Origin of the sequence: Oryzifoliimicrobium ureilyticum (genome assembly GCF_037199735.1) — a bacterium.
GTDB classification, from domain to species: domain Bacteria; phylum Pseudomonadota; class Alphaproteobacteria; order Rhizobiales; family Rhizobiaceae; genus Rhizobium; species Rhizobium ureilyticus.
In genome coordinates, this window is record NZ_JBBBVQ010000001.1 from 396,867 (window position 1) to 452,568 (window position 55,702).

A 55,702-nucleotide genomic window follows, 5' to 3' on the forward strand; every position below is an offset into this window, starting at 1 on the left:
CGTTGAGGGCGGCGGAAAGGCCATGCGCTATGGCGTGGGCTTGGGACGAGACGGCTATGCGTGGTCCGGGCGAGGGACCATTCGCTGGAAACAGAAATGGCCGCGTTGGACGCCGCCGTCGGAAATGGTGTCTCGCGATCCGGACGTCCGATCTTTCTCGGCTGAAAATGGCGGGATGAATCCCGGTCTTGGAAACCCGCTCGGGGCACGTGCTCTTTATATTTTCAAGGACGGCCGCGATACGCTGTACCGAATCCACGGCACGCCTGACTGGCAATCCATCGGGAAGGCGACTTCATCGGGATGTGTACGGATGTTCAATCAGGACGTAATCGATCTTTTCGACCGGGTTCCGGCCGGTGCGCCGATCGTTGTGATGTAGCAGCGCAACAGCAAGCACTATATCGTGCTGGCGAATGGCTACACGAATGCTTGATGCCATGGCTTATTTGCCGGAAGACGATAGATATTTGTCCGGACGTTTATCGCGTTGAATCAGTCTACGAATCGGCCCCCGCTTCGTATCCAAAGGAACCAGACCTCGCGTCATGAACTTTAAAGAACCCTTTTCCCGTCGCAGCTTCCTGTCAGTCTCGGCGCTCACCGCAGCTTCGGCGCTAACGGGTTGTGCATCGACTTCTTCATCGGTCGGTGGCCCTTCCGTTGGCTTCCGTAGCCCATTCAGCACGATTTCCGGCCCAAGCGATGCTGAACTAGCCGTTATGTACGGTCCGGTTGAGGACGGCGGATTTCTGATCCCCGCTGTTCCCTATCAGCAGATTCCGCCGCGTTACTATCGTCAACGCGTCGTTGATCCGACTGGCCAACCAGCCGGCAGCATTGTCGTCGATACGCCGTCTCGCTTCCTTTACCTCATCGAACCCGGCGGTACCGCAATGCGGTACGGTATCGGCGTTGGCCGTGAAGGTTTCGCTTGGCAGGGAAGTGGCGTCATTCAGTGGCGTCAAAAGTGGCCTCGTTGGAAGCCACCGAATGAAATGGTTGCTCGCCAGCCGGAGCTTGCCAAATACTCGATCGAGAATGGCGGCATGGAGCCTGGATTGAAAAATCCGCTCGGCGCGCGCGCGCTCTATATCTTCTCGAACGGCCAGGACACGCTTTATCGTCTACACGGCAACCCCGAGTGGCGCTCGATCGGTAAGGCTGTATCGTCCGGCTGCGTGCGGATGCTCAATCAGGATATCATCGATCTCTATGATCGTGTGCCAAACAAGGCTCCGATCCTGGTTCTTCAATAAATAGAATGCGGCTCGCTGCGTGGATGGGAACTGCGCAGCGGGTCATATGGCGTCATGCGGCGGTCAAACGCATGGCGCCATCTTGTATTTGATCTTAGTCGTCTTCTGTCTGGTTTACGCGATGGTGGGACGACTCCCGCCCTTTCACGAAGCGGCGCGCTTTTTTCAGCATCGTCCATAACTTTTTGTTATTACGCACCTTACGCTCGAGCACGCAACGCAGGCGCATGGCCGTCGTATAAGCGCGACCGGCGGTGCTGACGGCCAGCAGGCTGTCAACCAGCGGAAATTCCGCGTCGGCCCAGCTGTCTTTATAGCGTTCGCGGCCAACGCCGAAATCGAGACGCTGGAATCCTCTTTTGCAGAATTCTTCGATCGAGCGAAACAACAGTGTTTCGCCCGGGCTGGCACGCGACAGTTCGTCCTCGGTGTAGGACTGCATCATCAACGAAAGACGATTTTGATGAATTGCGTAGGCTCGCACCGCCCGAATGACGCCTGCCGATTGCAAAGCGGCAAGTTCCAGAATTGGGTTAGCGCCAGACCCTTCGGCCAGCGTAAAGAAAAAGCGGCGAGTTGCCTGGTCGGCGAACACGTCCTTCATGCCTTTTTCGGAAAATTGCTGTGCCTTCTGTTTGAAAAGGATCGACAGCAGTTGGCGACGTGACTCCGGCGTATTGCCCCACAGGATCTCGTAGCCGCCAAACGAGGCGAAGATCCGTTCTTTCGCACGAAGCTTTTTACGCTTGGATGAGCCGCGGTGCCTCTTCAAGAGAGCATCGAAACCCCCTTCCAGGAAAACGTCTTGAGCAATCGTCGCGGAGGTCATGCTGGAAAGCGCTGAGGCCAGGGGATTGATGACGCCGTTCCAAGTCAGCGGCTGCCGACGCAGATCATACGCATCGATTTTCAACCGATAGGCCAACTGTTTCAACATTGCCTGCATGACATCGGTTGTTAGTACGTCAAGGCAATCAGGGTCAAAAAGAGGAAGATTGTGATTCGAGTGCGTGCCACCAACGAATTCGGCAATCCTCAGGCCATGCCTGATCCTGATCGCAAAGGGCAGCAGGCAAATAAACCGGCCTTCACGCTTCAATCCCGCGAAAGCTGGTTGACATAGACCCTCGGCCACCACCGCTTCGGTCCAGGCAGACACGAATTCTCGCGTCTGGTAAACGCTGCAACAGCCGCTTTTTTCCAGCTTTTCCCAATCTCCTTTGACGGCGATGGGATGGGAAATCAATTCGAGGGTTGTGGAGACGTGCTCTCCAGCCTGCGAATGCAGGTCGCGCGTGCTAACCGCAACGTCGAGAGATCGGGAACTGAGCTGCTGCTTCATGCAAAAACCGTTTCGCTTGTTCGAAACGAACCTTCGCACAAGGGAGTAAACAATCAGTGGCGCATATTGGCAGACCGCGCTCTAGCCGCTCGCCTGCGACGTTCTTGTCGCCAGCAGGAAAATAAAGCCGGGCCTTGGCGGCCCGGCATTGGTCTTACACGAATTGGCTGAGTCCTGGCACGGAGGCAACAACCTCGTCGACAACTTCCTCGCCGGCATATTGCTTGGCGACGGCAATCGTCTCGCGCGCCAGCGCCGTAATTTCTCCCATGCTGAGGCCCTGCGACATGAGCTGCTGTCCAAGCCCCATAATGCCGCCGCCGCCAATCGCTTTCATCAGTCCGCCCATCAGGCCGCCACCGCCCGAACCTTCGCCATTATGTTGGGCAACAAGCTCGGTTGCGCCAGGCATGGCCTCGATCATTTTGGCGACGGGGCCATCGGTCGCTTCACGCTGCAGAAATCCCAGCATCATGCCGAGCGAGCGCTCTGCAACATCCGGTGCGATTCCCACGCGTTCGGCAATCTGCTCCACCAACTCGTTCATGTCAGTCTCCCTTTTTTGACGTTAACGTCAAAGTTAATTGAATTTTCCTGCGATCTCAAGCCGGCATTCACGGCAGATGTTGTCGATGCACATCTGCCTACCTATAACTGTCCGCAGGAATGAAGATGACGCTTGTGTCATCAAGCCCGTCAAACATGTAGGCGAGCCCGGAGGAGTTGGACATGCTGGAAGAGGGAAAAATTTTCATCGGTGTAAGCCGCAACCCCGATGACAGCCTTCAAAAGCCGGAATATCTCGATTTAAGGTTCGGCAATCGCCACGGCCTTGTGACCGGCGCGACCGGGACGGGCAAGACTGTAACGCTCCAGGTTCTCGCGGAAGGATTTTCGCAGGCGGGCGTTCCCGTATTTTGCGCGGATATCAAGGGAGACCTTTCGGGCATTGCGGCCAAAGGCGAGCCCAAGGATGTCCTGGAAGCGCGCGCCAAGCAAATCGGCTTTACCGATTACGAGCACGATCAATTTCCGGTTATCTTCTGGGACATATTCGGAGAGAAAGGGCATCCGGTCCGTGCCACCATCGCCGAGATGGGGCCTCTCTTGCTGGCGCGCCTGATGGACGCTTCAGAGCCGCAGGAAGGTGTTATCAACATCGCCTTTAAAATTGCCGACCAGGGTGGACTGCCATTGCTGGACCTGAAGGATTTTTCGGCATTGCTCGGTTATATGGCAGAAAATGCCAGTACGCTGTCGGCACAATTCGGGCTGATTTCAAAGGCGTCCGTTGGCGCCGTTCAGCGCGCCTTGCTTGTTCTGGAACAGCAAGGGGCGGAGCATTTCTTTGGCGAGCCGGCGCTTAAGATTACCGATCTCATGCGGGTAAGCGACAAGGGATACGGCACGATCTCAGTGCTTGCCGCTGACAAATTGATGATGAACCCGCGGCTTTATGCAACATTCCTCCTGTGGCTCCTTTCGGAGCTTTTCGAGGAACTGCCTGAAGTTGGCGATGCCGAAAAGCCGAAACTGGTGTTTTTCTTCGACGAAGCGCATCTCCTCTTCGATGAAGCGCCCAAGGTCTTGATCGAGCGCGTCGAGCAGGTGGTACGCCTCATCCGTTCCAAAGGCGTTGGCGTCTATTTCGTAACACAAAATCCTCTTGATGTGCCGGACACCGTGCTCGCACAGCTTGGTAACCGCGTGCAGCATGCCTTGCGCGCTTATTCGCCGCGTGAGCAGAAGGCCGTCAAAACAGCGGCCGAAACTTTTCGTGCCAATCCCGCCTTTGATTGCGCCACGGCAATTACAGCGCTTGGAACGGGCGAAGCACTGATTTCAACGCTTGAAGGAAAAGGCGCCCCTTCCATCGTGCAGCGAACGCTTGTGCGTCCGCCATCGGCGCGTGTCGGGCCGCTGACGGATGATGAGCGGCGCCAGATCTTGGATAGAAGTCCGGTTCTGGGTGTCTATGATGAGACCGTCGATCGGCAATCCGCTTACGAAATCCTCGCGGCGCGCGCCTCCAAAGCTGCGGCCCCAGCGCCTCAAGCACCAAGTGGTCCAAGCAACGATAGTACCTCTAACGAAAGCGCGGGCAGTCGTTGGACGCTTCCCGGCTTTGGAGACAAACAGCCCGAAGATGATGAGCCTGCCGGGAAAAAACGCGCTGCTGGCTACCAGAGGGAAACTGTCGTCGAAGCTGCCATGAAGAGCATGGCACGCACGGTCGCCACGCAGGTCGGACAAGCATTGGTGCGTGGCATCCTTGGAAGTCTACGACGCTGATAGTCTGCGCGACAAGGCGGAGGGTAAGGGCGATCTTTAAAGTCCGATGCCTCACGTCGCTGGATAAGCCTGCCGGCGCTCTTACCGCGCGCCGGTATGGCAAAGGCTTGCAAGAAGTTATTCGCCGGTCTCGCTGCGTCCAAAAGCCCAATTCATGTAAAGGTCCAGCGCCTTGCGCGTCACAGGTCCTTCTTGGAAATGCTTGTCATCCAGTCGATTGACACCGACTACCTTGGAGTAATTTCCTGTGGTAAAAATTTCGTCCGCAGCAGTGAAGTCGGAGACGTTGAGCGTCTGTTCGCGCACGTCAAAGCCCGCCTGTCGAAGCAGATTGATTACCCGCGCTCGCGTTATTCCGGCCAGAAACGTACCGTTCGGCGCAGGCGTGTAGACGATACCGTCCTTGACCATGAAGATGTTGGAAGAGGCTGTTTCGGCAATATTGCCGTTCATGTCGCGCATGAGTGCGTTGTCAAAGCCACGGCTTTTGGCTTCGAGAATGGCGCGTCCGCTATTGGGGTAAAGCGCACTTGCCTTTGCATGCGTCATTGCCGTTTCTGGCGAAGGACGGCGGAATGAGGAAACCGTCAACGAATTGGTCTTCGAATTGCCAAGAGAGGCTTCAAACAGGCATAGTGCAAAGCGGGTCGATTCTGGATCGACCGCGACAACGCTGGTTGCAGTGCCGTGTTCGCCCCAGTACATAGGTTTGATGTAGATAGCGGTCTTGCCATCGAACTTGCTGATGCCTTCCCAGGCGAGGCGTTCGATCTCTTCGGGCTCGTGCGTAGGCTTCAGTCCCATGGCAAGGGCAGAGCGATTGATCCTTTTGCAATGCTCATCCAGATCTGGCGCAATCCCGTCGAACCACCTTGCGCCGTCGAACACGGAAGATGCCAGCCACATGGCATGCGATGTAGGCCCGATCAGCGGCGGGTTACCGCTCAGCCACTCGCCATCTACGTATGTCCAGGTCTTCGTGCGCGGGGTGGTTTCGACAGCCATTTCAGTCCTCCATGCGGGCCAGAGATATTCACAAATCGTCTGTGACGAGCCTGGTCAAGCGAAAGCGATGTAAAATGGGTGCCACTTACTGAAACGGCAAGAAAATTGCTCGGCGAGATCATCGCCCGTTATATTCGTACCTGTCCTGGCTGCATGGCAGCTTTGCCTGGAGCGGGTTGTCAAAGGCACGATGAGCGTTTAACCCGCCATCCCGCAAAACAAAAAGAAGAACAACAAAAGGAAACCCCATGCTCTCCTCTCCAAACGGCGGGCGGCCCATAAGGGCGATTAACCCCCTGCAAAATGAGCAACGCGCCCTGACATGCCGGATCCGGATCAAAGGCCAATGGCTCAGCGTCGTCGATGTCACCCTTGCCCCAAAAGCACAGACTGACATTCTGGAATCTGAACGACCACGAGTTCTGCGTGTCCTTGAAGGCCGTATCCGCCTATCCCGGTTCAAAGGCCGGAATCCGGAAACACGCGACCTTGCGGCGGGCGCCGTATTTTCGATCGCCGCCGGTGAAACCTACGCCTATACGAATCTTGAAACGGCGCCAGCCGCTCTTTCCGGGACGCTCGATGCGAGCGAGGCCGAGCGCGAAATGAAGGGCACGATGAAGAAAGCAAGCACGTCACTCGCGGCTTGATGCGGTGCCGGCGACGTGACTTATCAAGACTTTACAGGATGATGCCGCCGGTGCTCTAACAGGCAGCGGCGGCTGCCCATCATTTTGCCGCAGCCGCCTTCAATCGATCATTCGCGATGATCGAAATAGGAGGCATTTCGATGGCATGGTCAGCCACCCAATATCTGAAATTTGAAGATGAGCGAAGCCGCCCCGCACGCGATCTTCTGGCGCAGGTTCCCCTTGGCTCCATAAGAGCGGCAATCGATCTCGGCTGCGGACCTGGCAACTCCACCGAACTTATTGTTGAAAGATATGGGCCTGAAGGAGTATCAGGCCTGGACAGCGATGCCGACATGCTCTCGGCGGCCAGAAAACGTTTGCCAAACCTGTCCTTTGCCGAAGCCGATCTTTCCACCTGGCGTCCCGATCAGCCGGTCGATCTGCTTTTTGCCAATGCGGTCTTTCAATGGCTACCCAATCACGTGGACATTTTCGATCGAATGATCGACAGCCTTGCACCCGGAGGTGTTCTCGCTGTCCAAATGCCTGACAATCTGATGGAGCCAGTGCATCTGCTGATGGAAGAAACGGCGCATGCAGGTCCATGGAAAAAGGCGTTTGAGGCAAGATCCGCTCGCCGCACGCCACTGCCTGCGCCATCGGCATATTACGACCGACTGACACGAAAGGCTGCGCGCGTCGAACTCTGGCATACGATCTACAACCATCCCATGGCCGACGCTGCAGCCATTGTCGAATGGGTCAAAGGCACTGGCTTGATGCCTTATCTCAATCGCGTTGGCGATGAACATCGCGATGCTTTCCTTGCAAACTACCACGAGGCTATCGAGAAGGCTTATCCACGAATGATGGATGGACGTGTTCTGCTACGGTTTCCGCGCTTTTTCTTAATTGCCGTGAAACACTGAGCCATTTGCTGTTGTCGCTCCAAGCACGGCTTGAAGAGGGCGACTGCGGCTTTATATCCGCTGCGACTTACCCAGAAAGAGGACTGTCATGGACGTTGTTCCCTCTCCCCCGGTTACCCTTGTGATATTTGGAGCCACCGGTGACTTGACGCGCCGGCTTTTAATGCCGGCTTTGATCAACCTCACGGATCAGGGTCTCGTCGATCACGGGCTCCATATTCTTGGCATCGGCATCGAGCCTGGGGACGGAGCAATGCTCACCGGGCGTCTCGAAACCTTTTTGTCCACCCTTGGTGCGGAACATGCTCCTGCCAGCAACAAGGCTTGGCAGAATCTGAAGAGCCGGATCGATTATATCAGTGGCGATTTTACCAAGGACGATATCTATCAAGATATCCGCCGGCGGCTCGACACCTATTCGAGCGGCAATGCAGCCTTCTATCTCGCCGTCCCGCCTCAGTTCTTCGGCCCGATCGTCGAAAAACTGGCTGAACATAAGTTGACTGAAGAAAAGCCCGATGCTTTCCGAAGGATTGCGATCGAAAAGCCCTTCGGGACGGACCTTCAGTCTGCCAAGGCTTTGAACGCGCGCATTCTGGCCTGCGTGGAGGAAAATCAAGTCTACCGTCTTGACCATTTCCTAGGCAAAGAAACGGTGCAAAATATCCTCACGGCGCGTTTCGCGAACATGATGATCGAGGCGCTCTGGAACAATAACTATATCGACCATGTCCAGATCACAGCAGCTGAACTGGTGGATGTTGGCACGCGCGGAAAGTTCTATGATGCGACCGGCGCGCTGCGCGACATGGTGCCGAACCATCTTTTCCAACTGCTTGCAATGATCGCGATGGAACCGCCGAACGGTTTCGGCGCCGAAGCGATTCGAAGCGAGAAAAGCAAGGTCTTAAGCGCTCTTCGCATTTACACGCCGGAAGAGGCGCGCGAGCATGCGGTTCGCGGCGTCTACTCGGCAGGTTCGGTGAACGGCAAGGAGGTGCCGGCCTATCATGACACCCAGGATGTGGATCCGAACAGCAAGACCGAGACCTATGTGGCATTGAAGCTTGACGTCGATACGTGGCGTTGGGCTGGCGTGCCTTTTTATCTGCGGACTGGCAAGGCTCTTGCCGCAAGAGACACCGAAATTGTTGTCACCTTCCGGCAGGTTCCCTTCGCGCAGTTCCGCGAGACGGATGTCACGCGCCGCCTGCCGCGCAACAAGCTCATCATTCAGGTTCAGCCCAATGAGGGATTGAGCATGGAAATCTCGATCAAGACGCCGGGTCTTGCAGTCGATACCGTTCCGATTTCGCTCGATTTTCGCTATGCGGACAAGTTCGATATCAGCAAGACAACTGGTTACGAATCCTTGCTTTACGATCTTTTCCGCGGAGATCAGACACTCTTTCAGCGCGCCGATGGGATCGAGGCCGGATGGGCGGCGATCCAGCCCTTTCTCGATCTATGGGCAAAAGAAGATGAAAAACCGGAACCCTACCAGCCTGGCTCGAATGGTCCATCCTGTGCTGACGATCTTATTCAGCGGGATGGGCGCAAGTGGCACGAGATCGGGGATCCTGCATAACGCCGTCAAAAAGCCGGTACCGCGCTGCTGAGGGCACGAAGGTCTCTGCAAGTTGATGATTTTGATACATGTCGGTCGCGCTCGATTGAAAGCACTTGAGCGCGCTGCAAACCTTTTCTAGGCCAAGGGCTGACGTACGCGGCGCGTCAATCGTGGAGTTCGCTCGCTGCGTCCGTCAGGTTCTTGCGCACTCGATGAAGCGTATCTCGAAGCGCAATCACGTCCTCCAAGTCGCAGCCTACCGCGCGGCCGATTTCCGACCAGATCGGACCGACTTCCTTTTTCATCTCGGCGCCTTTTGGGGTGAGCGATACGAGGACCTGTCGTTCGTCGTCACGATGCCGGCGCCTGACAATAAGACCTGCGGCCTCAAGCCGCTTCAGCAGAGGCGATAAAGTCCCGGAGTCCAAGTCTAGTTGCTCACCGATCGCCTTGACCGGCATATCGTCTTTCTCCCAAAGCACGAGCATTGCAAGATATTGCGGATAGGTGAGGCCGAGCTTGTCGAGGATAGGCTTGTAGGCACGCGTGAACGCATGCGCCGTCGAGTAAACGGCAAAACAAAGCAGCTTTTCAACGCGCTGTTCGTCTTCCGGTTTGATGTCAACCTTAGGTTTTCTCGCCGCCATCGCCCATTATCCTTCCGTCGATGATTGTGAACCCTCCATGGGCAAAACGCAAATCGACGAATTAGCTTGTGCAAAATATATTAATTCGCAACCAATCCTGCAAGATGATTGACGGCATACCAATGCGTATCCGCAGAATCTAATGCGTCTGTCTGAGAAGGCCGGGCAGGGTTTAATCGCGTGGCGATCTTATCTTGAAATCGCGCCTTTAGGAAATAGCGAGCAAATCTTGTCGCAGACGGCTGAGGTCATTCAGTTTCCGATCAAGCACCGCATGGGTTTCGGTCCATATCGGAACCGCTGCCGCGAGCAGCTCTTGACCGGCGACCGTCAGCGACAGCAGGCGGCTTCGTCTGTCCTCGGGATTGGCTTCAACAATCACCAGCCCCCTTTTTTGTAGAACTTTCAATGCTGCCGTCAAAGTCGTTTGATCCATCGCGAGAAGCTCCGCAACAGGTTTCATCGGCACCGGACTTGGACGGTTGAGCGCCATCATCAGAGAGAACTGATTGTTGGTCAGCGCTACGGGACGCAAGGCGTCATCAAAAAGGCGCGCAAGACTTCGCGCGGCACGCTGTACATGCAAGCAGAGGCAATGATCGCGGACATAAATGGTTGTGGAGAAGGGGACGGGCGACTCGTTTGACATGACGAAATTATATTGATATCAATGTAATATGCAACAGGATGATGCTGTTAGGGAGAAGCTGCATTCTGTTGATCATCAACGGAGGAGCGCCATCATGGAAAATGACATTGTCTCTCGCGAAGAATGGCTTCAGGCTCGACGAGCCTTGCTGTCGCGCGAAAAGCAGGAGACCAGGTTGCGCGATGAAAATCGTGCGGCGAGGCGTTCATTGCCGTGGGTGAGGGTTGATAAACAGTATCTGTTCGAAACGGCCGATGGAAATGCTTCACTTGACGATCTTTTTGCCGGCAGAAGCCAGTTGATCGTCTATCATTTCATGTTCGGCCCAGACTGGGATGCCGGATGCACCGGATGTTCGTTCTTATGCGACCATGTGGACGGCACATTGCCGCATTTGAACAATCACGATGTGACCTTTGTCGCTGTGTCTCGCGCGCCTGTTGATAAACTCAATGCCTATAAGCGGCGAATGGGATGGCACTTCCCGTGGGTTTCCTCGCATGGCAGCGACTTCAACTTCGACTTTCAGGTATCGTTCAGCCATGACGATCTTGCGGGCTCAGAAGTCTTTTACAACTTCACCAACTTGCCTGCGAACGCAGCTTTCGACGAGTTGCCCGGCCTATCTGCCTTCTACCGTAATCCTGAGGGTGAGATCTTTCACACCTATTCCAGCTATGCGCGCGGGCCGGAAGAGCTGATTGGCACTTTGATGATCCTTGATCGCGCGCCGCTTGGCCGCAACGAAAGTGCGACAATGAATTTCGTGAAGAGGCACGATGAATACGAGGCACCGGCAACAGGATCGTGCTGCTCACATTGATGGAACTGCCGCAACTCTGGGCCAACAATATGGTCCTTCGGCGCGCCGAGGTGCAAGTATTTTAAAAATTCGGGGAGGAATGAGAATGCAAAATGTGGCGATGCACGGCAAGTTCATCTGGTGCGAATTGATGACTGACGACGTCGATTCAGCAGGGCGTTTTTACAGCTCGCTGACGGGTTGGCGCGTTCAGGAATTGCCGATTGACAATGGACCATCCTACCACGTCTTTGAGGCAGGAGATGGAGAAAATCGTTCGGCTGTCGGCGGCATGATGGTATTCCCGCCCGAATTGAAAGGGCGATTGCCTCCGAACTGGACGGGTTATGTGGCCGTCAATGATGTCGATGAGACCGCAAGAGCCTTCGAACCGGCAGGCGGCGTGGTGCAGCGCGCGCCGGAGGACATTCCCGGTGTCGGCCGGTTCGCGGTCGTCGCCGATCCTCACGGTGCCGTCCTTTGCATCATGACACCCATACCGCCACAAAACCCTCCAACCCTGCTACAGCCGGGCGCTGCCGGAACCGTCGGCTGGAACGAGCTTTATGCTGATGATGCCGAAGAGGCCTTAGACTTCTACGCTCAGCAGTTTGGCTGGAAGAAGCACCATGAGGTCGATATGGGCGCAATGGGAATTTACTATATCTTCGCGCTCAACGAAGTGCCGCTCGGAGGGATCATGAAGAAACCATCCGGTGCGTCAGGCGCCTGCTGGCGCTATTACTTTGTGGTCGAGGGTCTCGATGCCGCCATGCGCCGCATCAAAGCTCTGCAAGGCGAGCTTCTTTCCGAGCCAATGCCCGTCCCCGGCGGAAGCTGGATCCTGCACGCGCGCGACCCTCAAGGTGCCTGGTTTGCACTGACGTCTTCGCAACGATAATCCGTCAACCAGCATTCCGAAGCGCCGGGCGCCTCATGCCTGATACGAGCGCGTCCGCGAAAAGAACGATGAAATGACCGTGTTGGAGACCCATCCGATCAGGCTTCCCACAACTGCGCCTGCTGACTTGACCAAGGCATCATGCAAATGGGCATGGCGACTAGGCGACAGGTATTGCAAAGCCTCGATACCAAAGGCACTGAAGACAATGAGCACCGCACAAATCATCCAGTGGCGAGGATAGGCGATCACAAAAAGAAACGCCGTCAGAGCAAAGGCCGCTGCACGATCGAAGTCGACCGGAGCAACATCCCGAGGCCGAAGCCCAATCGGTGAAATCGTTACAAAAACGATCGCTGCAAGTGCGAGCCAAGCGAGAAAAATGAGAGGTGTTCTTGTCATATCTCTGTCATAAATGACAGGTGCTCTTTTGCAATGCACAAATCGTTCATAGGTTAACATCGGAGTTGACTCGAGCCGGCACAGGAACGCGCTGGAATTCAGCTTTAGGGAGCCGCCCGTCGCTTCGGCATCGCAATAAAGACAAAGACGCTACCTGACATCATGATGACTGCTGTTCCCAGGAAAACAGCTGGCATCCCGACGTGGCCACCGACGAACCCGCCGAGAATGGGGCCGCTAACCTGTCCGACATACTGCGAGGAAACCGAAAGGCCAAGAATGCCGCCGGCTGCATGGTGCGGCACGCTGTGCCGGATTACGGCTGAAATCGTCGGCAGAAGACCGCCCAAGGCCAGCCCCATAAGAAAGCGCAGACCGATCAACTGCCAGATTTCAGTCACGAAGGCTTGAGGCACAAGCAAGACACCGGCCACCGCCAAAGCGGCTGCGATGACAGGCCAGTGCCCGATCCGATCTGCCAATCTGCCGAGCGCCGGCGCCGACAGGATACTGCCAAGCGCTGCTCCTGACATGACGATGCCAGCAGCGATCGTCACGGTTGAAGCATCGCCGACCAGCTGCACGACATAAACGGTAATGATCGGCTCGATCGACATATTGGCGAGCATGAGCAGCATACCGCATATCAGCATGGCGATAACCGGCTGCTTGTTGGGGATGGCGCTCCAGCCACCCGTTTTGGCTGCTCGATCCGTTTTAGGGGGCCCTTTCTCCTCGCGGATCAAAAAACAGGTGGCAAGGAAGGCGAGGAAAATAATGCCGCCCGCTGCCAAGAACGTGTTGCGGATACCGATAACCGGTGGAAGAACGCCGCCGACGAGAGGCCCGATCAAGTTCCCTGCCATAATGCCCGACGACAATAATCCAAGCGCTGCGGCGGAGCGGTTCTTTGGTGTCTGTGTCGCAACAAGCACCATGGAGCCGGATGAGTAGCCCCCTGCCAGTCCGACGACGAGCCGAAGCGCGACAAGCTGCCATACGGCGCCTGCCATACCCATGAGTGAAATTGCGATGGTCATTCCCGCGCTGGCGCGCACGAGCATGAGCTTTCGCCCATAGATGTCGCCGAGGCGGCCCCATAAAGGGGCAACCAAGGCCGCGGCGAAGAACGTTGCACCGTAGGCAATACCGGACCACTGCGCGATTGCTGGACGCCCCTTCGCTCCAAGCTCCTCCACATAAAGCGGTAGAAACGGCAGCAACAGCGTCATCGCGACGATAGTCGTGAAGGAGCCGGCGAGCGCGACCCAAAGGTTCCGCTTCCAATAGATTGAGCCTTGCTCTGCCTCGTCCTCACGCGCGTTGATGCCGGCGGTCATGGTCTTCTCGCTTCAATCATAGCGGATGCCAGCACATCGATGCCGCGGCATCGGTGCGTCTGAACGGCGCATCCGGTAGTTCAATTTCACATCGACGTTTTACGAAAATTACTGGAATTTTCTGGGCTATCTGGTGACGAGCTGCCAATCTGCGCCTGCCAGATGAATGCCGACGCACCATATTGAGGTGCCTCGCAGAGCCCGCCAAGGCCGGGCGCGCGCTTTTCGGTACGCAAGATACAAATGAGGGCACTGGCTTGAAGGCCCAATCATCGTTGCTGCTAAACTTGGAATGAAATTTCTTCATACACTCCGTTTTTTGGATGATGCGCGGTTGCCTCTGTAGTCAGCGGCTCCTATGTTCCGCCACACCTGAGATTGACATAACCAATGTAAGAGGAGACCAGACATGGCTTTTGAATTGCCCCCACTTCCTTACGACTATGACGCCTTGGCACCTTTCATGTCGCGTGAAACGCTGGAGTTCCACCACGACAAGCATCACAAGGCCTATGTCGACAACGGCAACAAACTTGCTGCTGAAGCCGGTCTTGCCGATGCCTCGCTTGAGGATGTCGTCAAGAAGTCCTTTGGCACCAATCAGGGCCTCTTCAACAATGCCGCTCAGCACTACAACCATGTTCACTTCTGGAAGTGGATGAAGAAGGGTGGCGGCGGAAACAAGCTGCCTGGCAAGCTTGAGGCTGCTATCAACTCTGATCTCGGCGGCTATGATAAGTTCAAGGCGGACTTTTCGAACGCAGGCGCGACGCAGTTCGGTTCCGGCTGGGCCTGGCTCTCCGTCAAGAACGGCAAGCTCGAAATCACCAAGACACCGAACGGCGAAAATCCGCTGGTTCACGGCGGCTTCCCGATCCTCGGCGTCGATGTTTGGGAACACTCCTACTACATCGACTACCGCAACGCCCGCCCGAAGTACCTCGAAGCTTTCGTCGATAGCCTGATCAACTGGGATTACGTCCTCGAGCGCTACGAAGAAGCCACGAAGTAAGCTTTTCCCTATACTTGTGAAAGTTATAGGCCCGAAAGCCAGGCAGGCTTTCGGGCCTACTCTTTTCAGGTGTCACAGAAATGTAACTCGCGCTCGATAAGCCAAGGCAATGTCGAATAGCTTTACCGATCGCCTTTTCAGCTTCGGCATCGTTGCCGATCCCCAATATGCGGCACAAGAGCCAAACATCACCCTCAATCGCTATTACAGGCGCAGCCTGGACAAACTTTTTGAGGCTATCGAGGTCTTTAACAAGGAAGATCTAACCTTCGTCATGACCCTGGGCGATGTCATCGACCGTCACTCTCGCAGCTTTGACGATATCTTGTCGGTCTATGAGCGGTTGCGGCATCGATCTTTGTTTATTCTCGGCAACCACGATTTTCTGGTTGAACCTCACGAGCTCGATGCAATCCATGAAAAGCTTGGCATGAGTTCACGCTACTACAGCTTTGCTCATCAGGGCATTCGCTTCATTGCCCTCGATGGCAATGAAGTCAGTCTCTTTGCACCCCCATTAGGTCATCCTTATCGCACCTCTGCCAAACAAAGGCTCGCTGAATTGACGGCTTCTGGCGCGATCAATGCCCATGAATGGAACGCGGCGATGAGCGACACACAACTCGCCTGGTTCTTAGCTGAGCTTGAAAAGGCGGAGAACTCCGGCGAACGTGTTATTATCATGAACCATTACCCGGTTTATCCGTCGAACGAGCATGATGCCTGGGATCGCGATCGCATCCTCGAGGCGCTCACCGGCAAATCTCATGTCATTGGCTATTTCAGCGGACACAACCACGTCGGCAATTTTGGCACGACGGGAAATGTCTCCTTTGTGAATTTCAAGGGGATGGTCGACACCGAAAACGACAACAGTTTCGCTGTCGTCGATGTTCACCCCGACAAGTTGGTCGTTAGAGGTTTCGGGCGCGAAGACAGTCGCACACTTTTTTGTGATGGGCGCTGATGCGGGAGCTTACCTGAGGATAATTTTTACTATTTCTTACCCTCAGCGAATTTGCCATCATGGTACCGCCGCTTATCAGCGGACGGTGCCGGCCATAGGCGGCCTGGAAAAGAGGAGAGGAAGCATGCGCTTTAAAGTTACTTTAGCAGCTCTTGTCATTGCCGGCTTGGGGGCCGCAGCTGCTGCTACGACCTTCGTTCCGGCAACGGCTGCCGAACAGGGAACACATGAAGCCCGCGAGGCTATCATGAAAAAGATCGGCGGCTCCGTTGGCGCTCTTGCCGGAATCGCTAAAGGCGAGAAGCCGTATGATGCGGCTGCCGTAAAGACGGCGCTCTCAACTATCGCCGAAAATGCGCGCGCATTCCCGGCACAGTTCGACAATAGCAAGGCAGCGACTGACAAGCTGGCAAGCCCGAAAATCTGGGAAAACTTCGACGATTTCAAAAATCGCTCTGAGAAGCTTGCCGCTGATGCCGATCAACTGGCAGCCGCAACCCCAGCTGATGCCGCAGCCGTCGGCGCTGCCGTGAAAACGCTTGGCGCAAATTGCAGTGGCTGTCATCAGATTTATCGTCTGAAAGAATAGCCTCGCCCTTGCTGTTAGGACCCTCACGCTCGCTGCAGATAAAATGGCGCCCTGTCAGCGCCATTTTTAGTGTCTGAGACCTGCCGGCTCTTCATACCTCTGTTGAAGGCTTCATTCTTGCTTCTATCTCTGCACAAGCTGAGGAAGGAGTATGTGCATGCAGGAGAGCAGCTTCTTGATCATCTATAAGGAGCGCTTTGGCACGTCACACCTCTGTTAAATCTGACGACGATTAAAATCGCTTGCGCGTGACATGCGTCATCAGATGTAAGAGTGATAGATACGGCTTAAGAACAACGAGGAATTGGCTGATGGTCCGCAGGTTTATCCGATTTCTGCTCTGTCTTGTGGGTGCCGTGTTGATCGGCGGGGCGCTGTTTTACTATGTGACTGCGCCCAATCCGCTCGATGAGGCACATTGGCAGAACCTGGGGGCCGCGGATGTAAAAAATGGAGAGCAGGTTTTCTGGGCAGGAGGATGCACCAGCTGCCATGCTGCACCGGGCGCGGAAGGCGATCAGAAGCTTGTTTTATCCGGCGGTCTGGCCTTGAAGACCGACTTCGGTACTTTCTATGCGCCTAACATCTCGCCGGATGAAACCGCCGGGATCGGCCGCTGGACGCTCGCCGAGTTCGGCAATGCGGTTAAGCGTGGAGTGGGGCCGCAGGGCGAGCATCTCTTTCCGTCGTTTCCCTACGGCTCCTATGCGCGCATGACGGATAAGGATGTGAACGATCTCTATGCTTATATGAAGACGCTTCCGAAGAGCGCGAATGTCGCTCCCCCGCACCAGCTTTCCTTTCCTTATAATATGAGAATTGCTGTCGGAGCCTGGAAGCTCTTTTACCTGAATGACCAGCCGCGCGTCGCGCTGGTAAGCCCAAGTGACAAGGTAAAACGCGGACAATACCTCGTTGAAGGCCCCGGACATTGCGGGGAATGCCATACGCCTCGCGATGCACTTGGCGGTCTGAAAAATGATCTTTGGCTGGCCGGCGCTCCCAATCCCGAAGGTCAGGGTCGAATTCCAGGGATTACGCCCGGATCTGACAAAATATCGGGCTGGAGTGAGGCCGACATCGCGAACTACCTGGAAACAGGCTTTACGCCGGACTTCGACAGCGTCGGAGGACAAATGGCCGAGGTCCAGCAAAACCTCTCGCATCTTCCAAAGTCGGATCTGGAGGCGATTGCTACCTATCTGAAAGCGATCCCGAAGCACTAATTGGTTGCACAATCAGCCTGAAATTCACCTGATCTTCAGGCTGATGGTCCATGAAACAAAACGCGATGCCAGCAAGACAAACGCTGCTATCAGCTTAAAATCTGCATGTAGCGCATGCCGGTGACCGGCCGGGCAACAAACTCCATTTGTTCGTAAAAGCGGTGCGCCCTGAAATTTCCGGTAGCGGCGCTGACAGAAAGATAATGGCAGCCCGCTTTTTGCGCCACTTGTCTTGCGCGATCCACCAGATGTTGTCCGATGCCATGGCCACGATGACCGTCGCGAACGAAAAGATGGTGGAGGTCCATGCCGCGTTTTCCGTCCTGCGCCCTGTAAAGTGGAACGAGGATCGCGTAACCAAGCAGTTCCTCGCCGGCATCAGCCACAAGCACAGTGATCCAGGGAAGGGGGCCGAAGATATCAGCTTCCAATTGGTCCGTGTTGATCCGAGGCACATCGCCATGATGCTGAGCCAAAAGCCCAATCATATCCTGTAAAGCTGGCAAGTCTTTGTGTTGGGCGGCGCGAATCGTAACAACCGGCGGCCGGGCGAGGGTGATTTCGCTGTCTTCAATTTCAATCATTGTTCTGCGTCCCTTGATTTTTCCGCAGTCAGGACGCTTGTGCTGAAAAAACAAAGCCGCCTGACGGCGGCCTGTTGATATGAGAAGATCTCTCGGCCGCCCCTTACAGGTACAGCCAAAAATATGAGCGGTTTGTGTGTGCGATCTTCGTTTCCATGATCAATCAATTCGCTCAAACAAGAATTTTGTCAAGAGCCCTTCGGAACTATGCTTGTTGTAAAGAGAAGGGCCGCTGCTTTCGCAACGGCCTTTGTCAGGTTCAGGGAAGCGTATAAGCAATAACGTAGTCGCCAGGCTTGGTCCCGATAGACCCGTGCCCGCCGGCGACCATGACCACGTACTGCTTATTGTCGCTCGTGGTATAGGTCATCGGGGTTGATTGTCCGCCGGCGGGAAGGCGCGCTTCCCACAGCACCCGTCCGTTGGTAGAATCGTAAGCGCGCAGGTAATCGTCCACAGCCGCGCCTAGGAACGCCACGCCGCCTTTCGTCAGGATCGGTCCCCCAATCCCAGGCACGCCGAGCTTGAAGGGAAGAGGCAAAGGCGTCATGTCGCGCACTGTCCCGTTTTTATGCTGATAGGCAATCTTGCCAGTGCGCAGATCGACGCCAGCTACATAACCCCACGGCGGGGCTTGGCAAGGGATACCAAGCGGACCGAGGAACGGTCCCAGGAACACACCATAAGGTGCCCCGGTGTTGCGATTTAATCCCTGTTCCGACCCCTTATCCCCCTTGCCGGGGGGCGGAATGTCGGCTGCCGGGACCAATCGGGAGGTAAAGGCGAGATAGGTCGGCATGCCGAACATGATCTGCCGTTCTGGATCGACGGCTACAGAACCCCAGTTGAAGGTCCCAAAGTTACCAGGGTAGATGATACTGCCGCGCAAGGAAGGCGGCGTATATCGGCCCTCGTAGGCATAGCGGTGGAATTCAATGCGGCAGACCAATTGGTCGAAAAGAGACACGCCCCACATATTCCTTTCCTGAAGCGGAGGAGGAGAGAAGGTGAGGTCGGAAATCGGCTGCGTCGGGGACGTATGGTCTTCCGGAATTGCGCCGCCGGGAGCCGGTATTTCCTTAAATGGAATGATCGGTTCGCCGGTTCGCCGGTCAAGAACATAGATGTCTCCCTGCTTTGTCGGTGCAACCAGCGCAGGAACCACGGTGCCGTCGGTTTTCGTCATATCGAACAGGACTGGCTGTGCCGGAACATCCATATCCCACAGATCGTGATGTACGAACTGCTGAACCCAGCGATATTTACCCGTGTTAATGTCCAGCGCCACGACGGAGGAAGAGAATTTTTCGACGCTCGGGCTGCGGTTCATGCCCAACTGATCCGGCACCTGGTTGCCGAGGGGAATATAGACGAGCCCCAGACCCTCATCGACGGAAAAGACTGACCAAGAGTTCGGCGAATTCGTGGTGTATGTCTCGCCTGCCGGCAGGGGCGCCGTTTCGTCAGGGTTTCCTGAATCCCAGTTCCAAAGCAACTGGCCGCTCATAATGTCAAAGGCACGGATAACGCCCGACTGCTCCTGCGTGGAGTAATTGTCGTTCACCGCTCCTCCGATAATAAGCTTGCCTGCAACGGCGACGGGGGGAGAGGTTGAGTAGTAATATCCGGCGGGGTTGTATTTCATGCCCTGCTCGAGATGCAGGGTGCCCTTATCCGCAAAATCCTCGCATATCTTCCCATTGGTGGCATCGAGCGCAATCAGCCTGGCATCCGATGTCGGAAGATATATGCGCTGTGCGCAAGCGCCTGTATCGGCAGCTTTCCAATAGGTCACGCCGCGGCAGGTTTGATGCTGACGATTGGGGTTCAAGCCGGAATTGGCGTCAAATTTCCACTTCTCCTTACCGGTCTTGGCATCGAGCGCGATTGCCCAGTTATGAGGCGTGCAGATGTAAAGCGTGTCGCCGATCTTCAGGGGCGTGACCTGATAGGTCGTTTCCCCGACGTCATCCGGGAGTTTCACGTCCCCCGTCTCATATCGCCAGACCTCCTTCAGGTCTTTGACATTGGTGGCGTTGATCTGGTCGAGCGGTGAATATCGTTGGCCGAATGGCGTACGGCCATATTGATGCCATTCGCCATCCGGCACATCTCCACCGTAAGGCGGAGCGGCGGCAACCACTTCCTTCGGCACCTCGCCGGCAAGATCGTGAGGGTCGTTGAACATAGAAACGACAGCCACGAGAAGCGCTAGGCCAAGCGTAATCGCCAGCGGCCAAGGGCCTGCAGGATAGATCATGCCGGTCGGGCTCTTAAAGCCAAGCGGTCTTCGTATCCATGGTGTCAGGAGCCACATGCCAAGTACGATGATCACGCCGCCGCGCGTTCCGAGCTGCCACCAGTCCAGGCCGACCTCCCAAAGAGCCCATAAGAGCGCCACGACCACCAAGGCAGCGTAGATCCAAAGCGCAATAGATCTCCGCATGAAGAGCATTATGGCCGTTGCAATGAACATGACACCGGCAAAGAGGTAAAAAACACTTCCGCCGAGGATAGTGAGCCAAAGGCCGCCACCACCGAGGAAAAGCCCGATAAGCAAAAAAAGAACAGATGTGATGGTAAGGGCCATCAGGCGATCTCCCGAAGAGGCGCTAGAACCGATGCCGGGTTTGGCGATGTGTGGGCGAGAGCCGGCAAGGCTCACGTTGCGCAGGCAAATAAGGCACAACCCCTGCGTTTCAATGGCCGAACCTAGTCATTGAGTTGCAGGTTCCAAGAGAACGCACGGTGAGCGGTGAAATATTCGAGGATAGCCCTGGTGCTCGAAGACACTCCCAACGCTGCGAACAAAAAACGCGCCGTGATGACGGCGCGTTTTTTAGGAGAAGGCGAGTATCGCGGCCTTTATGCTTGGTCGCAGCTTTCAATTCATGCGCTTAGAGGATCCGCCTGCCAAGCTGTAAGAAAGCTAGTCATAGAGGTAGTGCTGTTGCCATTCCTGGCGTGGGACCTTGTCGCCGATCTTGTAAGTGAGATCGCGTACATTCATGTGCTGCGGACCCGTCACGCATGTGTAGGAAAGATGATACCAGTCGCCCTTGCTGCGAAAGACAGCGCCCGGTGCTGTCATTGAATTGGCGGTCTTGACCGGATCTTTGAACGTATAGGCAATGACCTTGTCAGGCTTGAAGCCGGTTTTGTCTTTGCTAATCCGAGACATCGCCTCCGTGTCGCAACTCTGCTCGAGACGAGTTTCTGGATCCAGTTTTTCGAGTTGCTTCTTGATTGAAGCATCAACGGCAAAGGCCGAACTGCTTATGGCGGTGAAGGCAAGGAGCAACGCGCCGCGCTGTAACATTAATGGAAATCCCTTTCCCAAAAATGGGTTCATTTCAGGTCCAGAGGCTCGCCGGAATCGGCTTTGAGCCGTATGGACGGCGAAGCAGCCTGCTTTGCAGACGTGCTGGCCTTCGTGAAAAAATGTGGTCACATCAAGGCCGGTTTGCGGCAAGCCCCTCACGATTGCCTGAACAAGGAGCAGGCGACTGAAGGAAAGGACGCCCAAGGAGCCGTGCTCTCCGCTCTCCTTGATCCGCTTGGTGGCAGCCTCTATGTCTTGCGTTCAACATCTCACGCTACCGGGAGCTCCCATTGTCTGTCTTTAAGAACCTTCCTGCAAAGCCCGTCGCAGAAAAACATCCTTCCGACGATACACGTCACGGCATCACGAGGACCGATGATTACGCATGGTTGAGGGCGGACAACTGGCAGGCAATGTTCAAGGATCCTTCTATTTTGGATCCCGCGATCCGCAGCCATCTGGAGGCGGAAAATGCTTACATGAACGCTGCAATGGCGGACACGAAAGAGCTGCAGAAGAAGCTCTTTTCCGAAATGCGGGCGAGGATCAAGGAAGACGACAGTTCTGTACCTATGAAGGACGGACCTTTCGCTTACGGGACATTCTTCGTTACCGGCGGTGAGCAGCCTCACTTCTTCCGCATTGCGCGCGACGGAGTGGTTGACGACGTGTCAATTCGAACCGTCCTGCTCGACGGTGACAAGGAAGCTGCAGGCAAATCCTACTTTCGCTTGGGCGGGCTGGATGCAAGCAGCGACCATAGCTATGGCCTGTGGAGCTTTGACGATAAGGGTTCTGAATTCTACACGTTGAAGGTGCGTAATCTCGACAGCGGCGAGGACCTCGAAGATCTCGTTCACAATACTGGCGGTGGCGGCGTTTGGGCGCCGGATGGGAAAAGCTTTTTTTACACCGCGCTCGATGAAAATCACCGACCCTCAAAGGTTTTCCAGCATGTCATCGGTACCCCGCAAGCGCAGGATCGCCTGGTTTACGAGGAAGAGGATCCTGGGTTCTTTATGGGAGTGGGTGGATCGTTGCTTGAAGATTTCATCTATATCGACATCCACGATCATGAGACGAGCGAATACAGACTTCTGTCGACCAGCGATTTGAACGCGGAACCAAAACTAGTGGCCGCCCGCCATGAAGGCGTGGAATATCAGATGACGGAAGGGGGCGATGTTTTCTACATCCTCACCAACGATGCCGGCGCGAAAGACTTCAAGATTATGGAGGCGCCGGTTTCTGCCCCCGGCAAGGAGAATTGGCGGGAGGTCGTACCGCATAGGCCAGGTACGCTGATCATCAGCCACATGGCCTTCGCTCGCCATCTTGTTTGGCTTGAGCGGGCCGAAGGCTTGCCGCGGATCGTCATACGCGATCGGAAGACGAGCGAAGAACATTCGATCGCCTTCAAAGAAGAGGCTTATTCGCTCGGTCTTTCCGGGGCGGCCGAATACGACACGGACGTCATTCGCTTTTCCTATTCTTCGATGACGACGCCGTCGCAGCTTTACGATTACAACATGGCCAGCCGCGAGCGGACGCTCTTGAAGACACAGGAGGTGCCCTCAGGTCATAATCCGCAGGATTATGTTACGCGACGCGTATTCGCGCCGGCTTGGGATGGCGAGACTGTGCCGGTAACCTTGCTTTATCGCAAGGACACACCACTCGACGGTTCAGCCCCATGTCTGCTTTACGGCTATGGCGCTTATGGCATCACCATTCCAGCCTCATTCAACACCAATTGCCTCTCGTTGGTCGATCGTGGCTTCGTCTATGCCATCGCTCACATCCGCGGCGGCAAGGATAAAGGATTTAGCTGGTACGAAGACGGCAAGATGGCCAAAAAGCCGAATACCTTTAAAGACTTTATCGCTGCTGCAGACTTCCTGGTGAAGGAAGGTTTCACATCCTACGAGCATATCATTGCCGAAGGCGGTTCGGCAGGTGGCATGTTGATGGGGGCTGTGGCGAACATGGCACCGGAGAAGTTCGGTGGCATCATTGCCGCGGTTCCGTTCGTCGATGTCTTGAACACCATGCTCGACGACACGCTTCCTTTGACGCCGCCAGAGTGGCCGGAATGGGGAAATCCCATAGAATCCAAGCAAGAGTACGAGTGGATTGCAGCCTACTCGCCGTACGATAATGTCAGCGAGAAGCCATATCCGCCGCTTCTCGCCCTCGGCGGACTGACCGATCCGAGAGTGACCTACTGGGAGCCCGCAAAATGGGTTGCCAGATTGAGAGAGAAGACGACAAGCGCCAATCCCATCCTGTTGAAGACAAACATGGATGCAGGCCATGGCGGCGCTGCTGGCCGGTTCCAGCGATTGGAAGAAGTCGCCTTCGAATATGCCTTTGCGATCAAGGTCGCAGGTAAGATGTAACTCTTGCCTGTTGGACCTGTGCGTTGGCTTGAAGCGCCGGGTTCTATTGCGCAAAGGCGGTTGAGGAAGCGTTCAGCCGAAAGGGCCGCATGTATCGCGGCCTTTTTAATGCGCCGTTTTCGGGTGATGATGGCCACTGATATCGGCGCCAGCCGTGGGCGAAAGCTTCATATTCCAGAAGGTGGCCGTCAACGAGATCAATGTGACGCAAATGAAGGCGAAGGAAAAATCGCCGAGAACCGGATGGACGCGTTCACCAGCCGTCATCGAAAGATGGAGCGCAAACGCGCCCGCGCAGATCCCGAGGGAAAGCATCAGCTGCTGAAAGGTCGTATAGAAGCTGATCGCGGCGCTCATCCGCGCCGGTTCAATCTCGTCATAGGCGACGGTATTGTAAGCGGTGAACTGGAAAGACATGAAGAAGCCGCTCACCGCCAAAATGCCGAAAATGAGCGCTGAAGGCCAATCGGGACGAAAGCCCGCGCAGAGAGCGTAACCCAGTGTCGATGTCAGTCCGTTGATAACAAGGCTGCTTCTAAAGCCGAATTTCCGCAAGATTCTGGGAGCCAGCGCCTTCATCGCCATTGCTCCAAGCGCCGTTGCCGTAACAAACTGGCCGGCTGCGGCAGCGGACATACCAAAGCCGATCTGGAAATAGAGCGGAAGCAGGAACGGTTGGGCGCCTTGTGTGATTCTCAACAATGATCCTGCAATGACCGAGATCCGAAAGCTTGGGACCTTCATCAGTGAGAAATCCATGATCGGAGCCGGATGGTGCTTGGCATGAAAAAGGTAGCCGCAGCCGAATACAACGCCGATTGTGATCAGCAAAATGGCGGTTGCTCCTTCACCGGAGCGACTCGACATCTCGAACCCGAACAACAGCGAACCCAAGGAAATCCCGGAAAGGATGAAACCTATCTTGTCGAAGCGTCTCTTGGTCGGTTCCTTGATTTCTGCAATGAAGATCGAGACGAGAGTAAAGCCAAGAATTCCAATTGGTACGTTGATGTAGAAGATGAAGCGCCAGTTAAGCCAGGTGACGATGAAGCCGCCGACGGGCGGACCGAGAATCGGGCCGATCAACGCTGGTACGAGCAGCCATGACATCGCACTGATCATATCTTTGCGGGCGACGCTGCGCATCAGAACGAGACGACCAACCGGCATCATGGTCGCGCCGCCCAAACCCTGAACCAAGCGTGAGATGACGAGGCAGGTGAGATTAGGTGACAAAGCGCAGCCGATGGATCCGAGAACGAAGATTGCGATCGCGGATCGAAAGACTGTCCGTGAGCCAAACCGATCGGCGATGACGCCACTGGCAGGAATAAATATGGCAAGGCTCAACAGATAGGAAGTCAACGCGATCGACATGGCAGGCGCACTGACGCCGAAGTCCCGCGCCATCGTGGGCAAGGCAGTGGCAAGCACCGTGGCGTCCAACTGCTCCATAAACATCGCGCTTGCGATAATCATGGCGATCAGCCGGAAATTGGACTGTTCCCGTGACTGCACGGGATGATGTAAAATCTGGTCCATGATGCGAAAAGCTTTCCTTCGCCGGCAAAGCCTGCCGACATCGAGCATCGATCGGAACGGGAATGACGTTCTTCATACGCTCATGAAAAAATCGGTGGCATGCTTATAATGCAATTCTGTTATGATGGTGATGCAAAATAGTTTCCACAACGCAAACGATAGTTGTTCGGGTTCGGTAATGACTCTTGCGGCAAAACCGCAATGCACTACCTTTGTGTCATGAAAAGCTCAGAAGAAAATCATGTCTCGAACGAGGCTCCGTTCGCACAATTCGACAATAGCTATGCACGTTTGCCGGATCGCTTTTATGTAAAGCGCAATCCGACGCCAGTTTCTGAGCCGTATCTCATCAAGCTGAACGAGCCACTTGCACGAGACCTCGGTTTGAACCCTTACGATCTCAAGCACCATGGCGCTCAGATCCTGTCTGGAAACAAAGTTCCGAAAGGCGCAGAGCCTCTGGCAATGGCCTATGCCGGGCATCAATTCGGAAATTTCGTTCGCCAACTTGGCGACGGTAGGGCGATCCTGCTTGGAGAGGTGATCGATCATGCCGGAAACCGACGTGACATCCAATTGAAAGGAAGCGGTCCCACGGCATTTTCGCGGGGTGGCGATGGCAGAGCCGCACTCGGGCCGGTCCTGCGCGAATACATCGTGAGCGAAGCGATGCATGCACTGGGCATTCCCGCGACGCGAGCACTTGCCGCGGTCACGACAGGCGATCCAGTTTATCGAGAAACCGTATTGCCGGGTGCCGTCGTCACGAGGGTAGCGGCAAGCCATATCCGAGTTGGAACCTTTCAATTCTTTGCTGCGCGAGGCGATGAGGAGGCCGTAAGGGCTCTCGCCGATTATGCGATTAAGCGGCACTACCCTGTTTGTTCAGCTGCCGAAAATCCTTATCTCGCCTTCTATCGCGCCGTTTGTGAAAGACAGGCGGGGTTGATTGCTCACTGGCTTGCGGTGGGGTTTATTCACGGCGTCATGAACACCGACAACATGACGATCTCGGGTGAAACGATCGATTTTGGCCCATGCGCCTTTCTCGATAGTTATGATCCCGCCACCGTCTTTTCGTCGATCGATCATGGCGGCCGATATGCCTATGCGAACCAACCTGGGATCGGCCAATGGAATCTGGCGCGACTTGGTGAGACGCTGCTGCCGCTCTTCGATGAAGATCGTGATCGAGCTGTCAATATGGCGAATGAGGTCATGGCGTTTTACGGAGAGCGCTTCCAAGCGGAATGGCTCGGAAGAATGCGCGGGAAGCTTGGTCTGCTAGAGGCGCAGGATGACGACCTGGAGCTTGTTCAAGCGCTTTTAGCGGCTATGCAAGCCGGTGAAATGGATTTTACGCTGACCTTCCGGCGGCTGGCCGATCTGTGTGATGGGCAGCCAGCCGACGTGCTGACATCTTTATCAAAGGCCCCGGAGACGTTGGTTGGCTGGATCTCGACATGGCAGGCAAGGCTTCAGCGTGAAGAAGCTGCTTCCGCGGAGAGAGCGAAAGCGATGCGCAAAGTCAATCCAGCGTTCATCCCCCGCAATCATCGCATTGAACAGGCAATTCTTGCCGCTGTTCAAGACGCGGATTTTTCACTTTTCGAAGCACTGCTCGACGTTCTGGCGCGACCCTATGAAGATCAACCGCGTTTTGCCACCTACCAACTGCCACCAGAGCAGGACGAACGGGTATTGCAAACCTTTTGCGGAACATGAACGCGGCATTTGGCTGTGCATGTTTTGCATTATGAGTCTTCTGACGGTCGTCGCATAGCTGGTTTTTGATTGGAAACGGCAAGATTTTCAGGTTATGAGCGTGCGGCTGACGAAAGGAAGTCCCGTGCTCCGTCATTTGCTTACCATCGCATTCGTGTGTCTTTCTGCGCAAAGCAGCCTGTCGGCAAACCTCGCTGTGCCTACCGATCCGCAAATTCCTGCAACGCCGTCTTTGCCAAAAAGCGCCGGTCCCCATCTGCTTGAGCCGCATTTGCATATTGCGCGCTTTGGTCAGAAAGGCCAGCGGCAGGTCGCTCTCACCTTCGATGCTTGCATGGGCAAGGCTGACGAACGGATACTTTCAACCTTGGTGAGCGAGCGGATTCCTGCGACAATCTTCGTGACTGCTCGGTGGTTGCGTCATAATCCCGAAGCACTACGGACGCTTCTTGCCAATCCAGATCTCTTTGAACTCGAAAATCACGGTGCAAATCATATTCCTGCCGTGGGCATGCCAGTCGCCATCTACGGTATTCCTGCGGCAGGGTCGCCGGCCGCAGTCGAGAGCGAGGTTTCGGGCGGTGCTGCGGCGATGATTTCAGCCGGCATTCCAGCGCCGCATTGGTTCCGCGGTGCCACTGCCAAATATGATCCTGCCTCGATCGCGCAGATCCGTGCGATGGGTTATCGAATTGCAGGCTATTCCGTCAATGGCGACGGAGGCTCGCTTCTTGGTGCGGCGATAACGGAAAAACATATCGTTGGCGCGAAAGACGGCGATGTGGTCATAGCACATATCAATCAGCCAACGCATGCAGCCGGCGAGGGCGTTGCAAAGGCCCTAATAGAACTGAAAGCAAGCGGCGTCCACTTTGTTCGCCTTCAGGATGTGACTGACAACGGCGATGACAAAACCACGGAATAGCAAGTTTAAACGGCGTGCATTTCGGCAAAGTTTGAGGCTTGCGGCGCAATAAACTCATAAGCATCCGCATGCGGCGGCTCATCTCGGTCGAGCGCGAAATCGGCGAACCAGTCCCGCTCTACGCCCGAAATCATGGCACCAATCATGAGCGTGGCGAGATAGGAAAATGACATTCCGTTTCCGCCGTATCCACAAGCCGAATACACGTTCGGCATCTGGGATACTGGCCCTATAAACGGGATCCCGTCTTTGCTGTCGGAATAGACACCCGACCATGCCCCGATCCGTTCGAGATTTGCCTTCGGCCATAGAAGCCTGAGCTTTTCGCGAAGGAGGTCCGCTTTTGCTGAAAGCCGACTTGCCCGCTCAGCCGCATCGATTGTCAAATCGTCCTCTCCGCCTACCAGAAGTCTGCCATCCGGCGCGGGTCTGACATAAAGGTATGGATGGCTGTCATCCCAAATAGAGGCCTCGTCACGCCACAGGCTTCCTGGTGCCTGGCTTTCGGTGGCGATTGCGTAAGTTGCAACGGTGCGATGCAGCTTCGGCATAGCAATTCCGGGCATCTCATGGCCCGTTGCCAATACAACATGCTGCGCCTCAATCGTGTTCGAAGATCCGGCCAACTCGGCCGTCACGCGATTTGGTTCGCTGTTCAGCGAAACGACGCGGCCTGCAACGCACTTTGCACCATCGGTGATCGCCATCTTCAAGAGGCTAGCCGTGAGCAGGACAGGATTAACCTCGGCCGATCCTGCGGACAGAATGCCAGCATCCCGATCAAGTTCGTACTGGGTGAAGAGATCGCAATGTTCCAGATAGACCCCTGGAAGACCTCCGCGACGCCGAAGCTTAACCTCTTCCAGCAGATCCCGCGCTCCTTCATGGTTGCTTGCCAGATAAAGGGTTTTGCGAGATTTGAGCTGGCAGGCAATCTTCTTTTCGCTGATTAGCTTGCTCAAGCCCGTCACAGCCGCCGCGCTTCGTCTATAAATGCCGATTGCGCGTTCGAAGCCATGTCGGCGCACAAGATCTGCTAGCGGAATGTCGAGCTCCCATTGCAGCATTCCGGTGGACGCCGCTGTGGCGGTCAAACCCGGCTTCCATTCATCGACAATCACGACCGAAAGCCCGCGAGCCGAAAGATGTTCAGCCAGCAAGGCACCGGTAATGCCTGCGCCAACGATCAGCACATCGGTTTTCTGATTTTCAATCAAGGGTGCAGCGCTTGGTCGCTCTAGCGACGTTTGCCAAGGATGATAAAGAGTGCTTTTAGGACCGTCATCGGTCATATCAACGCTGATCTCGTCGCTCATCTTGCACCTCCACCGATCACTTCGGTAATTGCGGCTGAATTTTTTCTTCGATCACAAGCTCATCGACAATTGTCATGGCAATCAGGGAAAGCGGCAAAGCCAGCATGGCGCCTACCGCTCCCCACATCCAGGTCCAGAAAATAATGGCGAGGAAAATAACAAAGGCGTTGATCTCGAGGCGCCTGCCCATGACAGCAGGAAAGACCAGGTTTTCGACCACGAGGTGGATCGAAAAGAAAATGAATGCCGGGAGTAATCCAAAGAACAATCCGTCATGCGTCAAGATCCCAGCAATGGCAATCGACAAGGTCATGATCGTGATGCCGAGATAGGGAATGAAGCTTGAGAGAAAGGCGAAAAAACCCCACAGAGCCGGAGCAGCGAGACCGCTGGCGAACGCAATTACCGTCATCGATACGCCAAGGCAGGCGTAGATGACGGCGGCGGTCGCAAAATAAAAGCCAAGCACCTGCTCGACTGCGTTAATCACTCTGATCGCCGAGAGGCGCTGGTTACGGCCACGGAACGCCATGATGATGGCTTTACGGAGGTTGATCCGTCCCGCCAGGAAGAGAAGTAGAGCCGCAAAAAAGATCAGGGTCTGAACCAGTGCGGGCGTCAGATTTGCGGTGATGACGTGCAAAACATTGCCGCTGTTTTCGATGAGCTTATCCATCGAAATCGGTCCGCTCTGGAACGTCGCTGGCGCGATATGAAGCCACTTGATCTCTTCAAGATATGGCAGCAAACGTGACATGCTGCGTTCGGCAAAAGCCGGACCTTCGTTGGCGAGCGTCGTCAGCGGTCCGGCGAGCGAATTTGCCACCAGAAAGATCACGAGAGCGGTGGCGCTTGAAAGCAAAACCGCATTTGCCAGTCTTGGCACACCTAGATTTGACAGTTTTTCGGCTGCAATGCCCAAAATCATTCCCACGACCACCGCAAGCGTTACGGGTATAAGGATGATTGACATAAAGTAGAGGGCAGCGAAGAACAGAATAGCGAAGATCCCGATGATGGACCACGCAGTGATGATGTCGAGCCCATCTTTTTGGGTGGACGGCAAACTCGCGGGGATTTCCTCAGTTGCTGACATGAGGTTCCTCGCCCAGCCGCTGGTTCTCGGCTCAGGTAATGAGATCTTTTTCGCTTGTTTTCGAATACCGCCTGCTATGCCCATGTGGCACGCGCCCCTCCACGCATCTCGCAATTAACGAATTTGGCGACATACGGTTCCACGCAAAAATTGATACTGCCAATATCGATGCTTTCGAAAGACAGGAGAGCGACCTTCTGCGGAGTGTAACCAATCTCGTAAACTATCGGTGCACGGTTCAAAACCGTGAACCACTGCCTTATATCAAGCGAGGTTCACGGAAAGGTTTGCGTTTGATGCAGTCTCTCGAAGACATTATCGATGATTTCAAAATGCTTGAGGATTGGGAGGATCGATACCGCTACGTTATCGAACTAGGCAAAACGCTGCCCGTTTTTCCTGAAGACGACAAAACAGCGGAAAACAAGGTTTCGGGCTGCGCGAGCCAGGTCTGGTTGAAAAGCCATGAGAGTGGAAACCCAAGCGATCCGGTTATGAGCTTTGACGGCGATTCAGACGCACATATCGTGCGTGGTCTGGTCGCGATCGTTCTGGCGATCTATTCAAATCGCCATGCTTCGGAGATAGCATCGCTGGATGCCCTCAATATTTTTGCGGAGATTGGCCTGATTGAAAATCTCTCAGCTCAACGCGCCAACGGCTTGCGATCCATGATCGAGAGGATCAGACGAGAAGCAGCTACGCGAGTGGCTGCTTAATGTAAGGCCTGTGGCGACTTTGCAGCTATGCGAGTAAATGGCATTCCACACTTGGAAGGCCATAGTTCTAACGAAAGATGCCGCCTGAGCAGTCAAGCGGCATCATCCAACACTATATGCGATAATCAGGCTCTGCTACGCTTGCGGCGCTGCCCGAGGCCCATTTCCTTAGCCAAACGGGAGCGAGCTTCCGCATAGGCCGGAGCAACCATCGGATAGTCCGCCGGCAGATCCCACTTGTCACGATATTCTTCGGGTGAAAGCGAATGATGCGTCATAAGGTGACGCTTCAGCGACTTAAATGCGCCGCCACATTCCAGGCAGGTAATTTGTTCTTCCTGAACCGACTTGCGAACCGAAACTGCCGGTTTTGGTTTTTCCATTACAACGGCTGCTGGCTGAGGCGCCGATGTTGTGCTCAAAGCTGAGTGGACGTCAGAGATTAACGTTGCAAGCTCGCTGACAGGAACCACGTGGTTGCTTACATACGCCGACACGATGTCGGCAGTCAGCTCGACAAGCAAATCAGGGCCGCCCCCGGTTGCGTTATCATTCATAATTCAAGTCTCCTGTTCATACGTACAGATAGCCTTATCAGATAAAAAGAAAAGACCGTTCTTGTAGAGCGCGCAGTAAGATCCAGAGTGAAACCGACGCAATTTTTAGAAATCCACCCCTAGATTTCTTCGGAAACATCTAAACCCTATCTGTCAATACTATCTAGATTCGCTTATGACCTAAGATATACAAGGATATAGCGGCGCAATTTTTCCGCCATTGTAAGAAAGGCAAAGCTTTTTCTAAACCATATTCCGAACTCTACTAGAAGATCAATTAACACTGTTTCGTAAGCGCGCCAATTATTATTTTACTTCAACGGAAACTTGAGAGCAAAAATGGCCGTTTTGCTCCGTATTCTAAAATATTACTACCAAAGTAGCCCGTTGAATGCTCCTCTGGCGAAGGTTAAACTATAAGGCGAACTTTCAGCGATTCGTTTCACTGCTTTTCCTTGTAATTATACGCATCGTAAGCGTTTTTGCCCCAAGGCACGCAGCCCGGTTGTATTTGCTTCATTGACGATTGTTTTTCCTATTGTGGTTACCAGCCGGTTAACGCAGAGCGTGAGCAACTGAATTTAAGGTGGAAAATTGTTTCACAATGAAGTTACACCCTCTGCTGAAGCGGCATGGTCTAAAATACAACGTATAACTGCATTTGCGATTTGGCTAGAGCCCAGCACTTGTTGTGGGCGGTCTTCAGCCCCAAATAAAGCACACTCGCAAAATCCATGAATATGGATGTGAAGGCGTGAATCTTAGTCCAGCATCCTTTGATGAAAATACAGGAGAATGGTGAGGGACGAAGGCCTAGTGCGCCAAGTGAGGGAGAGACGTGCGTCCTGCCGAACAGGAGATGGTTATGAGCAATATTATCGATTCGCCGATGGTGAAGACGGACGAGGAATGGCGTCAGAAGCTGACCCCCGAGCAATATAGAGTTACCCGTCAGCATGGGACGGAAAGAGCGTTTACAGGCCCATACTGGAACAGCTTTGAACACGGTCTCTATCGCTGCGTTTGCTGCGAATCTCCGCTTTTCAGATCGGACACGAAATTTGACGCCGGTTGTGGCTGGCCAAGTTACTTCGAACCGGTAGATCCGAATGCTGTTAAAGAGTTACAAGATCGCTCTTACGGCATGGTCAGAACCGAAATTCGCTGTGCAACCTGCGACGCTCATTTGGGACACGTGTTCCCAGACGGGCCTCCGCCGACTGGCCTCAGATACTGCATAAATGGCAATTCGATGATCTTCGAGCCGGAAGATGGTGCGTGAGGCATCACGTTAATCTGCAAGCCGTAGTTCCATGCAGGTCAGGTCGAGCCAGCGGCCAAACTTGATGCCGACCTCATGGAATGTACCGACGGCTTTGAAGCCAAGTTTTTCATGTAGCTGTATAGATGCAAGATTGCCGGCCTCGATTCCGGCAATCATCACATGAAGGCTAGAGGATTTCGCTCGTTCGATGAGAGCGAGCATGAGCATTTTGCCTATCCCCTGGCCCCTGCAATCTTTGTCGACATAGACCGAATGCTCGACCGTATGGCGGTAGCCATCGAAAGCGCGCCAGTCGCCATAAGAGGCATAGCCTGCGACCTTTCCCGACATTTCAGCGACAAGCACAGGAAAGCCGCGCATGGTCCTGGCGTTAAACCAGTCGATCCGGTTGGCGAGATCCACGGTCGTTTCGTTCCAGATCGCCGTCGTATGTTCGACAGCATGATTGTAAATAGCTGCGACTTCAGGCAAGTCGGCCTGGATTGCGTCTCGGATGGTGGTCGTTTCATTCATGATATGCGTCCTGCTCTTCGATGGGCATAGGTCGAATGGCATGCGCTGTAAAGCCATCGTTCTTGCCAAAAAGTTGCCGGAGGCACGAGCTTTGAGATGTTGCCGGACGTCTGAACTAGGCTGACGGAGAAAGGCTAAAGCAGGTGAGAACCGCCGAGTAATGGACAGCTGCAGCCACAATCACAAATCCATGCCAGATGGCATTCTGAAAGCGTAGCTTTTCCCAAACATGGAAGATAACGCCGGCCGAGTAAATGATGCCGCCGATCACGATTAGAAGCATGGAGGCCGAAGGGATCCGCGCTGCTACCGGGCCAGCGACGAGAAGTCCGCTCCAGCCCATCGCAAGATAAAGCGCAATTGCCAACTTGTCGTAACGACCGGGGAAGGCGCATTTGAGAACGATGCCGCAGCCGGCAAAAATCCAAATTGCGATCAACATCCCCAGCAGCAGCGGATCGTCTGCTCCTCGCTCAAGAAAAGGCGTGTATGTTGCCGCGATGAGAACAAAGATCGATGAATGATCAAGACGTCGCAAGAACCATTTGGTGCGCGATACAGGCCAGGCATTGTAGGAAAAGGAAATACCGATCGTCATGATCAAGCCTATTCCGTAGACCCAGGCTGCAATCAGCGCACCGTCGGAACTCCACAGCGTCGCATAAAAAATGAGGACGGTAACACCGACCAGGGCAAGTGCAAGACCAACTCCATGAACGATGCCATCCGCGATCAGCTCATATTTGTCATAAGCCCATCGAACTGCAGTCCAATCGTTCATCGCGTACCTATCAATTTTGAACAGCTGCATTTTTGCATCTAAGAAAATATCTATCAAGATAACAGCTGGTTTAAATTGCGAAGATGAACCTCAGCTGAAACCCCTCAACGCGGGTCGTCCAATAAAGCTGAACAGTTCTTCAGGCATTCGCTCACTTATTGAGCGACTATGAAAGTGGTAGGCGTGTCTCCTGAATTCATATCGCTGTGAGGACTTCGAAATGACGACTCAGTCGGCTTATGCTTTGTCGAGACCGGCTCATGTGGGAGCGGCAAGTCTTGTTGTTTCCGATCTACCCATGGTCAGCTCCTTCTATCAGCAGATCTTAGGCTTGTCCGTTCTTGAAAAGAGCGGCAGTGAGGTGCTGCTTGGCGTCGATGAAAAGCCGCTCTTGAGGCTGGTGACCGATCGCGCGGTCAGGGCCGGAAGCCACTCTGCAGCGGGTTTGTTCCACAATGCTTTCCTGCTACCGAGCCGCCAGGATCTGGCGCTCTGGCTGAGGCATGTGGCCCATCAAGGCCAACGGCTGGACGGTGCATCCGATCACATTGTCAGCGAAGCGATTTATCTTTCCGATCCAGAAGGTAACGGCATAGAGGTCTATGCTGATCGCCCGCATGAGACCTGGCGGTTCGATAGGGACGGCATGGTCACCATGGCAACCAAGCGCCTTGATCTTCAGGCGCTATACGACAGTGCTGGCTCAAGTCCATGGGAAGCTGCTCCCGAGGGAACCGCGCTCGGACATATTCATCTTCAGGTTGGTGATGTTCCTGAAGCCGAGCGATTTTATTCGGATGTTCTCGGATTGAAGATTATGGCACGCTATCCGGGCGCGAGTTTCTTCGCGACAGGAAGTTACCATCACCACGTCGCGGCCAACATCTGGAACAGTCGGGGAGCGGGCAAGCGCGACGAAACAATGACCGGTTTGTCTAGCTACGAGCTGAAGTTCAACGATCGCGATGCGTACGAGGAAGCTCTGACTGCGCTAGACAGGCTTTCGATTGCAACTGAGCGCCGTTCCGACGGCGTTTTTCTCCGCGATCCCTGGGGCATCGGGATCGTCCTCAACCTCTCATAAGGACGGGCACTATATCGTGCGCCGAGTTGAGTCTCAGGCCTTCGGGCGCTTCACTTTCGAAGACCGAGGCTGGCTCAACGGTTGAATTGACGGCGTTGCAACAAGGCGTTCGTAGCGCACGCCTGTGAACATCAGGATCTGACACCCATTGGTATTGTTCGGCTTACCGCCGGATTTCGAGGTGCGGCCTGCCAAGCTGATGACTTGAGCCATGATCGTCTCCATAAAGGCGCGAGACGGATGATGTTGAAGATCTCACCCTGCCCAACATAAGGGCCGGAACGCTTTTTCCAAGGCATTACCGCATTGGAAAATCATGCGTACCTTCTCACGGCAATGTTTCCAGTACCGTGGTGAAGAGGCCTAGTATGGCGATGAACAGGCCCCCGTTTCATGTATTAATGCATGCTAAAGTTAATTTTGTCCTAACTGCGAATGTTTAAAGACTGCTGCGATAGCTCGAAAGTCCAGATTTTCGGCTGAATTAAGGGATTCGCTGTCACCGACAGCGGTCCCATCGCGTTCTGGGCAAGATAGATCAAGCGGCGCGCACCCAATGTGCTGCAGCATCTGGCGTATCAAGCCTGAACAGAATCTTTGAGCTCTTCAGCAAACATTAACCGTGTCACGCTAGGATTTGTTCATAAACCCAGCCTTCGCTCTGCCGTTAAGCGGGCTTAGAGCCATCGATCTGTTGTCTAGCGTATTCGGGGTGTTTGTGTGCAAGACAGGTTTCGAGACCTCGAAGGTCCTGCTGCGATAAGAAAGAAGGATGTCGTGCTGATGGCGACAGTCAGCAGCTTTGAAGGACTGACAAGGCCGAATAAATCGGAGCTGCGCCAGTTCGCGGAGTTGTTTATGCCGCTATTCCAAGCGTCATCGGAAGAGGCGAAGCGCCAGGCGGTGGCAGCATTGTCGCAATGCGAGGTTATGCCTCAGGCCGTGTGCCTCTTCATCGGTTCACAGCCGATATCGATTGCTGCCCCATTTCTCATCTCATCGCCCGCAATTTCGGATGAAACCTTGATTGCGATTGCCCGCACCCAAGGTGCCGAGCATGCAAAAACGATTGTGAATCGCGGGTCGCTTTCGCCTAAGGTTATTGATGCGCTGGTGGCTTTGCGACATTCGGAAACCCGTCCTCAGCAGGCGCAAGTTACCCTCTTGCTCGAAGATATTACGATTGATCCAGTCCAGGAAAATCCTGCGGCAAACGCAGTCAGCGTTCCTCAACCTGCTGTCTACGAAGAATCCTCGATGCCGTCCTTGGACGATGGCGAAAAAGACGGCGGCAAGCGAGAAGCCGAGATGCGCTCTCGGCTGAAAGATCTGGCTGCGCATATGGGCCGGCGAGATGGCGACCGTCTCGGTCTTCGAACACTATCGGCATTGCAGCAAGCTTTGCTGGTCAGGTTCGCCCGCGTGCGCGATGCCAAGCAATTCTCGACGACGCTCGCCGACGCTCTTTCAGCGAGTCGTTGGCTGATCCGGCGCATCATGCTGGATATTTCGGGTCGTCAGCTTGCCATGACATTGACCAGTCTCGGCACACCCTTTTTGGATATGATCTTCATTCTGGAAAGGCTCTATCCGCATTTGGCCGAGATGCAGCATGGTGTCAGCCGCGCTTGGATGCTGCTTGATTCCCTCGATCCGGAAGAATGCCAGGAGAGAGTGGAAGCATGGCGCAAGGCCGATAGCTATACCTACGATCCTGAGAAAGGCGACGCCGCAAACAACTCGCATAAAATCGAGGAAAGCGCCGTTATCCATCAGCCCTATAGGCTGGTTCGCCGGTCCCGTTGAGAGGGACATTCGCCTTAATCAGGCGCGGCGGCTACCGGAAAAAGCCCCGAAACGTCATCGGCCTCAAGTTCGACCAGCCACAAATCTGGATCGAAACGCTTCTCGCGTTCGACAAACGCAAGAACTTCCTCAGGTTCAGCGCGTTCCAGTCTGACTTCAAAAAAGCGACTGTCGGTTTCATGGTCGGACATAATGCTTTGAGGAGCAGGGGCATAGAGTGTTTCTCTTCCATCTCGAAATCGCTGACGAATAAAGATGGCTCCCGCTTCTTGCGCGCCCTTTTTCTCGATAGCTGCAAAGCTACCTTTGGAAAATATCCGCCGCACCAGTGCCGAAACATAAATGTCGGAACGTAATCTCATCGGCCCTCCATTCGAAGGCGTTAGGGGTCGGAGTTTAGTAAACCTAGCGACGTGAGACTCATTTCTCCAGGCATGTGAAGACTTATTGTCGACTTTGGCGGGACAAATCCTTGTCGCGCCCCGATGCTCAGAGTGCTCCGATTTCCTTGAGCTTCTTTAGTACGGCTTCGCTCGGCTCACCCGTTGGCGGCAAGTTATAGTGCTTTTGGAAATGTTTGATTGCTTCGCGCGTGGTATCTCCCACCACGCCGTCCACACCCACATTGGCGTAGGCCATGTTCGCAAGGCCCTTTTGGATTTTTAGAACAAGATCCACGTTGCTGATCGTGGCACTTAGTTTCTTGTCGCTGCTGACCGCGACAGCAGGACGGGCTGCTGGCGGCGGCGGTGTGGCCGAGACCTTATGCGTAACAGACGATGGCTTCATCTGGCGCTCTGCATCGAGAATAGCCGCGGCCACCGGATCGGGTGCCGTCGACGAAGGCTGAATTTTCTCTGCTGGTCGTGGTGCAGGCAACGTCGATGCACCAATCGAGTCCGTTTTCAGAGCAGCCAAGACTTCGGGTGTCGCCTCGCCATCCTCGGCCATACCGACTGTCTGCTGGAAGAAAAGTATGGCAGCGCTGGTCCGTGGTCCGGTGACACCATCCGCAGTGCCGTTGTAAAGGCCGCGGCGGATCAACTCCTTCTGGATATCCATCACGAGTGGGCTAGGCGGGGAGGCTGCCGTGGCCGGCTGTGTGGGAACAGCATTGGTGGTGCGGGCGGCGTCTGCATCCGCCGTCTGCCGCTCAATGCGAAACGTTGTAACTTGGCCGGCCTCGTTCTGGCTGGTAACCGCCGAGCCGAAAATGCGCGGAGAGGCCGGATCGCGCGTGCGCAGGAATGGATGCGGATGAGCGCCCTGTTGGTACCAGAGCGCATTGGCCGCCACGAAACTGAAAATCACGACAAAAGCCAAGGTGCCGCCAGCGGTCGATGGGTAGCGCCCAGCGAGGGAGGCAAGTCCTCCAAGCCCGCGCATCCCAAGTCCCCCGATAGCACCTGCCGCCATTAGCGCGAGGCCCGGCTGCTGCCGCCCTCGCTTTGCCTTAGGCGATTTTCGCTTGCGCGACGCCATCCCTAAGTCCTTCCTCTGGCAATCCGGTCAATGCCGGCGTTGCTGCTTTAAGTCGAGGCGGAAACTCCACGCCGCCCGATTTGTCATCCACTGTCAGTGCGCCGGATCCGTCCGCAGGGAGCGAGATCGAGACGATCGTTCCCTGCTGTTCCCGGCTCGAAATCGCGAAATGGCCTCCATGGAGGTTTACGAGGCCCTTTACCAGACACAGGCCAAGGCCTGTTCCTTCATAGTGCCGTGTATAGCTATCCTCAACCTGCGTGAACGGTTGTCCCAGTTTTTCGAGCTGAGCCTCGGCAATGCCGATACCCGTGTCGCTGACACTGAGCAGGAATATGCCATCGCGCAAACTTGCATCGATGGTGATCACGCCGCCGGCCTCGGTAAACTTTACGGCGTTGCCGACGAGGTTAATCAGGATCTGCTGGATCGCCCGGCGGTCGGCTACGATTTCTCCGAGACCCTTCTGGAGGCGACTCGTCAGAACAAGCCCCTTCGTCTTTGCTTGAAACCCCAGCATGCCTTCGCAGGCACGGATAGGTTCGGCAGCTTCGAAAGGCTCCATGGTAAGCTCGTAGCGCCCGGCCTCGATCTTGCACATATCGAGCATTGTATTGACGACCGAGAGGAGGTGGCCACCAGACTCTTTGATAAGGCCGACATACTCGCGCTGCCGCTCGTTCTCGAATCGGCCGAAATATTCGCCGAGAAGGACGTCCGAAAAGCCGAGCACTGCGTTGAGAGGCGTGCGCAGCTCATGGCTGACCGCAGCAAGAAACCGCGACTTTGCTTCGTTGGCAGAGGCTGCCTCACGCACATGACGCTCTACATCAAGACGCAATTGTTTCTCGGCAGAGATGTCGCGTGCCTGCACGATGACATCGCTGAGCTCGCCATTGGAATCAGAACGCGCGGTCATATCCAGACGCAGCCACGCAAAACGTCCATTTTCCGCAATAAGCCCAGCTCTCTCAACCCGAAGTTCAACGTCAACGCGAGCCTCTCCCTGCCGCAACCGATCAAGCGACTGCAGGAAAATAACACGGTCATGAACATGCAATTGTTCGAAGAAACCTTTATCTGTCGGCGATTGCATCCAAGTGAGGTACTTGGACAGGTCTCGGCCGCCAGCAGACAAGACACTTCCTTGAGGATCCATGATCAGGATGATGTCCGGAAGAAGCGACATCGGAAGGTCGCCTGGCAGAGAATCGGAAGTCATTGGTGTGGTAACGGATCCGTGGCGCGACAGCGCGATGCTTCCAACGGCAGAGAAGAGAAATGCAGCTGCGACAGCGGCAACGCCCGCGGGGAGTGCAACGGCCGGGCTTGTCACGAAGGAAAGACCGATCGGAGCAGCAAGCAGTCCAACAGAGGAGATTGCAGCCAGGCGGCGTAAGATCGCAAGTTCGCGGTGACGCGCGGCATCTTCACCACCAATGCGGGAAAGCCATGCTGCCGCTGCTTTATCTATCAGGCCTGAAGCCTGCTTTTTTACGCTACTCAACACAATCACGCGGAACCTGCCTTGGAAGGCTGTAACTATGGCTCGACACTAGGACCGTGGGTTTAAGGAAAGGATAAGGATCGCCGACAAGATCCCGTCGGACGAGCAGAAAAGCCCCATTTTGGATCAAACGCGCGGTGCTTTCGAAAATAGGGTTAATGACGCGTAACTAGCGGATTTTCCTTAAATTTCGCCTTGGCGTTAACGGATGGGGCAAACAAGATCGGGCCAAAAGCCTGCAATAGCGCAGCTTCGATACTTGATCATCGTTAACGTGTGCCGCAATTTGCTGAAGACGCGGATGCCGTTGATCGCAGTCGATAAAATTTGAAGTAAATTTGACGAAAATATTGGTCTTTTCGGAAAACGGGTGTTGGTGAAATTACACTAGGGTAGGGCTTCTAAGTTAGCTCGTCGTCAGAGGCGATGGATCGGATAGCGAACGATGTGGTTTCTCATCAAGACATGCTTTTTCTTCGGCCTAGTGCTCTTGTTGTTGCCTTTCTTTGTCAGCGCTGGACCTGACGGCCGTGCTGCCACACCAGGTGTCCAGCTAACTGACGCTGTCAGCACCGTCAGCGGGCTCTATTCTTATGCGAGCGGTATGTGTGGCGAGAAGCCGGAATTGTGCGTGAAGGGTGGCACGCTTCTTTCCGCACTTGGAGCGCAAGCGCGCGAGGGTGCATTTATCGCATATCGCCTGCTTGATGAGCACTTTGGCTCAGCCAACCAAACGCAGCCTGCACTGGCACCAGTTGCTCGGCAAGTTGAGGTCGAAGCGCCGACCAAACTTGCCTTGGAAAAGCTTCAGCTTGTTTCGGCAGGAGCCGACAATACGCTTGATCGAAATGCCGCCTTGGGTCAGGCAATGCCGAACTTCCCCAAGCCCTATCGGCCTCCTGTTGATGACGAGATTTCCACCGCGACTACATCGACGATACCGTTGCCAATGCCGCGCCCGGTGCGCTGACAGTCCCGCTTGCCGCTCAATCCGCTCCGGTTTCAAACGGCTGGCAGCCTGCTCCCCTTAGAAATCGGTCGGCCGCGTCGTCGAAACTCGCTTGCGGAACCAATGTTCTAACGACCGCGTAGCCTTGATTCCTCGTGAGTTCTACGAGAACGCTTTGCTCTATGGCGGCCGGCAGCGATTTCCTCAAAGCGGTGAGTTCTATCGGCGTTCCCGCAACGACATCAAGGGCGCCGTTGACTGCCGTCCTGTCATTCATGCTGAACACCTCGTTGGAGGCTCTGTCAAAGATCGCGATTGACCAGAATGGTACGCCACCCTTCGCAGTGAAACGGATTGGTGCGTCCTCGACGTCAAAAGAGCAGACGGCTGTGCGGACAAAAGGATCGCTGACAGAAAGGCCGGCGCTGTCGATCTTTTCAGACAGCAAGTGAAAGCGTGCAGCCTCACCCTCACGCGAAACCTTTGTCCAGGCATCGCTCTCCGTAAAGTGTGGTAGAGATAATATGATGACGAGGTGGAGGATGAACGCTCCGACAACACCGGCGAAAAGGGCGGATAGGATCCTAAACATGGGAGCATCCGACTTTAGCAATCGAAGGCATCGAAAGATTGACGACGCCAGAGCTACCCGCCGTTGGCGTGTCGAACAAGGTCAGGACGAGTTGAAACCGTCCATTTCGTGGTATCGCAACCCAGTTCTCGGGCTGGGCCGTTGCTGATAAATGAATGGAGAAGCTGCCGTCAGCCTCCCGCAGAACGGTCCGCGAATTTAGAGCTGAAGGCAAATCCTGCGATACAGGTACAATATTGTCGAATGGATCGGTTACATAGAGCGACCAAAGACGTGCAGCCGGCGTTTGTCCAGTTAGCTTGTAATCGCAGGAAGCGTCCAAAGGCTGGTTGGTGCTATCGGTTTTTGCCGTAAAGCTCAGACCTTCAGCCGTTCCATAAAGCAGTTTACCGGCCCGCGCGCGATGAGACTTGGCATAGGGATCGGCATCGCCCGTTTGTAGCCGCGGAAAAGCCTCCCAAGGTCCGAGCTTGATGGCGCCGAACCCTGAAGTTGCATTCAGTGCATAGACGGAAATTGTAACACCTCCGCCGAATGCCACGATAAGCATGAGTGCGACGAAGAGCGGAAACCGAAACAACAATAAACTCCCGACTCGATTTGAAGCCAAGGGTTAGCATCGTTCTGTCGTTTGGGAAACCGCACGCCTCACGTCTCAGTTTTGATAAAATCAACGAAAGAGAGGCGTACTGCTAATCGATACATCTCCCGCAAATGATAGGAGAGATGAGATCCGGCCGAACGTGGGAGTCGCGCAAACCGGATCGATAATTCGTCAAGTTAGTGCGAGCGGCGCGCCTGAGCGAGCGAAATTACATATTCTTCGGCAGCATCTGCAAGGCACAAGGCAATTTCAGCCAGTGGCAGGCCGGACGAAGCCAGACGCTCAATCATTTCACGCATCGCGATTTCAACCTGCTCGCGGCAATCAGCCGAGTTGGCAGCCTGGGAGTTATCTGCAACGACTTCAAGCATAGTATTACCCCTTTTTTCCAAATATGGACCTTGCCATTGCTCGGCTAGCCATAGGTGTATTCCAAACACCCTGATAAACTCTAGATATTTAGACAACCCACCCAAAAATGGATGCTGTTCCATGACCAACATCGTAAATTTTTAGAAAAGATTATGCAACTGCCAGCAGGTGATTGCTTCACAACTACGTTAATTCGCACTAGCAAGCTTATCTAGTAGGATAGGAGAAGCAGTTTGTAAATTTTCATGCAGCTCTCTCAATAGCTTAACCGTTTCGGGAGCCAGCATTCGTGGTCTTAAAAACGGTACCGTGACTTCCTGTGGCTGTTGTTTTGTTGCAACTGCCTTTGGTTTTTCTGCAACCTTCGGATTCTCTACTCCAGGGATAGGTCGCAAGCTCACTCCCTGATGAGCAAAATCCATGAGTCGTTTGAACGTCATAGCGGGCAGAGAGCCACCGGTCATATTGGCCGTAGAGGTGTAATCATCATTCCCAAACCAGACGGCGCAGGTGTAATTGCCGGTGAAGCCGACGAACCATGCATCCCTATAGGCTTGCGTCGTGCCGGTTTTGCCTGCTGTCAAGATTCCATTATCCAGCGCTGCGCGCCGCGCCGTCCCGACATAAGGTACGCGCGAAAGCATCTGGTTCATGTAGGAGCCGGCCCGCTCCGAAAGCACGCGCTTTGCAGGAGGCTCGTCCCGATCGAAGTCGTAAAGAACCCTTCCATTGTAATCGAGGATTTGCTGGATGCCGTGGCGACGCGCCTGGTATCCGCCGGACGGAAAGACAGAATAGGCGGTCGCTTGGTCTAGCACCGTGACTTCGGAGGTCCCGATCGGAATTGTCACGTCTTTGCGGATTGGCGTTTCGACTCCAAGGTTCTTCGCCATCGCGCGGATCGGCTCGATACCGAGCTTCTCCTTAGCCAGTCTCACCGGGATGGTATTGATCGATTGCGCTATCGCCGTTGCGAGCGTTACGCGGCCCGCATAACGGTTTTCATAATTGTGCGGGCTCCAATTGCCCCAGGATATCGGAGCATCGACAATGGTCGTATCGGGCGTCATTCCCGCTTCCATCGCCGCGGCATAGGTATAAACCTTGAATGACGATCCAGGTTGCCGCAAAGCCTTCGTGGCGCGGTTGAACTGGCTTTCCCCATAGTCGCTTCCGCCGACCATGGCCCGAACAGCACCGCCATGTTCAATGAGAACCAAAGCACCCTGTTTTGCCTTGTAGCTTTCCCCATACTCTCGCAGCGATGTTTCGACCGAGTCATCGGCAGCTTTCTGCAGGGCAGTGTCGATTGTCGTTCTGACAATCAGAGAGTGGTCGGGAAAGCGGTTTGAAAGCCGCATAACCTCGTCATAGGCCCAATCGAGGAAGTAATCTGGCGACTCGATCTGCGCTCGGTCTACGACGGTGGCAGGATTGCGGCGTGCAGCAATCACCTGTCCTTCGCTCATCAAGCCGCTTTGAACGAGATTGGTCAGGACTTCGTTGGCGCGGCCGCGGGCTGCCGGCAAATTGACATGCGGTGCATATTTTGCTGGTGCCTTGAAGAGACCCGCTAGCATGGCGGCTTCGGCTAGATTGACGTCCTTGATGTCCTTGCCGAAGTAGAATTTTGCTGCAGCCGCTGCACCAAAGGTGCCGCCGCCCATGTAGGCTCGATCGAGATAGGTCGACAAGATCTCGCGTTTGGACATGTTGGCTTCCAGCCAAAGCGCGAGGAATGCCTCTGTAATCTTTCGGTCGATAGACCGTTCATTGCTGAGAAAGAGGTTTTTCGCGAGCTGCTGGGTCAGCGTGGAGCCGCCTTGCACAACTTCGCCCGCCCTTGCATTTTCGGCAAGCGCTCGCACGAGCCCAATGAAATCGATCCCGAAGTGATCGAAGAACCGGCGATCTTCCGTCGCGATGACGGCCTTGATGAGGTTGTCTGGCAACTCGTCGATGGGGACCGAGTTCTGGTGGATGACGCCGCGATGGCCAATGATATTGCCGTAGCGATCAAGAAAGGTGATCGCAAAATCACCTTTGTTCCGCCAGTCCTCTGTGGTCGCGTGAAAAGCGGGCTGTGCTAAGGTCAGCATGAGGACGGAGCCGAACGCGCCAAGCGTCATCGCTTCGCCGGCAAGTTCGAACACGGCACGCTTCCACCCACGGACGCGGAAGCGCCGGAAGAAGATCGTCAGATCTTCCCAGATTTCGCCAGCCCGGAAGCCTGTGTTCCACGCTGTCGAATCAATCCAGGCATCGATCTTGAGAAGGATATAGTTCTTTTTCCTGGGGTGCTTTTGTGGATTGTCCGGATCCGTCACGTCTTGTATTCCCGCCCAATCGGCACCAACTCGGATCATCCGAGCATATAAGCAGCGACTGATGAGCCGCACTGCTTTCAGTTAGCGCCAGCTTGGTGAATAATTAGTTGATTTTGCGACGATCGTACGTCCAAGAAGGGATTGAGCTGTATTTTTACAGCCTGTTGCGTGATGAAGACGATGGATAAGACGCCTTTCTGGAAAACGAAAACCCTGGCCGAGATGACGACGCAGGAATGGGAAAGCCTCTGCGACGGATGCGGGCTTTGCTGTCTCAACAAACTGGAGGAGTGGGACAGCGGAGATATCTACTTTACCTCGGTTGCCTGCAAGATGTTGGATCGGGAAAGCTGTCGCTGTTCTGACTACGCGCATCGCTGGGACTACGTGCCGGACTGCGTGCAGCTCACGAAGGAAACGGTATCCGATATTGCCTGGCTGCCACCAACCTGTGCTTATCGTCTGATTGACGAAGGCCACGATCTTTACTGGTGGCATCCTCTCGTATCGGGCGACGCTGAAACGGTCCACTCAGCAGGCATCTCGGCGCGTGGGCGCACAATAAGCGAAACCGAAATTGATGCAGACCAACTGGAAGATTATGTGGTCGACTGGCCCTTGACCGTCGGCGAAACCGCTTTGGCCAAACGCAAAGGTTGAAAAACCCCGCAAGGATGGCGCCTCTAGCCATCCTTTGTTCTTAACCGAAGAAAGCTTGAAAGGCCTAGCGTGACGTCGGCACTGATGCTGTCTGAGAACGAGACGGAATGACCGAGTCAGTGACCGGGCGAACTTGACGCCATTCGTTTTCGAGCTGGTCGATCACATGCTGAGGAATGATAGGCTGGTGCTTAATCTGCTTTTGCATCAGGATCTCCATGGTCGTCTCATACGACGATTGTTTGAGTGCCATGAGAAAAAAATCCTGTAAATATAGCGGTTTAAACTTTAAACGATTTAAGTAAATTTAATCGGTTAAGATGGTGCTGATATAAGAGGTAAGGGATGAGACGCTTGCCGCCTGATCGAAGGGTTTTCTTCGAGGCCATTGAAGCTACCCTGTTTCCATCCGGGCTTTCGACGGAAAGAAGAGAGGGCCTCAACGCTATTTTGGATGGCTGGCAGGATCGGTTTCCGAAAGGCGATCTGCGCTGGCTCGCATACATTCTTGCGACCGCCTATCATGAAACCGCCTTCACGATGCAGCCAGTACGCGAAACTCTTGCATCGTCCGATGAGGAAGCTGTCGCGCGTCTTGATCGGGCTTTCGCCAACGGGAAGCTCTCGTGGGTCAAGACTGTTTATTGGTCTCCCGATGAGGATGGCAAGACCTGGCTCGGCCGCGGTTTGGTGCAGCTTACCCATAAACGGAATTACGAAGAGATGAGCAGATTAACCGGTATCGATCTGACAGGCGATCCGTCACGAGCCATGGAGATGCCGGTTGCTGTGTCTATCTTGATCGACGGCATGATCGCAGGCAGTTTCACGAAACATCGGCTTTGCGATCACTTTAACGACCAAACCGAAGATTGGGTCAATGCGCGCCGTATCGTGAACGGCACCGATCGTGCCGAAAAGATAGCTGGTTACGCAAAGGTCTTCTTGTCCGCGCTCGAAGCTCGACCGGCCGCCGGTGGCCGGTTGAAGCGGTTTTTCCGGCGTGCTATCGCGCCATTCATCGACAAAAAGCAGCGCTGAACTCAGCGGCTTCTCAATTGCTGGAGTAATGCAGGTGATCCGCCATATCGTCTTCTTCACCGCCAAACCCGAGAATGTTGAAGCCGTCCGGGCAGGACTTTCGGTCTTGACGACAATTCCGCATGCCAGATGTCTTGAAATCGGCACCAATGTGAAAACCGATCAATTGGGCACGGACATTGATATCGTCGTCTATGGCGAGTTCGATGATGAGGCCGCACTGTCCGCCTATAAGAATCATCCGACATATCAAGCCTCGATCAATCGCGTCCGGCCACTTCGTGAGACACGTATTGCCGCCGATTACGATGTCTCCAAGGCCGTGCGTCATTCGCTGGTTGAGATCTGACCCAGGCATCGTGTGAAAAGTTTTTTGCACCGGCCGAATCAGAGCGACTTTGTAATGGCTATCGAGCCGCAATGTCGGGGTAGCCTGCTCGCTAAGGACGTCTGGCAATGATCCCGGCCAATGGATGCGTTCAGCCGCTGACTGTGCAATGTGTCTCGTCGCCAGGTTATGCCTGTGTTGCAAGGCATTCATTTGCCATTCAGCCTGTTCTCAGTACATAGTCGAACATAAATTCGAACTATGGAAAGCATCGCAAATGGCTTCTCTCATGAGTGTCGCTGCGCTGGCTGTCGGGTTGACGACAGGTGTCGCACCGCAGGACCAGGGACACGTTTTTGCAGTGCAGATTTCAAACGATTGTAGCGATGCCGCCGATAAGGTGGTTGAAAAGACAGGTGGTCAACTTTTGTCCGTTCAACCTTCCGGCGACAGCTGCATCATCACCGTTATTGTGCAGGGGCAGGGCCAGCGTCCGCGCAAGATCACCGTCAAAGTCCCAATGTGATTTTCTCTCTTTCGGTCAGCGAATGTCGAAAGCACTGTGTTTGCGGTTTGCTGATCAAGTAAAACGCCTTATATCCGGCGCGGGCCTGACCAGCGGCCGAAAAAGCGGAGTGAACTGAAGAATGCGCATTCTGGTTGTCGAGGACGATGTCAATCTCAATCGCCAATTGGCAGATACGTTGAAAGAGGCAGGGTATGTCGTCGACCAGGCTTTCGATGGCGAAGAAGGACATTTTCTGGGCGACACCGAACCCTATGATGCGATTGTCCTGGATATCGGGTTGCCACAAATCGACGGCATTACCGTGCTGGAAAAGTGGCGCGCTGCCGGTCGCGGGATGCCGGTGATTATCCTCACGGCACGTGATCGTTGGAGCGACAAGGTCGCCGGCATCGATGCAGGCGCAGATGATTATGTTACAAAGCCGTTCCACGTCGAAGAAGTCTTGGCACGCATCCGCGCCCTCATTCGCCGCGCTGCCGGCCACTCCTCGTCCGAACTCGTCTGCGGGCCTGTAAGGCTCGACACCAAGGCATCGAAGGTGACGGTGAACGGCACGCCGCTCAAGCTCACGTCGCACGAATATCGGTTGCTGGCTTATCTCGTTCATCACATGGGCGAGGTTGTCTCGCGGACCGAACTTGTCGAACATCTTTACGATCAGGATTTCGATCGCGATTCCAATACGATCGAGGTTTTCGTCGGTCGTCTTCGTAAAAAGATGGGTGTCGATTTGATTGAAACGGTGCGCGGCCTCGGTTACCGCATCCAAGCGCCGACCGATGCGCATTAAGTCGCTCACCGCGCGCGTTCTGCTGCTGACCACCGTGTGGTCGACAGTGGCGCTCGTGGTTATCGGGCTCTTGATATCAGCGCTCTATCGGCGCAGCGCCGAGCGCGGCTTTCAGGACCTGCTGCGCGCGCAGCTCGCCAATGTTATCAATTCCGTGACTATTGGCGATCAAGGCGCTTTGACGGGAAGTCCGCAGCTTGGCGATCTGCGCTTCGCGCAGCCGCGCAGCGGCTGGTATTGGGTGGTAGAGCCGCTTGGAACCTACACAGCCGCGCCTCTGGTATCGCCGTCTTTGGGCTCCTCGACGATCCCGGTTCCATCCATAGTGGAAGTTCCCTTCGACAAGAATTACGAGCGATATTATCAAGTCAAAGATGCTGCTGGGAACACCATTCAGGTGGCCGAGACAGAGTTCGTTCTCGACACGGATGGACGAGCGGCGCGTTTTCGCGTGACGGGAAATACTGCTGTCGTTGAAGATGATGTGCGCAATTTCGCCCATAGTCTTTACCTGTCCCTAGCGACCTTTGGTTTCGGCAGTCTTGTCGTCAACGCGCTTGCAACGCTCTACGGCTTGAAGCCGCTCGACAAAGCGCGCGCGGCGCTAGGGCGCATTCGCACCGGCGAAAGCGACGAGCTGAAAGGCGACTTTCCGCGAGAAATCCTACCGCTTGCCAATGAAGTGAACGCGCTAATCGAGAGCAACAGGCGTATCGTCGAGCGTGCCCGCATGCAGGTCGGCAATCTTGCTCATTCGCTGAAAACCCCCATTGCTGTCCTCTTGAATGAGGCGCGGGTTCTCGAGCCCTTGCATGGCGAAATCGTGCGACATCAGGCAGAGGCGATGCAGAGCCAGGTTCAATCTTATCTTAACCGCGCGCGCATCGCCGCGCAGCGCGAATCGGTTCTGGCGCGCACCGAAGCTGAGCCGACGCTTGAGAGACTGATCCGCGTCTTGCGCCGGCTGAATGTCGAAACGACCTTCGAGCTGAGTGTCATTCCACCTGGCCTTGCTTTGGCGATGGAGCAGCAGGACTTGGAGGAGACGGTCGGTAATCTCCTTGAAAATGCGGCCCGCTTTGCCAGTACAAAAGTCCTTCTAACAGCGCGTGAAGCGGCCGATGACGTTAAAGGTGCTGAAACAAGTCATCGCCGGCAATGGGTGGAATTGGTGGTTGAGGACGATGGTCCAGGCCTTGAGCCCGATCAGATTCAAGAGGCGTTGAAGCGTGGACGAAGATTGGATGAAAGCAAACCTGGAACCGGCCTTGGTTTGTCGATCGTGACGGAAATATCCGGCGAGTATCAGGGGCGTCTGGAAATGTCGCGCAGCGAGCTCGGCGGCCTCAAGGCAAAGCTTATTTTGCCTGGCGTTGCGAAGGATGTTGCCTAAGCAAGTGCTTGATGTCACAACAAATCGCGACATTTGTGTGTGCGGCTGAAAGTTGCGGCGCCCAAGATATTTTTGTAGCGATGGTGGATGGGAACGGAATTGTGGTGCGGCGGAATGACTAAGCGTTCGACACGCCTTTTGATCGCGGTGGCTGGATGTGGGCTTGTCTTGTCCGGCTGTCAGACAATGAAGGCCGGCAAAAGCTTGCTCCCAGGACAAACCGCAAGCTCCGCTTCAGTTCTTGCAGCTTTGGATGGTGGGCTTGTCGCACACGCCGGGGTGGAGTTGAGTAAAAACGACAAGCAACGGGCACTTGAGGCTGAATATCGAGCGCTTGAAGCCGGTGACGTTGGCCAAAGCGTTCCTTGGAAGGGCGATGATGCCAGTGGCAGCGTTATCGCCGCAGCCCCCTATCAAGTGGGATCGCAAAATTGCCGCCAATACACCCACAAGATCACCGCAGATGGCAAGGACACGGAGGCGAAGGGGGTCGCCTGCCGAAACCAGGATGGCACCTGGTCGCCGATCTGATCTCACAGAGCGCAGAGGCTTGAATGGCCCTTCGTAGCAAATCGCCACAATTCACCGTGAGCTGCGTCTTCACAGTTGGAATAACGCGCAGCTTCAAGTAATTGACGCTCATGATATTCTGGATTCTGGTTGCGGTCATGACTGCCGCGGCGGCGGCCGCCTTGCTCCATCCTCTTTTGCGTCGAGCAACAGGGAGAGCGGACCTATATGCTGAAAGCCAGACCGAAGTTTACCGCGACCAGCTTCGCGAGCTTGAGCGGGATCTGACCAACAAGCTGATTTCGCCAGCCGAAGCAGAAAATGCCCGCGCCGAAATCGGCCGCCGGCTTTTGTCGGCGGCGCGGGACGTGCACCGCGAGGTTCGGTTGGGCGTTGGCGGCCACCGCTTCATTCAGATGTTCATCATCATTCTGCTGCCTCTTGTCAGCCTCTGTCTTTATCTCGATAGCGGAAGGCCCGATCTTCCCGCTCAGCCTCTTGCCGCAAGGCTACAAAATTCAGGCGAGGACATGGCAATCCTGCTGCTCCAGATGGAGCGGCATCTGGTATCCAATCCAGAAGATGGGAAGGGATGGGACCTTCTTGCTCCCATTTATCTCAACAGCGGGCGCGTGGACGATGCTCAAAAGGCATACCGGAATGCCATCCGCCTTCTGGAGCCAACGCCATCAAGACTTGACGGCCTTGCCGAGGCCTTGATGGCAGGTGCGGATGGAATGGTGACACCGGAGGTAAGGCAGATCTTAGCTCAGTCGCTGGTGCTTGAGCCCAATAATCCGCGAGCTCGTTTTTATCTTGCGCTTGGTCTCGAACAGGATGGTAAAGCAGTGGATGCGCGTGCTGCGTTTGAAGCCTTGCAAAAAGACTCGCCCGCCAATGCTCCGTGGCAGGCCTTGGTCGCCGAACATATTGCCAAGAACGGCGGCAAAGACGAAAACCAAAGTACACCAGTCCCCAGCGCAAGCGATATCGCGGCGGCTGACACAATGACGCCAGCAGCGCGTCAGGACATGATCCGCGGGATGGTGGATCGATTGGATGCAAAACTGCGTAAGAATCCTTCTGACTTCGACGGTTGGATGAAGCTCATTCGGTCCTATTCGGTTTTGAACGACAAGCAGGCCGCTCGAGACGCGTTGAAAAGGGCGATAGCCGCGTTCCCGGCAAATGGTAATGAAGGCAAGCAACTTCTTGCACTCGCAGAAAGTCTTGGCGTCGACATGAGGGGAATTGCCGAGTGAACCGGAAACAGAAGCGGCTTGCTGTGATCGCGGGTGGCGTCGCCTTTATTGCTCTCGCTGTTCTGCTTGTGCTTTTCGCTTTTTCGCGATCGGTGGCCTATTTTTATATGCCGGGAGATCTCGTCAACAATCCCCTACCGCCAGGAACGCGTATTCGCCTTGGCGGTCTGGTTGCCGTTGGAAGTGTCGAACGTGGGACTGGCTCTACCGTCAGATTTGCCGTTACCGACAACAGCGGAGATATCGTTCCCGTCCGCTTTACGGGTATCCTGCCGGATCTCTTTCGCGAAGGACAGGGGATCGTTGCCGAGGGGCGCTTCGAATCCGGAACGGATGTCTTCACAGCCGATACGGTCTTGGCCAAACACGATGAGAGATATATGCCCAAGGAAGTGGCGGATCGGCTGAAGGCCGAAGGCCGCTGGAAAGAGGGGGAGGGAGCGAAGTGATCATAGAACTCGGTCATTACGCGCTGGTCTTGTCGCTTGCCGTCGCGTTGGTCGTTTCCGTCGTTCCTGTCATTGGCGCAAAGCGAGCGGATGTCGCTCTCATGGATGTCGCCACGTCCGGCTCTTTTGCCTTGTTTCTCTTGGTCGTCTTCTCTTTCGCCGTGCTTACCTATGCGCATGTTACCTCCGATTTTTCAGTGGCAAATGTATGGGAAAACTCGCATTCGCTGGTGCCGATGATCTACAAGGTCTCCGGCGTCTGGGGCAGTCACGAAGGCTCGATGATGCTGTGGCTGCTGATCCTGGCGCTATTTAGCGCCCTGGTCGCCTTGTTCGGCCGAAATATTCCGTCGCAGTTGAAGGCAACGGTTCTGTCGGTGCAATCGTGGATCTCGACAGCCTTCCTTTTGTTTATTCTTCTGACATCAAATCCATTTCAGCGGCTATGGCCTGCGCCTGCCGAAGGACGAGATCTAAATCCTGTGCTGCAGGATATCGGTCTCGCCATCCACCCACCGCTCCTGTACCTCGGCTATGTGGGCTTTTCTGTTTGTTTCTCCTTTGCCGTGGCCGCCTTGATCGAAGGGCGCATTGATGCCGCGTGGGCACGGTGGGTTCGCCCCTGGACGCTTGCGGCCTGGACATTTCTCACCCTGGGCATCGCAATGGGCTCCTATTGGGCTTATTACGAGCTGGGCTGGGGCGGCTGGTGGTTCTGGGATCCCGTTGAAAATGCCTCGTTCATGCCCTGGCTGGCTGGCACGGCACTCTTGCATTCGGCACTTGTGATGGAAAAGCGCGATGCGTTGAAGATCTGGACGGTGCTGCTGGCCATCCTGACATTTTCCCTGTCGCTTCTTGGCACGTTCCTAGTCCGCTCCGGCGTCCTGACCTCAGTCCACGCCTTCGCGACAGATCCCACGCGCGGTGTCTTCATCCTCGTAATCCTCCTTCTTTTTATTGGCGGTGCATTGGCGCTTTTTGCCCTGCGCGCGCCAATCTTGTCCTCCGGAGGTCTGTTCGCGCCGATTTCACGTGAAGGGTCTCTCGTTCTCAACAATCTGTTCCTTACAGTTGCCTGCGGGACGGTCTTGATTGGAACGCTCTATCCGCTGCTGCTTGAAACATTGACAGGCGAGAAAATCTCCGTCGGACCGCCATTTTTCAATCTGACCTTCGGCTTTCTCATTGCGCCGCTTTTGCTCATCGTGCCTTTCGGTCCCTTTCTTGCCTGGAAGCGGGGCGATTTCCTCGCTGCTTGTCAGAGACTTTATGTTGCTGCTGGTTTAGCGTTTCTCTGCGGCCTGGTCTTCTTCTACATGCAGCATGGTGGCCCTGTTCTGGCGGCCTTCGGCCTTGCCGCTGCTCTTTTTCTGATTTTTGGGGCCATTGCCGATTTGGTTTGGCGAGCCGGCATCGGCAAAGTCGCGCCACAGATCGCCTGGAAGCGTCTTAAAGGATTGCCTCGGTCGGCTTTCGGAACGGCTCTAGCCCATGCCGGGCTTGGTATCAGCGTCCTCGGCATTGTTGTGGTGACGACCCTTCAGACCGAACATATCCTGACGATGAAGCCGCAGGAAAGCGTCGATGCGGGCGGTTATACGTTGACTTTCGACGGTATGCGCACGGGCAGGGGACCAAACTATAGCGAGGACCGCGGTCACTTCACCATTCGTCGCGGCGGCGCGGTCGTTGCCGATACCTATTCTTCGCGCAGGCTCTATACCGCTCGTCAAATGCCGACGACAGAGGCCGGCATCGTCACCTTCGGCCTCAGCCAACTTTACGTATCGCTCGGTGACGCCACAGATGGTGGTACAGTCGTGCGGATATGGTGGAAGCCGTTTATTCTATGTATTTGGGGGGGCGCTCTCGTCATGGCGCTTGGCGGTATTGTTTCGCTCAGCGACAGACGCTTGCGGGTCGGCGCACCGGCCCGACGGACGCGAATTGTAACTGCGGTCCCGGAACCAGCCGAATGACAAGAATATTTGTCCGGGCGAACGAGGCTCTTCGGCTTTCTTTGATCGCTGCCGTGATCGCGGTCGTTCTTCATCCCGTCGGCGCTTTTGCCGTCAATCCGAGCGAGATGTTGCCTGATCCGGCTCAAGAAGCGCGGGCGCGCGCCTTATCTGCAGAGCTTCGGTGTATGGTCTGCCAAAACCAATCGATCGACGATTCCAATGCAGATCTTGCGCGTGATCTTCGTCTTCTCGTTCGCCGTCGTATCGAAGCCGGCGATACCGATCAGGCTGTCTTGAATTACATCGTCTCGCGCTACGGAGAGTTCGTTCTCCTCAAGCCCCGTTTCGAGGCAAAGACCATTCTTTTGTGGGGCGCGCCCGGCATCCTGACGATCGCCGGCGTCGCCGCCATTTTAACCTCTTTGCGCCGCCGCCAGGCCCGCTATGAGGCGGAGCCGCTCACAGATGATGAAAAGCGGCACATGGACGAGCTTTTGAAAGATATCTGAAGCCATCGGCTTCAGCGATTGAATATCAGAGATTACAAATTTTTCATGGGGCGTACAGTTCGCTGTAAGGTCTTCGTCCCTATATCTCTATCTATCGCGGCGGCAGACATGCGCTGGCCGGTAGTGAATTCAACGAGAAGGTGCCTAATGCTAATGAAGATCAAAGCTCCATCCCTGTCGGCCACGCTCAAAGCTTCGACCGTTGCAGGTCTTGCGGCTGCTGTTCTCGCGACCGGTGTTCCATATGAAGTCACTCGTTCCTACGCCGAACCCGTCAAGGTCCAGGCCCCGAACATGCCGAGCTTCTCGGGCGTTGTTGACGCGGTTTCTCCAGCGGTCGTCTCTGTCCGCGTTGAAAGCCGGATCAACCCGGCGGCCGATAACGACAGCGGATTTTCGTTCGATTTCAATGGCCGCGGTTTTGAGGATCTTCCCGATGACCACCCGCTCAAGCGCTTCTTCCGCCAATTCGGCCAGGGCCAGGGCCAGGGTCCTGAGCGCAACGGTCCCGAGCGCCACGGCGATGCGCAGAAGGATGGCAAAGGTCGCCTTCGTCCAGTCGCGCAGGGGTCCGGATTCTTTATTTCCGAAGATGGCTACATTGTCACCAACAACCACGTCGTCGATGACGGCGCAGCTTTCGTCGTCGTGATGAACGACGGCACCGAACTCGATGCCAAGCTGATCGGCAAGGATCCGCGGACCGATTTGGCTGTGCTGAAGGTTGATGGCAAGGGCCGCAAGTTCACCTACGTCACATGGGCGGACAGTGATAAGGCGAAAGTTGGCGATTGGGTCGTAGCTGTCGGCAACCCCTTCGGCCTCGGCGGAACTGTCACTGCCGGTATCGTTTCGGCCCGTGGTCGCGATATCGGATCTGGTCCATATGATGACTATATCCAGGTTGACGCACCAGTGAATCGCGGTAACTCAGGCGGCCCAACATTCAACCTGAACGGTGAAGTTGTCGGGATCAACACCGCAATCTTCTCGCCGACTGGCGGTAGCGTCGGTATCGCATTTGCAATCCCCGCTTCCACGGCGAAGGATGTCGTTGCCGACCTGATGAAGGATGGCAAGGTTTCGCGCGGCTATCTTGGTGTCCAGATCCAGCCCGTCAGCAAGGATATCGCCGACTCGCTCGGTCTTTCGGAGCCGCATGGAGCACTCGTCGTTTCCGCCCAGGATGGTACGCCAGGCCAGAAAGCCGGCCTGA

57 protein-coding genes (2 of these 57 only partly in view) are annotated in these 55,702 nt (G+C 55.0%); 32 read left to right on the top strand and 25 right to left on the bottom strand.

Annotated features, from left to right (window positions below; genetic code table 11):
- Both VQ830_RS01905 and VQ830_RS01910 read left to right on the top strand, forming a co-directional pair.
- A protein-coding gene (locus VQ830_RS01905) for a L,D-transpeptidase (protein ID WP_337266354.1) crosses the window boundary here: on the top strand, nt 1-382 show its final stretch. 425 nt of this gene lie to the left of the window's left edge; 382 of the gene's 807 nt are visible here — the last part of the coding sequence; its start codon lies off the left edge, out of view; the stop codon is at nt 380-382.
- A 166-nt stretch (nt 383-548) separates the two neighbouring features.
- The gene (locus VQ830_RS01910; protein WP_337266355.1) at nt 549-1,259 is read left to right on the top strand and encodes a L,D-transpeptidase; all 711 of its coding nucleotides are present in this window, start codon (nt 549-551) and stop codon (nt 1,257-1,259) included.
- Between the two features lie 94 nt (nt 1,260-1,353).
- Here the strand turns inward: VQ830_RS01910 and VQ830_RS01915 are convergent, their stop codons facing one another.
- Both VQ830_RS01915 and VQ830_RS01920 read right to left on the bottom strand, forming a co-directional pair.
- The gene (locus tag VQ830_RS01915) at nt 1,354-2,601 is read right to left on the bottom strand and encodes a GNAT family N-acetyltransferase (protein ID WP_337266356.1); all 1,248 of its coding nucleotides are present in this window, start codon (nt 2,599-2,601) and stop codon (nt 1,354-1,356) included.
- Between the two features lie 154 nt (nt 2,602-2,755).
- Complete coding sequence (locus VQ830_RS01920; protein ID WP_337266357.1) at nt 2,756-3,148, bottom strand: hypothetical protein; 393 nt, start codon at nt 3,146-3,148, stop codon at nt 2,756-2,758.
- Nucleotides 3,149-3,330: 182 nt separating this feature from the next.
- Between VQ830_RS01920 and VQ830_RS01925 the strand changes: the two genes are divergently transcribed.
- Nucleotides 3,331-4,893 carry a helicase HerA-like C-terminal domain-containing protein gene (locus VQ830_RS01925; RefSeq protein WP_337266358.1) on the top strand — a complete coding sequence of 521 codons (1,563 nt, stop codon included), beginning with the start codon at nt 3,331-3,333 and terminating at the stop codon, nt 4,891-4,893.
- Nucleotides 4,894-5,010: 117 nt separating this feature from the next.
- On the opposite strand, the gene VQ830_RS01930 is transcribed toward VQ830_RS01925, so the two are convergent.
- A complete protein-coding gene (locus VQ830_RS01930) occupies nt 5,011-5,898 on the bottom strand; it encodes a branched-chain amino acid aminotransferase (RefSeq protein ID WP_337266359.1) in 888 nt (295 codons plus the stop codon).
- Between the two features lie 248 nt (nt 5,899-6,146).
- On the opposite strand from VQ830_RS01930, the gene VQ830_RS01935 reads away from it, so the two are divergent.
- From VQ830_RS01935 to zwf, 3 genes are all read left to right on the top strand, one after another.
- Nucleotides 6,147-6,548, top strand: coding sequence for a hypothetical protein (locus VQ830_RS01935; protein WP_337266360.1), 402 nt, complete (start codon nt 6,147-6,149; stop codon nt 6,546-6,548).
- A gap of 140 nt (nt 6,549-6,688) precedes the next feature.
- Nucleotides 6,689-7,459, top strand: coding sequence for a trans-aconitate 2-methyltransferase (gene tam / locus VQ830_RS01940; protein WP_337266361.1), 771 nt, complete (start codon nt 6,689-6,691; stop codon nt 7,457-7,459).
- Between the two features lie 88 nt (nt 7,460-7,547).
- The gene (gene zwf, locus VQ830_RS01945) at nt 7,548-9,047 is read left to right on the top strand and encodes a glucose-6-phosphate dehydrogenase (RefSeq protein WP_337266362.1); all 1,500 of its coding nucleotides are present in this window, start codon (nt 7,548-7,550) and stop codon (nt 9,045-9,047) included.
- 146 nt (nt 9,048-9,193) lie between these two features.
- On the opposite strand, the gene VQ830_RS01950 is transcribed toward zwf, so the two are convergent.
- Both VQ830_RS01950 and VQ830_RS01955 read right to left on the bottom strand, forming a co-directional pair.
- A complete protein-coding gene (locus tag VQ830_RS01950) occupies nt 9,194-9,676 on the bottom strand; it encodes a MarR family winged helix-turn-helix transcriptional regulator (RefSeq protein ID WP_337266363.1) in 483 nt (160 codons plus the stop codon).
- Nucleotides 9,677-9,884: 208 nt separating this feature from the next.
- Nucleotides 9,885-10,325 carry a MarR family winged helix-turn-helix transcriptional regulator gene (locus VQ830_RS01955; protein WP_337266364.1) on the bottom strand — a complete coding sequence of 147 codons (441 nt, stop codon included), beginning with the start codon at nt 10,323-10,325 and terminating at the stop codon, nt 9,885-9,887.
- Nucleotides 10,326-10,419: 94 nt separating this feature from the next.
- Here VQ830_RS01955 and VQ830_RS01960 point away from each other — a divergent pair, with 94 nt between their 5' ends.
- Together VQ830_RS01960 and VQ830_RS01965 are read left to right on the top strand one after the other, a co-directional pair.
- A complete protein-coding gene (locus tag VQ830_RS01960) occupies nt 10,420-11,148 on the top strand; it encodes a DUF899 domain-containing protein (RefSeq protein ID WP_337266365.1) in 729 nt (242 codons plus the stop codon).
- 85 nt (nt 11,149-11,233) lie between these two features.
- Complete coding sequence (locus VQ830_RS01965; RefSeq protein WP_337266366.1) at nt 11,234-12,028, top strand: VOC family protein; 795 nt, start codon at nt 11,234-11,236, stop codon at nt 12,026-12,028.
- A 33-nt stretch (nt 12,029-12,061) separates the two neighbouring features.
- On the opposite strand, the gene VQ830_RS01970 is transcribed toward VQ830_RS01965, so the two are convergent.
- Together VQ830_RS01970 and VQ830_RS01975 are read right to left on the bottom strand one after the other, a co-directional pair.
- Complete coding sequence (locus VQ830_RS01970) at nt 12,062-12,430, bottom strand: VanZ family protein (RefSeq protein WP_337266367.1); 369 nt, start codon at nt 12,428-12,430, stop codon at nt 12,062-12,064.
- A 104-nt stretch (nt 12,431-12,534) separates the two neighbouring features.
- Nucleotides 12,535-13,770 carry an MFS transporter gene (locus VQ830_RS01975; RefSeq protein WP_337266368.1) on the bottom strand — a complete coding sequence of 412 codons (1,236 nt, stop codon included), beginning with the start codon at nt 13,768-13,770 and terminating at the stop codon, nt 12,535-12,537.
- A gap of 409 nt (nt 13,771-14,179) precedes the next feature.
- Between VQ830_RS01975 and VQ830_RS01980 the strand changes: the two genes are divergently transcribed.
- The 4 genes from VQ830_RS01980 (at nt 14,180) to VQ830_RS01995 (ending at nt 17,564) form a co-directional block, all read left to right on the top strand.
- Nucleotides 14,180-14,782, top strand: coding sequence for a superoxide dismutase (locus VQ830_RS01980; RefSeq protein ID WP_337266369.1), 603 nt, complete (start codon nt 14,180-14,182; stop codon nt 14,780-14,782).
- Nucleotides 14,783-14,891: 109 nt separating this feature from the next.
- A complete protein-coding gene (locus VQ830_RS01985; protein ID WP_337266370.1) occupies nt 14,892-15,749 on the top strand; it encodes a metallophosphoesterase in 858 nt (285 codons plus the stop codon).
- Nucleotides 15,750-15,873: 124 nt separating this feature from the next.
- Nucleotides 15,874-16,338 carry a c-type cytochrome gene (locus tag VQ830_RS01990; RefSeq protein WP_337266371.1) on the top strand — a complete coding sequence of 155 codons (465 nt, stop codon included), beginning with the start codon at nt 15,874-15,876 and terminating at the stop codon, nt 16,336-16,338.
- Nucleotides 16,339-16,649: 311 nt separating this feature from the next.
- The gene (locus VQ830_RS01995; protein WP_337266372.1) at nt 16,650-17,564 is read left to right on the top strand and encodes a c-type cytochrome; all 915 of its coding nucleotides are present in this window, start codon (nt 16,650-16,652) and stop codon (nt 17,562-17,564) included.
- An 89-nt stretch (nt 17,565-17,653) separates the two neighbouring features.
- Here VQ830_RS01995 and VQ830_RS02000 read toward each other — a convergent pair whose 3' ends face one another.
- The 3 genes from VQ830_RS02000 to VQ830_RS02010 all read right to left on the bottom strand — a co-directional run bounded on the left by VQ830_RS02000 (nt 17,654) and on the right by VQ830_RS02010 (nt 21,467).
- Nucleotides 17,654-18,148, bottom strand: a complete 495-nt coding sequence (locus VQ830_RS02000; RefSeq protein ID WP_337266373.1) for a GNAT family N-acetyltransferase — start codon at nt 18,146-18,148, stop codon at nt 17,654-17,656.
- A gap of 259 nt (nt 18,149-18,407) precedes the next feature.
- Nucleotides 18,408-20,738, bottom strand: a complete 2,331-nt coding sequence (locus tag VQ830_RS02005) for a glucose/quinate/shikimate family membrane-bound PQQ-dependent dehydrogenase (protein WP_337266374.1) — start codon at nt 20,736-20,738, stop codon at nt 18,408-18,410.
- Between the two features lie 339 nt (nt 20,739-21,077).
- Entirely contained in the window at nt 21,078-21,467 is a 390-nt protein-coding gene (locus VQ830_RS02010) for a DUF930 domain-containing protein (protein ID WP_337266375.1), read from the bottom strand.
- A gap of 293 nt (nt 21,468-21,760) precedes the next feature.
- Here VQ830_RS02010 and VQ830_RS02015 point away from each other — a divergent pair, with 293 nt between their 5' ends.
- A complete protein-coding gene (locus tag VQ830_RS02015; RefSeq protein ID WP_337266376.1) occupies nt 21,761-23,869 on the top strand; it encodes a S9 family peptidase in 2,109 nt (702 codons plus the stop codon).
- Between the two features lie 105 nt (nt 23,870-23,974).
- Here VQ830_RS02015 and VQ830_RS02020 read toward each other — a convergent pair whose 3' ends face one another.
- Nucleotides 23,975-25,411, bottom strand: coding sequence for a DHA2 family efflux MFS transporter permease subunit (locus VQ830_RS02020; RefSeq protein WP_337266377.1), 1,437 nt, complete (start codon nt 25,409-25,411; stop codon nt 23,975-23,977).
- A 219-nt stretch (nt 25,412-25,630) separates the two neighbouring features.
- On the opposite strand from VQ830_RS02020, the gene VQ830_RS02025 reads away from it, so the two are divergent.
- The gene (locus VQ830_RS02025) at nt 25,631-27,136 is read left to right on the top strand and encodes a protein adenylyltransferase SelO (RefSeq protein ID WP_337266619.1); all 1,506 of its coding nucleotides are present in this window, start codon (nt 25,631-25,633) and stop codon (nt 27,134-27,136) included.
- Nucleotides 27,137-27,260: 124 nt separating this feature from the next.
- Nucleotides 27,261-28,061: a polysaccharide deacetylase family protein gene (locus tag VQ830_RS02030; RefSeq protein WP_337266378.1), complete on the top strand. Its 801-nt coding sequence runs from the start codon at nt 27,261-27,263 to the stop codon at nt 28,059-28,061.
- Between the two features lie 5 nt (nt 28,062-28,066).
- Here VQ830_RS02030 and VQ830_RS02035 read toward each other — a convergent pair whose 3' ends face one another.
- Both VQ830_RS02035 and VQ830_RS02040 read right to left on the bottom strand, forming a co-directional pair.
- Entirely contained in the window at nt 28,067-29,377 is a 1,311-nt protein-coding gene (locus VQ830_RS02035; RefSeq protein WP_337266379.1) for an NAD(P)/FAD-dependent oxidoreductase, read from the bottom strand.
- Between the two features lie 16 nt (nt 29,378-29,393).
- On the bottom strand, nt 29,394-30,557 hold the full coding sequence (locus VQ830_RS02040) for an AI-2E family transporter (protein WP_337266380.1): 1,164 nt from the start codon (nt 30,555-30,557) through the stop codon (nt 29,394-29,396).
- Between the two features lie 212 nt (nt 30,558-30,769).
- Between VQ830_RS02040 and VQ830_RS02045 the strand changes: the two genes are divergently transcribed.
- Entirely contained in the window at nt 30,770-31,192 is a 423-nt protein-coding gene (locus VQ830_RS02045) for a SufE family protein (RefSeq protein WP_337266381.1), read from the top strand.
- 125 nt (nt 31,193-31,317) lie between these two features.
- Here VQ830_RS02045 and VQ830_RS02050 read toward each other — a convergent pair whose 3' ends face one another.
- On the bottom strand, nt 31,318-31,749 hold the full coding sequence (locus VQ830_RS02050) for a Ros/MucR family transcriptional regulator (RefSeq protein WP_337266382.1): 432 nt from the start codon (nt 31,747-31,749) through the stop codon (nt 31,318-31,320).
- An 865-nt stretch (nt 31,750-32,614) separates the two neighbouring features.
- Between VQ830_RS02050 and msrB the strand changes: the two genes are divergently transcribed.
- Nucleotides 32,615-33,031 carry a peptide-methionine (R)-S-oxide reductase MsrB gene (gene msrB / locus VQ830_RS02055; protein WP_337266383.1) on the top strand — a complete coding sequence of 139 codons (417 nt, stop codon included), beginning with the start codon at nt 32,615-32,617 and terminating at the stop codon, nt 33,029-33,031.
- 9 nt (nt 33,032-33,040) lie between these two features.
- Here msrB and VQ830_RS02060 read toward each other — a convergent pair whose 3' ends face one another.
- Together VQ830_RS02060 and trhA are read right to left on the bottom strand one after the other, a co-directional pair.
- A complete protein-coding gene (locus tag VQ830_RS02060) occupies nt 33,041-33,547 on the bottom strand; it encodes a GNAT family N-acetyltransferase (protein WP_337266384.1) in 507 nt (168 codons plus the stop codon).
- Nucleotides 33,548-33,662: 115 nt separating this feature from the next.
- Nucleotides 33,663-34,328, bottom strand: a complete 666-nt coding sequence (gene trhA, locus VQ830_RS02065; RefSeq protein ID WP_337266385.1) for a PAQR family membrane homeostasis protein TrhA — start codon at nt 34,326-34,328, stop codon at nt 33,663-33,665.
- Nucleotides 34,329-34,548: 220 nt separating this feature from the next.
- Between trhA and VQ830_RS02070 the strand changes: the two genes are divergently transcribed.
- Nucleotides 34,549-35,412: a VOC family protein gene (locus VQ830_RS02070; RefSeq protein ID WP_337266386.1), complete on the top strand. Its 864-nt coding sequence runs from the start codon at nt 34,549-34,551 to the stop codon at nt 35,410-35,412.
- A gap of 33 nt (nt 35,413-35,445) precedes the next feature.
- Here the strand turns inward: VQ830_RS02070 and VQ830_RS02075 are convergent, their stop codons facing one another.
- Nucleotides 35,446-35,625 (bottom strand): hypothetical protein, encoded by a 180-nt coding sequence (locus VQ830_RS02075; RefSeq protein WP_337266387.1) that lies wholly within the window; start codon nt 35,623-35,625, stop codon nt 35,446-35,448.
- Between the two features lie 507 nt (nt 35,626-36,132).
- Between VQ830_RS02075 and VQ830_RS02080 the strand changes: the two genes are divergently transcribed.
- Nucleotides 36,133-37,218 carry a DUF2336 domain-containing protein gene (locus VQ830_RS02080; RefSeq protein WP_337266388.1) on the top strand — a complete coding sequence of 362 codons (1,086 nt, stop codon included), beginning with the start codon at nt 36,133-36,135 and terminating at the stop codon, nt 37,216-37,218.
- Between the two features lie 14 nt (nt 37,219-37,232).
- Here VQ830_RS02080 and VQ830_RS02085 read toward each other — a convergent pair whose 3' ends face one another.
- From VQ830_RS02085 to VQ830_RS02095, 3 genes are all read right to left on the bottom strand, one after another.
- Entirely contained in the window at nt 37,233-37,580 is a 348-nt protein-coding gene (locus VQ830_RS02085) for a DUF1491 family protein (RefSeq protein WP_337266389.1), read from the bottom strand.
- 127 nt (nt 37,581-37,707) lie between these two features.
- Entirely contained in the window at nt 37,708-38,700 is a 993-nt protein-coding gene (locus VQ830_RS02090; protein WP_337266390.1) for a peptidoglycan-binding domain-containing protein, read from the bottom strand.
- On the bottom strand, nt 38,672-40,216 hold the full coding sequence (locus VQ830_RS02095; protein WP_337266391.1) for a sensor histidine kinase: 1,545 nt from the start codon (nt 40,214-40,216) through the stop codon (nt 38,672-38,674). The genes VQ830_RS02090 and VQ830_RS02095 overlap by 29 nt, the downstream gene beginning before the upstream one ends.
- Before the next feature lie 436 nt (nt 40,217-40,652).
- Between VQ830_RS02095 and VQ830_RS02100 the strand changes: the two genes are divergently transcribed.
- Complete coding sequence (locus VQ830_RS02100) at nt 40,653-41,177, top strand: DUF5330 domain-containing protein (protein ID WP_337266392.1); 525 nt, start codon at nt 40,653-40,655, stop codon at nt 41,175-41,177.
- A gap of 16 nt (nt 41,178-41,193) precedes the next feature.
- Here the strand turns inward: VQ830_RS02100 and VQ830_RS02105 are convergent, their stop codons facing one another.
- From VQ830_RS02105 to VQ830_RS02120, 4 genes are all read right to left on the bottom strand, one after another.
- Nucleotides 41,194-41,748 (bottom strand): DUF1254 domain-containing protein, encoded by a 555-nt coding sequence (locus VQ830_RS02105; RefSeq protein ID WP_337266393.1) that lies wholly within the window; start codon nt 41,746-41,748, stop codon nt 41,194-41,196.
- On the bottom strand, nt 41,741-42,328 hold the full coding sequence (locus tag VQ830_RS02110; RefSeq protein WP_337266394.1) for a DUF1214 domain-containing protein: 588 nt from the start codon (nt 42,326-42,328) through the stop codon (nt 41,741-41,743). The genes VQ830_RS02105 and VQ830_RS02110 overlap by 8 nt, the downstream gene beginning before the upstream one ends.
- 200 nt (nt 42,329-42,528) lie before the next feature.
- Nucleotides 42,529-42,846 (bottom strand): hypothetical protein, encoded by a 318-nt coding sequence (locus VQ830_RS02115; protein ID WP_337266395.1) that lies wholly within the window; start codon nt 42,844-42,846, stop codon nt 42,529-42,531.
- 66 nt (nt 42,847-42,912) lie between these two features.
- Complete coding sequence (locus VQ830_RS02120) at nt 42,913-45,051, bottom strand: transglycosylase domain-containing protein (protein WP_337266396.1); 2,139 nt, start codon at nt 45,049-45,051, stop codon at nt 42,913-42,915.
- 180 nt (nt 45,052-45,231) lie between these two features.
- Between VQ830_RS02120 and VQ830_RS02125 the strand changes: the two genes are divergently transcribed.
- Nucleotides 45,232-45,711 (top strand): YcgN family cysteine cluster protein, encoded by a 480-nt coding sequence (locus VQ830_RS02125; RefSeq protein WP_337266397.1) that lies wholly within the window; start codon nt 45,232-45,234, stop codon nt 45,709-45,711.
- 64 nt (nt 45,712-45,775) lie between these two features.
- Here the strand turns inward: VQ830_RS02125 and VQ830_RS02130 are convergent, their stop codons facing one another.
- Nucleotides 45,776-45,964, bottom strand: coding sequence for a hypothetical protein (locus VQ830_RS02130; protein WP_337266398.1), 189 nt, complete (start codon nt 45,962-45,964; stop codon nt 45,776-45,778).
- A 92-nt stretch (nt 45,965-46,056) separates the two neighbouring features.
- Here VQ830_RS02130 and VQ830_RS02135 point away from each other — a divergent pair, with 92 nt between their 5' ends.
- The 11 genes from VQ830_RS02135 to VQ830_RS02185 form a co-directional block, all read left to right on the top strand.
- Nucleotides 46,057-46,752: a hypothetical protein gene (locus VQ830_RS02135; RefSeq protein WP_337266399.1), complete on the top strand. Its 696-nt coding sequence runs from the start codon at nt 46,057-46,059 to the stop codon at nt 46,750-46,752.
- A 34-nt stretch (nt 46,753-46,786) separates the two neighbouring features.
- On the top strand, nt 46,787-47,101 hold the full coding sequence (locus VQ830_RS02140; RefSeq protein WP_337266400.1) for a Dabb family protein: 315 nt from the start codon (nt 46,787-46,789) through the stop codon (nt 47,099-47,101).
- A 256-nt stretch (nt 47,102-47,357) separates the two neighbouring features.
- A complete protein-coding gene (locus tag VQ830_RS02145) occupies nt 47,358-47,606 on the top strand; it encodes a hypothetical protein (RefSeq protein ID WP_337266401.1) in 249 nt (82 codons plus the stop codon).
- A 121-nt stretch (nt 47,607-47,727) separates the two neighbouring features.
- Entirely contained in the window at nt 47,728-48,399 is a 672-nt protein-coding gene (locus VQ830_RS02150; RefSeq protein WP_337266402.1) for a response regulator transcription factor, read from the top strand.
- The gene (locus VQ830_RS02155; RefSeq protein WP_337266403.1) at nt 48,389-49,792 is read left to right on the top strand and encodes an ATP-binding protein; all 1,404 of its coding nucleotides are present in this window, start codon (nt 48,389-48,391) and stop codon (nt 49,790-49,792) included. The genes VQ830_RS02150 and VQ830_RS02155 overlap by 11 nt, the downstream gene beginning before the upstream one ends.
- 114 nt (nt 49,793-49,906) lie before the next feature.
- The gene (locus tag VQ830_RS02160) at nt 49,907-50,323 is read left to right on the top strand and encodes an RT0821/Lpp0805 family surface protein (RefSeq protein ID WP_337266404.1); all 417 of its coding nucleotides are present in this window, start codon (nt 49,907-49,909) and stop codon (nt 50,321-50,323) included.
- A gap of 110 nt (nt 50,324-50,433) precedes the next feature.
- Nucleotides 50,434-51,564, top strand: a complete 1,131-nt coding sequence (gene ccmI / locus VQ830_RS02165; RefSeq protein WP_337266405.1) for a c-type cytochrome biogenesis protein CcmI — start codon at nt 50,434-50,436, stop codon at nt 51,562-51,564.
- Nucleotides 51,561-52,013, top strand: coding sequence for a cytochrome c maturation protein CcmE (gene ccmE / locus VQ830_RS02170; RefSeq protein WP_337266406.1), 453 nt, complete (start codon nt 51,561-51,563; stop codon nt 52,011-52,013). The genes ccmI and ccmE overlap by 4 nt, the downstream gene beginning before the upstream one ends.
- Nucleotides 52,010-53,995, top strand: a complete 1,986-nt coding sequence (locus tag VQ830_RS02175) for a heme lyase CcmF/NrfE family subunit (RefSeq protein ID WP_337266407.1) — start codon at nt 52,010-52,012, stop codon at nt 53,993-53,995. The genes ccmE and VQ830_RS02175 overlap by 4 nt, the downstream gene beginning before the upstream one ends.
- Nucleotides 53,992-54,486 carry a cytochrome c-type biogenesis protein gene (locus tag VQ830_RS02180; RefSeq protein WP_337266408.1) on the top strand — a complete coding sequence of 165 codons (495 nt, stop codon included), beginning with the start codon at nt 53,992-53,994 and terminating at the stop codon, nt 54,484-54,486. The genes VQ830_RS02175 and VQ830_RS02180 overlap by 4 nt, the downstream gene beginning before the upstream one ends.
- Before the next feature lie 147 nt (nt 54,487-54,633).
- Nucleotides 54,634-55,702, top strand: the 5' portion of a protein-coding gene (locus tag VQ830_RS02185) for a Do family serine endopeptidase (protein WP_337266409.1). 500 nt of this gene lie beyond the right edge of the window; 1,069 of the gene's 1,569 nt are visible here — the first part of the coding sequence; its start codon is at nt 54,634-54,636; the stop codon falls past the right edge of the window.

Excerpts from the sequence above, each read along its gene's own strand:
- VQ830_RS01910 (WP_337266355.1), top strand. The coding sequence starts at position 549 with ATGAACTTTAAAGAACCCTTTTCCCGTCGCAGCTTCCTGTCAGTCTCG.
- VQ830_RS01915 (WP_337266356.1), bottom strand. The coding sequence starts at position 2,601 with ATGAAGCAGCAGCTCAGTTCCCGATCTCTCGACGTTGCGGTTAGCACG.
- VQ830_RS01920 (WP_337266357.1), bottom strand. The coding sequence starts at position 3,148 with ATGAACGAGTTGGTGGAGCAGATTGCCGAACGCGTGGGAATCGCACCG.
- VQ830_RS01925 (WP_337266358.1), top strand. The coding sequence starts at position 3,331 with ATGCTGGAAGAGGGAAAAATTTTCATCGGTGTAAGCCGCAACCCCGAT.
- VQ830_RS01930 (WP_337266359.1), bottom strand. The coding sequence starts at position 5,898 with ATGGCTGTCGAAACCACCCCGCGCACGAAGACCTGGACATACGTAGAT.
- VQ830_RS01935 (WP_337266360.1), top strand. The coding sequence starts at position 6,147 with ATGCTCTCCTCTCCAAACGGCGGGCGGCCCATAAGGGCGATTAACCCC.
- tam (WP_337266361.1), top strand. The coding sequence starts at position 6,689 with ATGGCATGGTCAGCCACCCAATATCTGAAATTTGAAGATGAGCGAAGC.
- zwf (WP_337266362.1), top strand. The coding sequence starts at position 7,548 with ATGGACGTTGTTCCCTCTCCCCCGGTTACCCTTGTGATATTTGGAGCC.
- VQ830_RS01950 (WP_337266363.1), bottom strand. The coding sequence starts at position 9,676 with ATGGCGGCGAGAAAACCTAAGGTTGACATCAAACCGGAAGACGAACAG.
- VQ830_RS01955 (WP_337266364.1), bottom strand. The coding sequence starts at position 10,325 with ATGTCAAACGAGTCGCCCGTCCCCTTCTCCACAACCATTTATGTCCGC.
- VQ830_RS01960 (WP_337266365.1), top strand. The coding sequence starts at position 10,420 with ATGGAAAATGACATTGTCTCTCGCGAAGAATGGCTTCAGGCTCGACGA.
- VQ830_RS01965 (WP_337266366.1), top strand. The coding sequence starts at position 11,234 with ATGCAAAATGTGGCGATGCACGGCAAGTTCATCTGGTGCGAATTGATG.
- VQ830_RS01970 (WP_337266367.1), bottom strand. The coding sequence starts at position 12,430 with ATGACAAGAACACCTCTCATTTTTCTCGCTTGGCTCGCACTTGCAGCG.
- VQ830_RS01975 (WP_337266368.1), bottom strand. The coding sequence starts at position 13,770 with ATGACCGCCGGCATCAACGCGCGTGAGGACGAGGCAGAGCAAGGCTCA.
- VQ830_RS01980 (WP_337266369.1), top strand. The coding sequence starts at position 14,180 with ATGGCTTTTGAATTGCCCCCACTTCCTTACGACTATGACGCCTTGGCA.
- VQ830_RS01985 (WP_337266370.1), top strand. The coding sequence starts at position 14,892 with ATGTCGAATAGCTTTACCGATCGCCTTTTCAGCTTCGGCATCGTTGCC.
- VQ830_RS01990 (WP_337266371.1), top strand. The coding sequence starts at position 15,874 with ATGCGCTTTAAAGTTACTTTAGCAGCTCTTGTCATTGCCGGCTTGGGG.
- VQ830_RS01995 (WP_337266372.1), top strand. The coding sequence starts at position 16,650 with ATGGTCCGCAGGTTTATCCGATTTCTGCTCTGTCTTGTGGGTGCCGTG.
- VQ830_RS02000 (WP_337266373.1), bottom strand. The coding sequence starts at position 18,148 with ATGATTGAAATTGAAGACAGCGAAATCACCCTCGCCCGGCCGCCGGTT.
- VQ830_RS02005 (WP_337266374.1), bottom strand. The coding sequence starts at position 20,738 with ATGGCCCTTACCATCACATCTGTTCTTTTTTTGCTTATCGGGCTTTTC.
- VQ830_RS02010 (WP_337266375.1), bottom strand. The coding sequence starts at position 21,467 with ATGTTACAGCGCGGCGCGTTGCTCCTTGCCTTCACCGCCATAAGCAGT.
- VQ830_RS02020 (WP_337266377.1), bottom strand. The coding sequence starts at position 25,411 with ATGGACCAGATTTTACATCATCCCGTGCAGTCACGGGAACAGTCCAAT.
- VQ830_RS02025 (WP_337266619.1), top strand. The coding sequence starts at position 25,631 with ATGAAAAGCTCAGAAGAAAATCATGTCTCGAACGAGGCTCCGTTCGCA.
- VQ830_RS02035 (WP_337266379.1), bottom strand. The coding sequence starts at position 29,377 with ATGAGCGACGAGATCAGCGTTGATATGACCGATGACGGTCCTAAAAGC.
- VQ830_RS02040 (WP_337266380.1), bottom strand. The coding sequence starts at position 30,557 with ATGGGCATAGCAGGCGGTATTCGAAAACAAGCGAAAAAGATCTCATTA.
- VQ830_RS02045 (WP_337266381.1), top strand. The coding sequence starts at position 30,770 with ATGCAGTCTCTCGAAGACATTATCGATGATTTCAAAATGCTTGAGGAT.
- VQ830_RS02050 (WP_337266382.1), bottom strand. The coding sequence starts at position 31,749 with ATGAATGATAACGCAACCGGGGGCGGCCCTGATTTGCTTGTCGAGCTG.
- msrB (WP_337266383.1), top strand. The coding sequence starts at position 32,615 with ATGAGCAATATTATCGATTCGCCGATGGTGAAGACGGACGAGGAATGG.
- VQ830_RS02060 (WP_337266384.1), bottom strand. The coding sequence starts at position 33,547 with ATGAATGAAACGACCACCATCCGAGACGCAATCCAGGCCGACTTGCCT.
- trhA (WP_337266385.1), bottom strand. The coding sequence starts at position 34,328 with ATGAACGATTGGACTGCAGTTCGATGGGCTTATGACAAATATGAGCTG.
- VQ830_RS02070 (WP_337266386.1), top strand. The coding sequence starts at position 34,549 with ATGACGACTCAGTCGGCTTATGCTTTGTCGAGACCGGCTCATGTGGGA.
- VQ830_RS02075 (WP_337266387.1), bottom strand. The coding sequence starts at position 35,625 with ATGGCTCAAGTCATCAGCTTGGCAGGCCGCACCTCGAAATCCGGCGGT.
- VQ830_RS02085 (WP_337266389.1), bottom strand. The coding sequence starts at position 37,580 with ATGAGATTACGTTCCGACATTTATGTTTCGGCACTGGTGCGGCGGATA.
- VQ830_RS02090 (WP_337266390.1), bottom strand. The coding sequence starts at position 38,700 with ATGGCGTCGCGCAAGCGAAAATCGCCTAAGGCAAAGCGAGGGCGGCAG.
- VQ830_RS02100 (WP_337266392.1), top strand. The coding sequence starts at position 40,653 with ATGTGGTTTCTCATCAAGACATGCTTTTTCTTCGGCCTAGTGCTCTTG.
- VQ830_RS02105 (WP_337266393.1), bottom strand. The coding sequence starts at position 41,748 with ATGTTTAGGATCCTATCCGCCCTTTTCGCCGGTGTTGTCGGAGCGTTC.
- VQ830_RS02115 (WP_337266395.1), bottom strand. The coding sequence starts at position 42,846 with ATGGAACAGCATCCATTTTTGGGTGGGTTGTCTAAATATCTAGAGTTT.
- VQ830_RS02125 (WP_337266397.1), top strand. The coding sequence starts at position 45,232 with ATGGATAAGACGCCTTTCTGGAAAACGAAAACCCTGGCCGAGATGACG.
- VQ830_RS02130 (WP_337266398.1), bottom strand. The coding sequence starts at position 45,964 with ATGGCACTCAAACAATCGTCGTATGAGACGACCATGGAGATCCTGATG.
- VQ830_RS02135 (WP_337266399.1), top strand. The coding sequence starts at position 46,057 with ATGAGACGCTTGCCGCCTGATCGAAGGGTTTTCTTCGAGGCCATTGAA.
- VQ830_RS02145 (WP_337266401.1), top strand. The coding sequence starts at position 47,358 with ATGGCTTCTCTCATGAGTGTCGCTGCGCTGGCTGTCGGGTTGACGACA.
- VQ830_RS02150 (WP_337266402.1), top strand. The coding sequence starts at position 47,728 with ATGCGCATTCTGGTTGTCGAGGACGATGTCAATCTCAATCGCCAATTG.
- VQ830_RS02155 (WP_337266403.1), top strand. The coding sequence starts at position 48,389 with ATGCGCATTAAGTCGCTCACCGCGCGCGTTCTGCTGCTGACCACCGTG.
- VQ830_RS02160 (WP_337266404.1), top strand. The coding sequence starts at position 49,907 with ATGACTAAGCGTTCGACACGCCTTTTGATCGCGGTGGCTGGATGTGGG.
- ccmI (WP_337266405.1), top strand. The coding sequence starts at position 50,434 with ATGATATTCTGGATTCTGGTTGCGGTCATGACTGCCGCGGCGGCGGCC.
- VQ830_RS02180 (WP_337266408.1), top strand. The coding sequence starts at position 53,992 with ATGACAAGAATATTTGTCCGGGCGAACGAGGCTCTTCGGCTTTCTTTG.